Raw genomic sequence first — 57,671 nt, 5'->3', positions numbered from 1 at the left:
CTTCATCAACCAGATCCGCATGAAGATCGGCGTCATGTTCGGCAACCCGGAAACCACGACCGGCGGCAACGCTCTCAAATTCTACGCTTCGGTCCGCCTCGACATCCGCCGTATCGGCGCCATCAAGGACAAGGAAACCGTGGTCGGCAACCAGACCAAGGTGAAGGTGGTCAAGAACAAGCTGGCCCCGCCCTTCCGGGTCGTCGAATTCGACATCATGTATGGCGAAGGCATCTCCAAGATGGGCGAACTCATCGATCTGGGGGTCGCAGCCGGCGTGGTCGAGAAATCCGGCGCCTGGTTCTCCTACAGCACCCAGCGCATCGGCCAGGGGCGCGAGAACGCGAAGAGCTTCCTGCGCGACAATCCGGCCATGGCGAAGGAGATCGAACAGAAGATCCGCGCCAATGCCGGTCTCGTCGCTGGGGCGATGATGGATTCGAGCGGCGGCGACAAGGTCGACGAGGACGCATAACTGAGATCGCCGCCGCGCCACGCTGATGGTGCGGCGGCCCGCTTCTCTCTCCGGCAAGCGCGCCGGTCCCGGGTTACACCCTGGGCCGGCGCGCTTCGTCGTTTTGAAGGCCAGATCGGCGGGATGTAGCCGGGTCGATGTGCCGATTGCTATGTGAACGAGTCTCGCATTCGGCCGATTGATGGCGGTGCGGACGCTGCCTAGGCTTCGGCGATCCAATGCCTGAGGGGATCGCCATGCTGGTCGCCATCTTCGCGGTTTTCGCCGCCTGTTTTGTCCTGGAGCGGGTCTTTGCCGGCTGGGCTCTGCCACGGGTGCGCGGCTGGCCGCAGCGGGTCGTTGCACTCAATCTCGTGCAACTCGGCGTCGTCCTGCTGGCGGGGTGGAGCTGGGAGAGCTGGTTTGCACGCTGGTCGCTCATCGACCTCGACCGGGAAATCGGTACCGTGGCCGGCGGGCTTCTCGCCTATGTCATCGCCACTTTCATCTTCTACTGGTGGCATCGCTGGCGCCATGAATCCTGGCTGCTGTGGCGGCTGTTCCACCAGATCCATCACAGTCCGCAGCGGATCGAGGTCATCACCTCGTTCTACAAGCACCCAATCGAGATGATCGTCAATTCACTGATCGGCAGCTGCCTGGTCTATGCGGTGCTGGGCCTGTCGCCGGAGGCTGGCGCCATCTATACGCTGTGCACGGCGCTGGGAGAGTTTTTCTACCACACCAGCATCCGGACGCCGCGCTGGGTCGGGTTCTTCTTCCAGCGGCCGGAGATGCACCGCATCCATCACCAGCATCGCCGCCACCGGAACAATTACGGCGACATCACCTGGTGGGACATGCTGTTTGGGACTTATGAGAATCCGGCGAGTTTTGAGCGGAGCTGCGGTTTCGAGGATGGACAGGAGCAGCGATTGCTTGCTATGATGCTGTTCCAGGACGTCCTCAAGCGCCCCCAAGCAGACCCATGCAAGAGACCCGCGCCGCGGAGCCAACTCCCCTGAAACCCGCCATCCCCGCCATCCTGCTGGCGGGCGGGAAATCGTCGCGCATGGGGGGCGGCGACAAATGCCTGCGGAGCCTTGCCGGCCGGCCGATCCTCGATCATGTCATCGAACGTATCCGGCCGCAGGTGACGGGGCTGGTGATCAATGCCAACGGCCACGCCGCGCGTTTCGACAGCTACCGATTGCCGGTGGTGCCCGACGACATCGCCGGCCAGCCGGGACCGCTCGCGGGCATCCTCGCCGGCCTCGACTGGGCGGCGCTGCAGGCGCGCCCGGCACACGGGTTCGAGACGGGTGGGCGGCAAATCGACTATGTGCTCACGGTCTCGACCGATTGTCCGTTCCTGCCGCTGGACCTGGTTTCGCGCCTGCTACCCACGATGGCGGAGGGCGCCGAGATCGCGATCGCGGAAAGCAATGGGCGCCGGCACCCGGTTATCGGCCTGTGGCGGGTGAGTCTCCGGATGGATCTCCGCAAGGCGCTGGCGCTCGAGCATCTGCGCAAGGTCGAGGCCTTCTGTGACCGCCATCGCACTGTCGCGGTAAATTTTGAAGGTGCCGTGAACTTTCCGGGCGGCGCCGTCGACCCATTCTTCAACGCCAACACGCCGGAGGATCTGGCCGTGGCCGAGCGCCTGTGGGCGCAGCCGCGCCGCCAGCAGATCTGAACGGCCCTTTCCGCAGGATTCATCTTGACCAACCGTCACATCAACCCACAGCGCCGCCCGCTTCTTGAGCGCCTCCCCCTTGCCGCTCTCCTTGCCATCATCCTGCTGCTGGGTGCCATCGGCTCGGCCCTGGCCGCTGATCTCACCCCGGATGAAAAAAAGATCCTGTGCCAGGACCGCCCGACCTGCGCTGTGGTCGCGGTAAGCGATGCCGGGACGGGTGCGAAGGGCGAGCGGCTGCGCATCGCCGATCTGGTATTCGGCCTCGCCGACATTCCCAATTATTTCCCGGAGGAAGGCTGCCGCTCGACCGATGCGGCGCTGGAAGCCATGGACCAGATGGATGGCGGGCGCGAGATCTGGCTGCTGGCGGAGGGTGACCAACCCGTGAAGCTGCTGCCGCTGTGCAATGACGGTTACGGCTCGGCGATGATGGGCTTTGACGACATCACCATTGCCGACAACCGGCTGACCCATACGCAAGGCGGTGGGTCCGCCTGGCGCTGGACCGAGAACAAGACGTTCCAGCTCTCGCCGCTGGCACTGATCGCCGAGGATAGTTGCTCCTATCACAATGCCGCCCCGAATACCGGCGCGTTCATGGCGGTCGACCGCCGCACGCTGGAGGCCCGCGCCTATGCGCCGGCGCCGCGCGACGATTGGAGCGACGCGGAGATCGGCTGCCCGATGCCGGCGGTCGATTTCCAGAAACCACTTGAGCCGCAGCCTTCCTCCGACACGGTCGCTGCCTATGCCGTGCCGGTGCCCTTCGATCTCGGGGCCAGCGCCTTGCCCGAAGGCACGACCTTGGGCACCTGCGGCCTCAGCCTCAGGAGCGACGGCAGCCAGGGCTTCCTCATCCACGGCAAGCCGGCGACAGGGGAGGACGCCGCGGAACTGCGCGTCATCGGCGAGAGCACGCGGTCGCTCCTCATCCAGATCCGCGATCCGCTGGCGGCGACGGCTGCCAAGGCTGCCGCCGGCAAATCCTGGATCAAGGCGCCCCATGTCGAGATCTGGACCGCGGCCGAGGGCGAGCTGTTCGACGGCGATGCGTCGGCGGGTCCGGAACGTTCGTATTTCCAGATCGGCATCACGCTCGACGGCAAGGTCGAAACCGGCATGGGCAAGATGCCGTCGCTGCCCAGTGTCTCCACTTGGCCGGGCAAGGACGAATTGGGGCACGATGTAACCGTGCTCCGGCTCGCCTGGGAGGATGAGGCGGCCCTCGTCTATGGCGTGGGCGTCGTCTATTCGCAAGCCAAGGACGGCAAGCAGCAGCGCCTCGTCTCCAACGCGCCCATCCAGAAGAACAAGCCGCTGTTCCTGCCCGGCATGTGGCACAATTCAGCGGATGAATCCGGCGTCCCGGGCGGCGTGTGCGAATTCTCCGGCGAGAGCCACCAGCTCGATCTCTAAGCCGCTGAATGTGAAATTTCGGCGGCTGCCCTGGCGACATTCCTCATATTAATCGACAGTTAAGTATCTTGTCCCAACATATCCCCAGGATTGTATTGGGGGAGAGATCATGTCTGCTGGGTCAAAATCGGGCCGTATCGGCCTGCGCGCGCGCGTCATGCTGTCGGGAATTGCGGTGCTGCTGGTCGGCATCGTGGGGGCTGGCGGCGTTGCCGGCTATATGGCCTATGATCAGGCCAAAAAAGATGCGGCTGCCAATCTCAGCGCCATCGCCATCGGTACGGGCCGCGAGGTAACGGGCTTTATTCAATCGGCCATCGACGTTGCCGAAACAGTGGGCCGCACCATTGAAGGCGCCAAGGTCGGCAAGCTGCCGCGCACCTACATCAAGGACCTCGCTGTCCCCATCATCAGAGCGCATCCGGAATTCGTCGGCACGACGGTAGCATTCGAGCCGAACGGCTATGACGATGACGCCGCCTTCGCCGGCAAAGTGCCGGCAAAAGACGAAACAGGTGCCTATGTCCCCTTCTTCGTCGATTCTGAAACAGGTGCTGCACCGGAGCAGAATGAGACCGGGCGGTTCGTACCCTATTACTACAACAATGCTGAAAAGGGTGTGGCGATCGTTCCGCTGGTCATGACCATCGAGGCCGGCATTAAAAGCTGGTACCTCGATCCGCTCCAGGCCGGCCACACGATGCTGACGGCGCCCTATATATATCCCGTCGATGGCGTCGACGTGCTGATGTCGACCATCAGCGTGCCCATGATGAGCGACGGCAAGGGCTTCGGCATCGCCACCATCGATCTGCCGCTGACCAAGGTCGCCGAGACTCTCAACGCCATCAAGCCGATGGGCGACGGTCGCGTCATGCTGCTCAGCCATGACCGCCAGTGGGCCGCCAATCCCGATGCCAAGCGCATCGGCCAGATGATTGCCATGGAGAAGGATGCGGCGTTTGAGCCTGAAGCCGATCTCAAGCCGATGTATGACGCATTCCTCGCCAGCAAATCGACCGAGCCGGTAATGCAGATCGATGCCAGCGGCGAGCATTTCGTCGTGTTCGCGCCGATCACCTTCCGGGGTCCCGGCGAAGTGTGGACCCTGATGATCGAGGTGCCGGTCGCGACCGTGCTCAAGGGTGCCAATGAACTCATCTACACGATCATCGCCATCGTCGGCGTGGCGCTGCTCCTTGGCGCCATCATGTTCGCCTGGGTCGGCAGCCGCATCGCCAAGCCGATCGTGGCCCTGGCCCATGTCACCAGCGAGGTGGCGGAGGGCAATTTCAGCGCCGATGTGAAGGGTGTCGAACGCGGCGACGAGATCGGCGAACTCGCCCGCGCGGTCGAGGTGCTGAAGCATGGCCAGCAGGACAAACTGCGCCTGGAAGCCGAGCAGCAGAAGGCCGCCGAACGCGCCGAGGTGGAAAAGCGCGAAGCCATGCAGCAACTCGCCAACGGCTTCGAACGGTCGGTGAAGACCGTGGTCGACAGCGTCACCAAATCAGCCCAGCAATTGCAGACTCACGCGAAGTCCATGTCGGACGTGGCGGAAGGGGCGACACAGAAGATCGGCGAAGCATCGGGGGCGACCGACAATGCGTCCGGCAGCGTCGACGCGGTGGCGGCGGCGGCCGAACAGCTCTCCGCCTCGATCAGCGAGATCAGCCGCCAGGTCGCCAGTTCCTCCGACGTCGCCCGCACCGCGGTGGGCGAGATCGGCAAAGCCAATGACACGATGAAGAATCTTGTCGTGGTCTCGGAACGCATCGGCGAAGTGGTGAAGCTCATCACTGCCATCGCCGAACAGACCAATCTGCTGGCGCTCAACGCCACCATCGAGGCGGCGCGCGCCGGGGAAGCCGGCAAGGGCTTTGCCGTCGTCGCCAATGAGGTGAAGGCGCTGGCCAGCCAGACAACCAAGGCCACCGAAGGCATCTCGGTCGAAATCCAGGCGATCCAAAGCTCGACCGATGGTGTTGCGAAGGCGATGGCCACCGTCACCAGCACGATCGAACGGATCGACGAGATCTCGAGCTCGATCGCGGCAGCGGTCGAGGAGCAATCGGCGGCGACGCGCGAGATTTCCAGCAACGCCCAGGCCGCCTCCGGCGGCACGCAATCGGTGCGGCAGAACATCAACGGCGTCGAAACCGCCGTGCTGTCCGCCCGCGACACGGCAGCCGGCGTGCTGAGCGCTGCCGAAATGATGGCGGAGCAGGCGAAGTCCCTCAACCGCGAGGTCGAGAGCTTCATCGCGGAAGTGCGCGCTTCTTAAGATTTCCCTCGACCAGGATGCGTCATCCATCCTAGCCTCCAGCCCTGAATTTACCGGGCTGGAGGTTGGGGATGGGCGCGGAGAAGATTGCCGTCATCGGCAACGGGATCATCGGGCATGGCGTGGCGCAGGTGTTTGCCAGCGCCGGGCACAAAGTGACGCTGATCGGGCGCAATCGCGCCAGCCTCGATGCCGCCATCGGAAAAATGCAGGAGAGCCTCGCCGAGTTCGTGCGCCATGGTTTGCTCACGGCCGAGGAAGCCAAGGCCGTTCCCGGCCGCATCACCCTCAGCACAGAGCTCACGGATGCCAAGGGCGCCGATCTGGTGATCGAGGCGGTGACCGAAGATCTGCCGCTGAAGCTCCAGATCTTCGGCGAGCTGGATGCGATGTGTCCGCCAACGACCATTCTCGCCTCGTCGAGCGGCCAGCCGGCGAGTGCCTTGGTCGCCAACGTCAAGCACCGCAACCGCGTGATCGCCACCCATTTCTGGTATCCGCCGCAGCTCATCCCCCTGGTCGAGGTGTGCGGCGGGCCGTTCTGTTCGCCCGACGTGCTGGCACGTACCGTGGCGCTCATCCGCGGCACGGGCAAGGAACCGGTGGTGATCGAGAAGGAAGTCAAAGGCTTCATCGGCAACCGGCTGCAATTTGCGCTGCTGCGCGAGGCCTGGGCGCTCTGGGCGGAGGGTATCGCTTCGGCGGAGGCCATCGATGCGGTCGTGCGCGCCTCGTTCGGGCGGCGCATCGGCATCACCGGGCCGATTGAATCGGCTGATATCGGCGGGCTTGCCACCATGGTGAATTTCGGCAACTCGCTCATCCCGGATCTCTCGACCGCACCGCAGGCACCCGACAAGGTCGCTGCCCTGATGACACAGAGCGGCATGCCGGGCATCTATGACTGGTCGAAGCGCGATGTGGGCGCCTTGCGCGCGCGGCGCATGGACGAACTCTTCCGCTGGCTGAAGGCCGATCGCGACAGCAAGAAATGATCATGATGAAGACCGATCCCTATTGGTGGGAGGCGGCCCCCCGCCCCGAGATCATGCCCGGCGATGTGCCGCAGAAGATCGATGTCGCCATTGTCGGCTCCGGCTATACCGGCCTCATCGCCGCCTTGAAGCTCAGCGCCGCCGGACGGTCGGTCGCGGTGTTCGACAGTGGGGCGATCGGCTCGGGCGCCTCCAGCCGCAATTCGGGCTTTGTCGGCCGCACGCTCAAATATTCCTTCGGCGATCTGGTGAAGGCCAAGGGCCTCGCCCATGCCATCGCGACCTATCAGGAAATGCAGATGGCGTTCCGCGCGGTCGCCGACACGGTCGCCGACTATGCGATCGACTGCGATTTCCGCGTCCATGGGCGATTGGTGGTGGCCGAGACGGCGCCACAATTCGAGGATCTGAAGCGCGAATATGACCTCCGGCAGAAGCATCTGGGCTCGCCCTTCGAGGTGCTGGACAAGGCGGCCTTGCCGCGCGAGATCGGCAGTCCGCGCTATCTCGGCGGCGTGGTGCTGCCGGATCTGGCCTCGATCCATCCCGGCCTCTATCACCAGGGGCTGGTGCGGGCGGCCTTGGCGGCGGGTGTTGCGCTTTATCCTTTCACACGTGTGAGCAGGTTTGTGCGCGATGGTTCGGGCTTCAAGGTCGAGACGGCGCGCGGCGGCGTTGCGGCGCGCGACGTCATCATGGCGACCAATGGCTATACCGATGGGTTGCTGCCCTGGCTGCAGCGGCGATTGATCCCCTTCGATGCCTGGCAGATGGCGACGGAGGAGCTGCCGGCGGGGCTCATCGACCAATTGCTGCCCAGGGACCGCACCTATATCGATTGCTTCATGAACATCGATGCGATCCGGCGCTCACCCGACGGGACGCGCATCCTCTATTGCGGCAAGACCGGCGAACGCAGCGACCAGGTGACGATGGGCAGGCGACTCTCCGCCGAGCTTCGCGCGGTGTTTTCGGACCTGAAGGATGTCGGCGTCTCGCATAGTTGGACCGGGCGCTGTGCCGCGACCTTCGACCTGCTGCCGCATCTCGGTACCCATGAGGGCATTCACTATGCGGTCGGCTATTGCTTTGCCGGCCTGCCGATGGGCTCGCATTTCGGGCGGCTGCTCGCACAACGCATCCTGGCGCCGGGATCGGTGAAATCGGTCTTCGCCGATCAGCCGTTCAAGACGGTGCCGTTCTACCAGGGCAATAACTGGTTCGTGCCCTGGATGATGCGCTATTACGATCTCAAGGAAGGCAAGCGCCAGGTTGCCTAGGCGATGATGCCCGTGCTGCCGGGGCGGGACGCCGGATCGCCCAGCCATTCCGTGCGCTGGCGCAAATGCCGGCTGAGTTCGTGAGGATCGCGCATGGGTTCGACCGCGCCATAGGGAATGACCTCGCCGATCGAGACCTTGAATTGGGTCCCGATCTTGTTGGCGACCTCATGGAGCAGCAAGGCAAGCCTCGCCGTCATGCTGATATGGCTGGCGATCTGGAAGAGGCGGCTGTTCTGGCCGTGGAAATACATCGGCACCACATCGGCGCGCGCGGCATGGATGAGGCGCGCGGTGAAGGGCTTCCAGTCGAGATCGACGGCTTGTTTGGCAAAAGGTGTCGGCGTGGTGGCGACACCGCCTGCTGGAAAGACGATGAGGCAGCCGCCCTCGGCAAGATGCCGGCGGGCGATGGCGCGGGTCTTCAGCGTCGTGGCCTGTGCCTCGGGGCCGGGATCAAAATCGATCGGCAGGATGTAGCGCTGGATGGCGGCATCGGGCGGATAGAGCCTGGCATTGGTCAGCACCTTGAAATCATCGCGCACCCGGTTGGCGAGGTGGCCGATCAACAGGCCGTCGACCAGGCCGAAGGGATGATTGGCGATGATCACCAGGGGACCCGTGGCCGGCAGGCGCGCCAGTTTCGCGGCGTCGTAATCGATCTGCAATTGGAGGAGGCGCAAGGCCGCGTCCCAGAACTCGGCCTGGCCTGTCATCTCCGCCTGGTAGATATCGTAGAGGCGTTTGAGGCGCAGCTGGCCGCTGAGGATTTCGATGGCCCGGATCGACAGGCGCGCGAGCGGCGTGTCGTAGGCGCTGGCATAGGTCAAGGAGAGGCTGCTCATCCAGCCCAGATAGCGCAAAGGCGTTGCGGTCACGTCGCAAACCCATGAACTTATGATGACGTCGTTTCGGGCGGGTCAGGGTTGGCGCGCGGTCGCCAGCTTGTCGAAGGGGGTGAGGGCACCTCGTACGCCGATGGCGATCGCCGCCACACGGTGGGCGAGCAGGGTGGCGGCGCGTGGTTCCTGGTCCTGCAGGCGGGCGCTGAGATAGGCGCCGTTGAAGGCGTCGCCGGCGCCGGACGTGTCGACCAGTTGCGCGGCCGTCGCCGCGGGAATTTCCTCGATGCCGGTGGCGGTGCCGAGCAAGGCCGGCTTGCCGCCATCCTTCACCACGAATTCCGGGACGCCGAGGCCACGCAGCCGCCGCACGGTGGCGTCGGGGTCGGCATCACCGAACAACTGCTTCTCGTCGTCATGGGTGGGGAGGGCGATGTCGGCAAGCTGCAGCGCCGCGGTGATGGCGGCGCGCGCCTCGGTCAATTTGGGCCAGAGGCGGGCGCGGTAATTTGGGTCGAAGGCAAGTCTGCTGCCGGCGGCGCGGGCCTCGGCCAGGGCCTGCATCAAATTGGCCCGCGCGGGTGTTGCCAGGATGGCCAGCGTGATGCCCGAGAAATAGATGAGGTCGCGCTTGCCAAGGCTTGTGCGCAGCAGCGCCGGATCATCGGCGAGGTGGCGCGCCACGGCATCGCTGCGCCAATAGGTGAAGCTGCGCTCATGGCCGTCGAGTGTGATGGCGTAGAGGCCGGGGCGGCCGCCCTTCAGGCAGGGGCTCTCGGCGGTGCCGATGCCATGTTCGGCAAAGAAGGCCAGTTGCCGACGCGAAAAATCATCATCGCCGAAGGCCGAGACATAGTCGGTCCGAATTGTCGCCGGCAGCAGGCCGCGCAGGGTCCACAGCGTGTTGAAGGTGTCGCCGGCAAAGCCCATGCGCCAGGCGCCGCCGCCATCGGGGGCGAACTCGACCATGCATTCGCCGATGGACGCTATGCTCTTCAAGGGATTCCTCGTCATGGGGATCGGCCGGGTGCGGCAGCCTTACCATAGCTTCACCGGGTGGCAAAGTTTGCGAGGACCGGCAACCGCTCCTGCCTGCGCCGTCACGCTGGGGCGACATAAGCTGAGAATTATGATAAAAACAGTAGTGCGTATTACGTTTAATGCACTATTTACGAAATCGTGCACAGTCGAACGCAGGCGGAACCTATCGGGACCGCAACCACGGAACCGTCTTGTGGATCGGAATCTGCGTCAATACAATCACTTGATGGCACACACTTCAGAGATTAGTGTCGTTCCCGGCTTGTGCTGGTTTGTACCGGTTCCGAGTCGCATCCGAGTCGCGCTTTGATGTAGCTTGCATTTTTGCCCTTGCGGGCCAGGGTTTCGAGAATGAATCAGGATCGCGTCGAGTCGCTTGCCCAGTTCCACCCCTTCACCCGGCTCAACAAGCTGCTGGAAACCGTGCAACCGGGCGGCGGCAATACGCCTTTGCTGTTATCGCTGGGCGAGCCGCAGTTTCAGCCGCCGGCCTTCGCCACGGACGCGATCGCTAACGCAAAAGAGAGCTGGAGCAAGTATCCGCCGACCGCGGGCAATCCGGAATTCCGCGCCGCGGCCAAGGGCTGGCTCATGCGGCGCTATGGGGTGGAGAGTGCCTTCATCGATGCCGACAGGATGATCGTGCCGGTCTCCGGCACACGCGAGGGGCTGTTCCACATCGCCCTTTCCGCCGTCGCCATGGGAGCACCCAAGGGCAAGGGGAAGGTCCTGATGGCCAATCCCTTCTATCACACCTATGCCGGCGCGGCGGTGGTGGCTGGCGGCGAGCCGGCCTTTCTGCCGGCGGGACCGGAGACGGGTTTCCTGCCCGATCCAGATGCCGTGCCGGTGGACCTGCTGAAGCAGGCCGCGATGGTCTATCTCTGCTCGCCCGCCAATCCACAAGGCTCGGTGGGGTCACCGGATTTCTGGCGGCGCTGGCTGGTGCTGGCACGCCAACATGATTTCCTGATCGCGGCCGATGAATGTTATGCCGAGATCTACAGCGATGCACCACCGCCCGGCGCCATCGAAGCGGCGCAGGCCTCGGGGTCGTGCGACAATCTCTTGGCGTTTCATTCGCTCTCCAAGCGCTCAAGTGCGCCCGGCATGCGTTCCGGCTTCGTCGCGGGCGATGCGCGATATATTTCGCGCCAGGTGCAACTGATCAATTACGGCGGTGTTGCGGTCCCGCTGCCGGTGCTGGCGGCGTCGACCTTGCTGTGGTCGGACGAGGCCCATGTCGCGGAGAATCGCGCGCGCTACCAGGCGAGCTTCGATCTTGCGCAACAGGCGTTGGGGCCGATCTTCGGCCAAGTGAAGCCGGCCGGTGGCTTCTTCCTGTGGCTCGATGTCGGCGATGGGGAGAAGGCAGCGGTGGAGTTGTGGCGACAGGCGGCGATCAAGGTGCTGCCGGGCGGCTACATGGCGCGGGTCGATGCCAAGGGGCACAATCCGGGTGCCGCCTTCATCCGCGTGGCGCTGGTCTATGAACCGTCGCAACTGGCGGGCGCCCTGGGGCGGATGGCGTCGGTGCTGGGATCGTTGGAAGGTGCCGGCGCAATGTCTGGAATTTCACGCAGAGGTCGATGAGCATGGCTGGCAACGGGGCACGAGGCGGCGGCATGGCACTGCAATCGGGATTTGGGTTCGGTGGGCCGGGTGGATTCTCCTCCTTCGTGCTGCGGCGATTGCTGGAAGGCGTTGGCATCGTGCTGGTGCTGGCGGGGCTTGCCTATCTCCTGGCGCTACTGACGGCCAATGGCGCCGATCCAAGTTTCAACCGCGCCGCCGACCAGCCCGTCGCCAATGTGATGGGCGCACCCGGCGCGGTCTTTGCCGATTTCCTGCTGCAGGGCCTGGGCCTTGCCGCCCTGGTGCCGCCGGCGGCCTTGCTGGCCTGGGGTGTTGCGCTGCTGCGCGATCACGGGATCCACCGCATGTGGCTGAAACTCATCCTGCTGCCGGTCACCAGCCTGCTCATCGCCGCGGCCTTCGCAGCGCTGCCTGGCACCGGCACCTGGCCGTGGATCGCGGGCCTCGGCGGTCTCGCTGGTCACATGATCCTGGTGGGTTCCGATGGCGCCGGCGGGATCACCGGGCTGGTGGCGCCCTTCGTGGGCGGCATGGAGATCAGTCTCCTCAGCCGGCTGCTCGCCCTGGGGTTCCTGGCGCTGGGCCTGTGGTCGCTCTATCACAGCCTTGGCATCGGCCTTGGCGGCTATGTGCGCTTCGGGCGCGGTGTCGCGCGCATGGGGCGCAACATGGGTGAGGTGATCGATCGCGGCCGCGCCGGCATGGGTGGCTCCGGCTTCAAGCTGCGCCTGCCGCGCTTTAGCCGCAGTGACGATGCGCGCGAGGCGATGCGGCGTGAACCGCGCCTTGCCGGCGAGACGAGCGAGCGTAGCCGCGTCGCCATCGAGATCCCCAGCCGCATCGCCGAAAGCGATGGCTATGAGCGCGTGCGCGGCGACAAGGCGGAGCGCCTGGTTGCGGCTCCCCCGGCCAAGAGCAAGGACAAGGCGAAACCCGCGAAGAAGGACTCACGCCAGGCCAAGCTGGTGCTGGAAGAGAGCGCTTTCGAATTGCCGCCGATCGATATCCTCGCCATGCCGACCGCCAATCTCGCCGTGCAGCGCATCAATGAAGAGAGCCTGGAGAAGAATGCGCGGCTGCTCGAAACCGTACTCGACGATTTCGGCGTCAAGGGCGAGATCGTCAAGGTGCGCCCCGGCCCGGTGGTGACACTCTATGAACTCGAACCGGCCCCCGGCACAAAGACCAGCCGCGTCGTGGGCCTCGCCGACGACGTCGCGCGCTCGATGAGTGCTGTTTCCGTGCGCATCGCCGTTGTGCCGGGCCGAAGTGTCATCGGCATCGAGCTCCCCAACCGCGAGCGAGAGACGGTGGCGTTCCGCGAACTCATCGAAGACGACAGCTATCAGAATTCGCAGAGCCGCCTCGCCCTCGTGCTGGGCAAGGATATCGGTGGTGCGCCGATCGTGGTTGATCTCGCGCGCATGCCGCATCTCCTCATCGCCGGTACCACGGGCTCCGGCAAGTCGGTCGCCATCAACACCATGATCCTGTCGCTGCTCTATCGCCATTCTCCGGCGAATTGCCGATTCATCATGGTCGATCCCAAGATGATCGAGCTTTCGGTCTATGACGGGATCCCGCATCTCCTGTCGCCGGTCGTGACCGAACCCAAGAAGGCGGTCGTGGCGCTCAAATGGACCGTGCGCGAGATGGAGAACCGCTACCGCGCCATGTCGAAGCTCGGCGTGCGCAACATCGACGGCTTTAACCAGCGCCTGGAACAGGCACGGGTGGCCGGCGAAACGCTGACGCGCCGCGTGCAGACCGGCTTCGATCTCGAAAGCGGTCAGCCGGTCTATGAGGAAGAGCCGTTTGACCTCACCGCTTTGCCGTTCATCGTCGTTGTGGTCGACGAGATGGCCGATCTCATGCTGGTGGCGGGCAAGGAGATCGAGGCGGCGATCCAGCGCCTGGCACAGATGGCACGCGCCGCCGGCATTCACATCATCATGGCAACACAAAGGCCGTCGGTCGATGTGATCACCGGCACGATCAAGGCCAATTTCCCGACCCGGATCAGCTTCCACGTCACCACCAAGATCGACAGCCGAACAATTCTTGGTGAGATGGGCGCCGAGCAGCTGTTGGGACAGGGCGACATGCTCTATATGGCCAATGGCGGTCGCATCACCCGCGTTCACGGCCCGTTCGTTTCGGACCGAGAGGTGGAATCGATCGTGCGCTTCCTGAAGGAACAGGGCGAGCCGGCTTACATTGAGGAAGTGACGCAGGACGATGAAGAGGCCGGCGGGCTTGAGAGCTTTGACGGTGAACCGGGCGGTGGCTCGGGCGACGAACTCTATGACAAGGCGGTCGCCATCATCACGCGCGAGAAGAAGGCATCGGTCAGCTTTGTGCAGCGGCATCTCCAGATCGGTTACAACCGGGCCGCGCGCATCATCGAGCGCATGGAAAAGGAAGGCGTCGTCAGCACCGCCAACCATGTCGGCAAGCGCGAAGTGCTTGCCCGTGGGCTGGATGACTAAGGCTGCTAAGATTAATCGAAAGGTCTGCCAATCGTGAATGAATACACTGTTTCCCGCCGCCATCTCATGACCATGGCCGGCAGCCTTGCCTTGCTGACCGCCTTGGGACCGCTGGCGCGACCGGCATTTGCGCGCGCCGTTCCCGCCAACCTCACGCCGGAGGATGAGACGGATCTCAAGCGGATCCAGGATTACCTCAACGGCATCACGACGATGAAGGCGAAGTTCCAGCAATATTCCGAGAAGGGTGGCATCGCCTTCGGCACCATCTATCTGAAGCGGCCGGGCTTCATCCGCATCGAATACGAACCGCCCTCACCGATGTTGATCGTCTCGGACAGCGTGTCGCTGCATTATTACGATCCCGAACTTGACCAGATCAACCGCGTGCCGGTCTCGGCCTCACCGCTCTGGTTCCTGCTGAAGGACGATATTGAACTGGGCGGCGACGTCACCGTGACGGCGTTCCAGCGGTCGCCGGCCGCGTTCGAAATCAGCATCCGCCAGACAGACGATGCGGATGAAGGCAAGGTGATTCTGGAACTGGGCGACCGGCCGCTGGAACTGCGGCAGTGGATCGTGGTCGATCAGAAGAGCGAGGAAGTGCGCGTCGGCCTGTTCGAGGCACAGTTCGGTGTCGAGCTGGACCAGGACCTGTTCAAGGTCCCGAAGAAGCAGAACTGATCCTTAATCCGAACGACGGTAATCGCAAAAGGCCATCAGCTTGTTGACGATCCGCCCGTCGCTGGAGAGCGGCATGACGACGGAGCCGACCTCGGCCAATCTGGGATTGGGGGCGGCCCAGGGTTCCTGGTCGTAAACCACGACACCGCGCTCAGCGGCGAGGACGTAGGTCTCCATGCCGAAATCCGGCGTCACGGCAAAGACATGCTCTTTGACGTCCTTGCCGGTCGGATCGTAGCCGCGCGCTTCGACCTCATCCGTTCCCACCAGGCGATAGGTGAGGCGCAGCGGATCGTGGGCGACATCGATCAGGATGATCCCGGGCAGCAGGTCGCGGATCTCGTTGGGGTCGATGTCGGCGCGTGACGGCATCGGCCGGCCGCGGCGCTTGCTGTCCCAATATTCGTAAGCCCGTTTTATCCGCGGCGAGCAGATCTCCAGGAAACCAGCCCCGATGATGCGCTGATACTGGCCGCGTTCTCCCAAGTTTCCCTCATCTGCCAAAAACCACAAAAAAGTAGCGGGTATGCTAGGCGATCCTCAGATATGTGTCGATGCCACAAACTGGTGGCTGAGGGCCTTGATCTCGTCCCATTTCCTTTCCTGGACCATCTTCCGGGGCGCCGGCATCGACGATCCGACAGCAGCGACATGCGCCAGGGCCAGATAGTCGGCCGCGTTGTCGGAGGAGACACCGCCGGTCGGGCAGAAATGGTTGTCCGGGAACACATCGCCCCAGGCCTTCAACGTGGCCGGGCCTCCCAGGGTCGAGGCAGGGAAGAACTTAAACGCATCGAGGCCGAGTGCTCGGCCGCGCATCACCTCGCCCGGTGTCGCAGCACCCGGCAGATAGGGCAGGCCAAGATCGAGGGCGCGCTTCACGATATCTTCCGAGAAGCCCGGGCTGACCGCGAAGTCAGCGCCGGCTTCATGGGCGCGCTTCAGATCATCCGATGACAAAACGGTGCCGACACCGACCGAGAGACCCTCTACGGCGCCTTTCAGGCGCTTGACCGCTTCAAGTCCGGCAGCGGTGCGCAGGGTGATCTCCATGCTGCTGAGGCCGCCGGCGCGGAGCGCCTGGGCCAAGGGGAGCGCATCCTCGATCGCATCGATCACGATGACGGGAATGGCGCGTGTCTGACGGATGAGCGCGGCGATGGGAGTCATTGGTCACCTTGTGTGTTGAGCGTGGCGGCGGCACCGAGCAGCGCCAGGGTGTTGTCGAGAATGACGAAGATCGGCATCGCCGCCAAGAGCGAGGACAGACGGCCCTTATTGGCAAAGCGTTCCTCGAACTTGCTGTCGAGCAGGATGGGAAGGAGGCGCGGGACGATGCCGCCGCCGATATAGACGCCGCCGGTCGACCCGAGGATGAGCGCCAGATCGCCGGCGGCCGACCCTAAGATGGCACAGAAGCGGCGCAGCGCATCGCGAGCGATGCGCTCGCCCTGTTCCAGGCCGCGCGCGGTGATCTCGGCGGGTGTCGGTCGCTCGGCGGGCTTGCCGGCTTGCACGCAGAGGAACTCGTAGATGTTGACGAGGCCGTCGCCGGAGAGCAGCCGCTCGCAGGAAACACGGCCGAAGCGCGCCTGCAGATAGCGCAGCAGCTCGACCTCCAGCTCGTCCTGCGGCGCGAAGCCGACATGGCCACCTTCGCCGGCCAGGGCCACCCAGCCGCCATGGCGGTCGCAGATGAGGCCGGAGACGCCAAAGCCGGTGCCGGGACCGAGCACGGCGCAGGCGCCCTTGGTTTCGATGGTGCCGCGGCGCACGGCATGGAGGCCTTCCGGCTTCACATGGGGAACACCCAAGGCGAGGGCCTCGAAATCGTTGACCGTCTCGAATCGCTGCCAGCCGAAAAGGGCTGCGGTCTCGGCGCGCGAGAAATGCCAGGTCGAATTGGTGAACTCAATCTGGTCTTCGCGCGCGGGACAGGCCACGGCAAAGCAGGCTTCGGTCGGTGTGGCTTCCGCCCAGTCGAGATAGGTGGTGATGGCATTGTCGATGTTAGGGTAATCGGCGGCCGACAGCGTCTTCATTTTCTCCAGGCCGTCGACGCCGGGACGACGCAAGGCAAAGCGCGCATTGGTGCCGCCTATATCGGCGACGAGGGCGAGGCTGCGTGCACTCATACGATGCCTTCCCATCCGAAGCTCGCCGCCCCCAGATGCGCCCCGCTAGCCTGGGCGCGGAATGCCGCGAAGAGTTCGCGCCCGCAACCGCTCGCATTGCCGCTGATATCGGGCAGCGCGACGTCACGCGCCGCCAGAGCAGCCGCGTCGACCTTCAAGGTGAGCTGATCGGTTTCGGTGTCGAGGCGGATGATGTCGCCATCCTGGATGCGGGCGATGGGGCCACCGGCCACGGCCTCGGGCGAGAGATGAATGGCGGCCGGCACCTTGCCCGACGCCCCCGACATGCGGCCGTCGGTCACCAGCGCCACCTTGTAGCCGAGGTCGAGCAGTACGCCCAGGGCCGGCGTCAATTGATGCAGTTCCGGCATGCCGTTGGCCCGGGGGCCCTGGCCCTTCACCACGACGATGACGTCACGGTGGAGCTTGCCGTCCTTGAACGCCTTCTGGACCGCCTGCTGGCTGGTGAAGACCATTGCGGGCGCCTCGATCACCCGGTGGGCGGTCTTCACGGCCGAAACCTTGATCACTGATTGGCCGAGATTGCCGCCCAGTACATGGATGCCGCCTTCGGGTGCGAAGGGATCGCTCACCGGGCGCAGCACATCGCGGTCGAGGGATTGTGGCGGCGCATCGCGCCATTTCAGATGGTCGCCTTCGAGATAAGGCTCCTGCGCATAGGTGCCGAGATCATCACCGACCAGGGTCTTTACATCGCGGTGGAGGAGCCCCGCATCCAGCAACTCGCGCACCAGGAAGCCGAAGCCACCTGCGGCCTGGAAGTAGTTCACATCGGCCTGGCCGTTGGGATAGATGCGGCAGAGCAGAGGTGTGACGCCGGAGATCTCGGCGAAGTCGGCCCAGTCGATCTTGACGCCGGCGGCCGCCGCCACGGCAATGAGATGGATCGTGTGGTTGGTCGAGCCGCCGGTTGCCACCAACCCGACGATGGCGTTGACGATGGCCTTCTCGTCGACGATCTCGCCGATCGGGCGATAGTCATTGCCAAGGGCGGTCGCACCCGCGACGCGCTTCGCCGCAGCGGCGGTGAGGGCCGCGCGCAAGGGTGTCCCTGGATTGACGAAGGCGGCACCCGGCATGTGCAGACCCATCACTTCCATCAGCATCTGGTTGCTGTTGGCGGTCCCGTAGAAGGTGCAGGTGCCGGCAGCGTGGTAGGACGCGGCCTCGGCTTCCAGCAACTCCTTGCGGCCGACTTTGCCTTCGGCATAGAGCTGGCGGATGCGGGATTTCTCGGCATTGGGGAGGCCCGAGGGCATCGGCCCCGCCGGCACGAAGACGGTCGGCAGATGACCGAAGCTCAAGGCACCGATGAGGAGACCCGGCACGATCTTGTCGCAGACACCCAGCATCAAGGCGGCGTCGAACATGTCGTGGGAGAGCGAGACGGCAGTCGCCATGGCGATGACGTCGCGGCTGAACAGTGACAATTCCATGCCGGTCTGGCCTTGGGTGACGCCATCGCACATGGCGGGCACACCGCCGGCAAATTGTGCCGTCGCATGACCGGCCACCGCGTCGCGGATCGTTTCCGGATAATCCTTGAACGGCTGGTGGGCCGAGAGCATGTCGTTATAGGCAGAGACGATGCCGAGATTGGGCACCGCGGTGCCGGCGAGTGCCGCTTTCTCGTCCGCTGAACAGGCGGCAAAGCCATGGGCGAGGTTGCCGCAGGAGAGATGCCCGCGCTTGACACCTTTGCCCTTGGTGTCGCCGATGCGGGCAAGATATCTCGCCCGGCTATCCTGGCTGCGGGCGCGGATGCGCTCGGTAACGGCTTGGATGGTGGGGTGCATGATGGTCCTCATTCGCTCAGGAGGATGTCGACCGGGGTCCGTGTCTGCCGGAGCAGGGCCGCGATCGGCAGGCTGTCGTCATTGATATTGGCGATGGCGCGCTGGAGCACAATCCGTTTTTCCGCACCCGTTACCGCCAGCAGAATGCGCGGCGTGTCGAGCAATGTGGCCAGGGTGAGGCCGATGCGGGGATGGCCCTTGGCGGGCTCCGCCAAGACCATGACGGCAGCATCGGTATTGAGATCGAGGGCCGGCGCGGTTTCGGCGTGGCCGGGAAAGAGCGAGGCAAAATGCCCGTCTTCGCCCATGCCGAGAAAGACGCTGGCGAAGGGCCGCGGGATTGTCCGGAGCGACGCGGCGATTTCCGCAATAGCATCGCCAGGTGTCGGCAGGGGGCGATAGAGGCCCAGCAGATTGACTGCCTTGGCTTCGCCCTGCTGCAGATGGTGGTGGATGAGCCCTTCATTGCTGTCGGCGTGAAAGCGCGGGACCCAGCGTTCGTCGCAGGGCAGGACCGTGACCTTGTCCCAGGCAAGGGGCATCCGGGCCAGGGCATCAAACACGGCGACCGGTGTCGTGCCGCCGGGGACGATCAGGCCGGCAGCACCATTCTTCTCAATCGCTGCGGCGAGATCGTCGGCGATACGCGCAGCCACCGCCGCAGCGAGCGCTGCGCGGCTGTCATATCGGGTCTCCGTGAAGGACACTAAATGTCGTCCTCATGCCAGGTGCGGCCGTCGCGCTCGATGAGCGAGATCGCCGCCGTGGGTCCCCAGGAGCCGGCCGCATAGGGCTTTGCCGCGAGCGCGGTATCGGCCCAGCCCTGCAGGATGCCGTCGGTCCAGCGCCAGGCTGCTTCCAGTTCATCGAGGCGCATGAAGAGGGCCGGGCGGCCGCGGATGACATCGAGCAACAGGCGCTCATAGGCGTCGGGCGAACGGCCGCCGAAGGTCTCGGCGAAAGAGAGGTCGAGGGCGGTCTGGTGCAGCTTCAACTCGCCGGGTCCCCTGCCCTTGTTGAGCATGACGAGGCGGATGCCCTCGTCGGGCTGCAGGCGCATCACCAGCTTGTTGGGATGGATCGTGCCGGCGGAAGCGGGATAGGGCGAGTGCGGCGGCGTTTTGAACTGAACGACGATTTCCGAAGAACGCGCCGGCAGGCGCTTGCCGGTGCGGACATAAAACGGTACGCCGGCCCAGCGCCAATTGTCGATGCCGATCTTGATGGCGACGAAGGTTTCGGTGTTGCTGACGGGATCGGCGTCTGATTCCTCAAGATAGCCGGGCACCGTCTTGCCGTCGATCGACCCGGCGCGATACTGGCCGCGCACGGTCGCCATGGCCACGTCGGCGGCATGGATCGGCTGCAGGGCACGCAGCACTTTCAGCTTTTCGTCGCGGATCATGTCGGCATCAAGGGTGCTGGGCGGTTCCATGGCCGTGAGGCAGACCAGCTGCAGCAGATGGTTCTGGATCATGTCGCGCAGCGCGCCGGATTCATTGTAGTACTTCCAGCGCCCGCCGACACCGACCGTCTCGGCCACCGAGATCTGCACCTGTTCGATATGGGTGCGGTTCCACAGCGGCTCGAACAGCGCATTGGCGAAGCGCAGCACCATCAGGTTCTGCACCGTCTCCTTACCGAGATAATGATCGATCCGGTAGGTCTGCGGCTCGGCAAAGGCCCTGGCGACGGCGGCGTTGATTTCATGGGCCGAGGCGAGATCGTGGCCGAGCGGCTTTTCCAGCACCAGGCGGGATTCCCGGGTCACCAGGTTAAGGGCCTTCAGATTGGCGGCGATGGGGCCGAAGATGTCGGGCGCCGTCGCCAGGTAAAAGGCGCGGATGACCTCCTCGCGGCCCTTCAGCAGCAGTGCCAGGCTGTCATAGCTCTTCGCGTCCGTGGCATCGAGGCCGAGATAGGTGAGGCGCTGGGCGAAGCGGGCCCACGAGATTTCGTCGAATTGCACGTCGCTGCCATTGGTCGAATAGGTCTGGCAATCGTCATGCATCATCTGGACGAACGCGTCGTTTGCCATGGCGCCGCGGGAGACGGCGATGATGCGGCCGTCATCGGGCAGCCGCCGCTCGCGGTCGAGATGGTAGAGCGCCGGAATGAGCTTGCGGCGGGCGAGGTCGCCGCGGCCGCCGAAAACGATCATGTCGAATGGCTGCGAAATCAGGGTGTTACGCTGCATGTCAGGTCCCTAGGGGAGTGGGTCGACGCGTGGCGCGCCGGGTGGGTCATCCAGGAGGCGCCAGTTTGCCCGGTCGCGCCGCAAGGTGCCAGCCTTCAAACGCACCGCAGGCGTCATTTCTTGAGGTGACCGCCTCCGAATTATTTCAGGAGGGTCCCGAATCTCGAATCAATTAGGGCGATGCCCGCGCGGCGCGGGGCATTCCACGCGAAAAACGAGGGGAAATTCGTCGACCGGATCGAGGGCTGTAACATCGATCAAACATCGGGAACCGGCGGCAACTTTTGGCGCCGCTCCCGGTTCATTCCCGACAAGAGGACGACCGCCGGACGTCCGGTGCCCCAGAACAAAAGCCAGAGCATAGATGGAGTGAGACATGAGCAACTATACCGCCGCCCGCCCGACCCTCGAAGAAGCCGGCGAAGCCGCCAAGACGGCCGCCAACACCATGCGCGACAAATTTGCCCAGGCCAATGACGCGGTCAAGGAAGGTGCCGAACGTGTGCAGGCGGAAGCCGGCGCCGCGGTGAAGAATGTGAGTGCGCGCGTATCGGAACGCCCGCTCGCGGCGCTGGGCGTGACCCTCGCAATTGGAGCGCTCGCGGGCTATCTGCTCGGTCGCCGCTAAAGGCGCGTGAATTCGACGCAGGACCAGACGGGAACCATCTCCGCCTGGTCCTGTTCCTATTTGCAGATTGCAATCGCCGCAGCGGCGCATGGCGCGCGACGAATGTCCAAAATCCACAAGGAGCCAGAACATGAGCGCAGAAGTCCTGCAGGCCAAGACACATATCGAAAACGTCAAGACCGGTATCCAGAACAGCGATCGCAAGGCGGTGGCCGAAGGCGTCGCCAAGGCGCTCGCCGATACTTACGCCCTTTATATCAAGACGCAGGGCTTTCATTGGAATGTGGTCGGGCCGCTCTTCTATGGCCTGCACAAACTGACCCAGGCGCAATATGAAGAGTTGGCGGCCGCCATCGACGTCATTGCCGAGCGCATTCGAGCGCTGGGCCATCCGGCGCCGGCAGGTTTCGGGCAGTTCGCCAAGCTGACACAGATCCAGGATGCCGACGGCACGCAGTCCGGCGAAGTCATGATCAACGCGCTCATTGCCGATCATGAAACCTTGTCGCGGTCATTCCGCGCGGTGATTGAAATGGCGGACGGGGTCGGTGACATGGCAACGGCCGATCTCCTGACCAGCCGATTGCACATCCATGAAAAGGCCGTGTGGATGCTGCGCGCCCTGATGAGTTGAACGGAACCAAATTGCGGAGAGAACGTTCATCCAGAGTGTAAACAATCGAGAAGGAGAGAAACATGAATCAGGATCAGATCGCCGGCAACTGGAAGCAGCTCAAGGGCAAGGTGAAGGAACAGTGGGGCAAGCTCACTGACGACGATATCACCCAGCTCGAAGGCCACCAGGATCAGCTCGTCGGCAAAATCCAGGAGCGCTATGGCGTTGCCAAGGAAGATGCCGAGAAGCAGATCGAGAGCTTCCGTACCGCCAACAAGGACCTGTGGTCGAACTAATCGATCAGCCACCGGTCGGACAACGACATGGCTCGCGGGAAACCGCGGGCCGTGTTTGTTTGGGCCGACCTGACGGCGACCGAGGCGCATGGCGAGGTCTCCGCGCCGTCAGTGTTGATGCCCTGACGAAGATTTTCATCCATACCGGATCCAGATGACCGGAACGTCGCCCAGGTCTTGCTATCGCCACTTGATGAATGTCATGCGGTCGCATGAGGTGAATCATGCCTGGTTATGATGAATGACGATTGAAGAAAGAAAGTCGGCAGACATCAAGGATCGGTTGATCTGCGTCAAGACCTGAGGGCGCCCGGCTGCTGACAATCGATCCTGGCCAGATGATGCAGTGGCCATCGACAAGAAGAGGCACAAAGATGCGCGCGTTCGGAATTATCGGCAATTGCCGGGGCAAGAACAGGCTGGTTCCGCAATTGGTCGAAGCGCTCAGGGCACGGGGTGTCGGCGTCTCTACCTTGAAGCGGGTGGGCGATGAGATTGATCTGGATCGGCCCGGCAAGGAAAGCTACGCCCATCGGCAGGCCGGCGCGGGCGAGGTCATGATCGCGAATGCCTTTCGCTATGCCATCATGTCCGAATACGACCAGCCGACGGAGCCTGATATCGATGCGCTGCTGGCACGGCTGTCGCCGACCGATCTGGTGTTGATCGAAGGATTTCACCTCGCCCCATACCCCAAATGTGAGATCGTGCTGGCGGGTCAGGATCGGCGCCCGAGCTATCCGGACGATCCCTCAATCCTCGCTCTTGTCACCAACGAGCCAGTGGTTTCGCTTTTGCCGTGCTTCGCGCCGGACGCGGTCGACCGGATCGTGACGTTCATCCTGGCCAATGCCTGCGCAACCAGGACCGGCGATCGGGTCGTCTCCGCTTCGAATAGCAAGGTTCCCATGCATGCTGGACGACGTGGAAACTGACCGGTCGTTCGACCGAGGAGGGACAGTCATGGCCCCCCGCGCGCCTCATGATGTCCCCTGGTCGACAATCTTCGAGACGGGTAATGCCGAGCTCGATGCCCAGCATATTCGCCTGCTCGCGGAGAGCAACCGGGTGAAGAAACTGGTCGAAGAGGGTGGTTCATGGGATCAGGTGCGGGCAGGCATTGACGACTTCGTCAAGGATTGCACCGAGCACTTTCACTGCGAAGAACGGGTCCTCCGGCAGGCCGGATTCCCTCGCTGCGACGAACATGTGGCGCAACATCAAAGGATCATTGCCAAGCTGCAGGAACTATCCGCGACCGTGGCAGCGGTCGATGGCAGCGACCCGCAGCACAGGAGGATGATCGGCTCACTCGAGCTGACTTTGGTCGACATCATTGTGCGCCATGATCTCGACTACAAATCCCACTTGCTGAACGAAGCTGGACTATGACGCAACAAGTCCCGTGGCATCGCGCGGGACAACGTAGGGCGTCTATCTGAGATCATCCTCGAGGCAGAAGGCGCGGATACGGGCGATGTCGTCGATCACCGCGCGGCGCCCGCTGACGCGGATGCCAACCGACTTCAGTTGCGCCAGCGCGCGCGACAGATTTTCGGCCGACATGCCGAGCCAGCTTGCCAGGGTGCGGCGATCCATCGGCATCTCGATCTCGGCCCTGCCGCTGGTGCGTCCGTCGGACAGGGTAAGGAGATAGGCCCCGAGGCGCTGCGTGCCCGAGCGCAATTTCTGATCCTTGAGCTGGCGCGACAGCAGGCGCCAGTGCCGGGCCAGCATCAGCGCCACTTCCCTGGCGAAGCCGGCGTCGTGATCCAGGCAGTGACGAATGAGTGACGCCGGGATATAGGCAATGCGGCTGGGCGCGATGACGCGCGCCGACATCATATAGGGCAGGTTGAGCAGCACCGCGGCGATCGTCACCACGTCACCCGCACCGAAAATTTCGATGATCGCTTCCCGGTCGATGGCTGGCGATTGATCGGTTGCTTCCAGCTCCGCCGCATGATCCGGATCGCTGTGCGCCGTCGACGATCCCACCAGAGCCACGCGTCCGGTCAAGATGACGTGCAGGAACTGTGCGGTCTGGCCCTGCTCGAACAGGATCGCCTCCGCCGGCTGCGACTGAATGAAACTCTGTCCCTTCACCTCCGCAAGTGCCGTTGCCGACAGCGCCGCGAACCAGGGCATTTCGGTCAGCGAATCCAGATTGGAAAGGTCCATGGCCCCCGAGTCTTTCAACTTGTCTGCTCTTGTCGGTAGCACCGCCAAGCACACAGCGACAATGCGGTTCAATATAGGCAGCGAATGCCTGGCGTTTCATTGACATTTATCAAGCGGTGGCTTGATGGTGGTCAAGCTATTGAACTAGCTAATGAAAATTGCGTTCCGGCGACCGCTTGATTGATTCATATCAAAGGATGGGCGAGCGCAAAGCCCAATCGTAGCGCCAGACATTCGAGGGAGCGCGCGGTGGCCAACCATACAATCCAGGATCAGGTGCAGAGCCGGGAACTCACGCGGGCTGTGGGCCTCAGTACTTTCAGCTTCACCATCTGTTTTGCTGTCTGGACGATCTTTTCGATCATCGGTGTGCAGATCAAGCAGGACCTCTCGCTTAACGATACCGAATTCGGTTTCCTGGTCGGCCTGCCGATCCTGGTCGGCTCGCTCATTCGCTTGGTGCTGGGCATCTGGACGGAACAGTTCGGCGGGCGGCGCGTGCTGCTGCTGGTGATGGTAGCGGCGGCGGCGGCTACCTGGATGCTGTCCTATGCGACGACCTATGCGGGCTTCCTGGTGGCGGCCCTTGGCGTGGGGATCGCCGGTGGCTCCTTCGCCGTGGGTGTGGCCTATGTCGCCGATTTTGCGCCGGCCAAGCGCAAGGGCACCGTGCTCGGCTTCTTCGGCATGGGCAATGTCGGTTCGGCCGTGACCAAATTCATCGCCCCCTTCGTCATGGTGGCCTTTGGCTGGATGGTCGTGGCGCAGATCTGGGCCAGCGTCCTCCTGGTGACCGCGGTGCTGTTCTATTTTCTCTCGGAAGATGAGCCGAGCCTCCGCGCACGCCGCCAGAGCGGTGCCAAGGGGCAGAGCTTCATGGAGCAGTTGCAGCCGCTCATGTCGCTCCAGGTCTGGCGCTTCTCGCTCTATTACTTCTTCGTGTTCGGCGCCTTCGTGGCGCTGGCCCTGTGGCTGCCGCATTACTACGTCGGCGCCTATGGCCTCGATATCCGCACGGCCGGCATGTTGGGCGCTGCCTATTCCATCCCAGGATCGCTGTTCCGGGTGGTGGGCGGCGTGTTGTCCGACAAGGTCGGTGCACGTCGCGTGATGTACTGGACCTTCATCGTCAGCGTCATCTGCACCTTCATCCTCAGCTATCCGGCGACCGACTATGTCGTGCATGGCATCGAAGGTGACATCAGCTTCAGCCTGGTGATCGACATCGTGCCCTTCACCATCCTGACCTTTGTGCTCGGCTTCTTCATGGCGATCGGAAAGGCCGCCGTCTACAAGCACATCCCGGTCTATTACCCGAACCATGTCGGCTCGGTCGGCACATTAATCGATATCGATGGAGTGAATGATGCCAGCCGACGCTAGCGAAACGAAATCTGCCCTCGACAGCCGCACCTGGCTCTCGCGCTGGATGCCGGAGGATGCCGGTTTCTGGGAAAACGAGGGCAAGCGTCGCGCCTGGCTCTCGCTCTGGGTGACGACCGCCAACCTCATCATGGCCTTCGCCATCTGGTTCCTGGTGAGTGCGCTTGTCGTGCGGCTGCCAGGCATCGGCTTTCAACTGACCACCGATGAACTGTTCTGGCTGACGGCGATGCCGGGTCTCGCCGGCGGCTCGTTCCGCCTCATCCACAACCTGCTGACGCCGCTTTACGGCACGCGCCATGTCGTGACGATTTCCAGCCTGACATTGCTGCTGCCGGCGATCGGCTGGGTGATCATCATCCAGGACCCGACCACGCCCTACTGGGTGCTGATGACCTTTGCGTTCCTCGCGGGGTTGGGCGGCGGCAATTTCTCCAGCTTCATGCCCTCGACCAGCCTGTTCTTCCCGAAGCGCCTGCAGGGGACGGCCCTGGCCATCCAGGCCGGCATCGGCAATCTCGGCGTCAGCGTCGTGCAATTCGTGACGCCGTGGATCATCGGTCTTGCCTTCTTCGGCACGTTGGCCGGCGACCCGCAGCTCTTTACCAAGGGCGAGGCCACCAAGGATGTGTGGCTGCAGAACGCCGCGCTCATCTACGTGCCCTTCATCTTCGTCTTTGCCGTCATTGCCTGGTTCACCCTGCGCTCGGTGCCGGTGCGGGCGAGCTTCAAGGAACAGTTCGACATCAACAAGAACAAGCATACCTGGTTGATGACGAGCCTCTATCTGATGACCTTCGGCTCTTTTGCCGGCTTCTCGGCCACCTTCCCGCTGCTCATCAAGCAGCTCTATGGCGGCTTCGAGGGCGCACCCGATCCGCTCACCTATGCTTTCTATGGCCCGCTGGTGGGGTCGATCATGCGGACAGTCGCTGGACCGCTCGCCGACAAATATGGCGGCGCGCGGGTCACCAGCGTCTCGGCCATCGGTCTCATCGCCAGCACGATCGCGGTGACCTTCTTCGTGACCCCGGAGAGCCTCGCGGAATTCCCCTATTTCGTCGGCTTCATGCTCGCGATCTTCTTCTTCGCCGGCATCGGCAACGCGTCGACCTTCAAGCAGATGCCGATGATCTTCCCGCCGCGCCAGGCGGGCGGCGTCATCGGCTTCACCGGTGCCATCGCTGCCTATGGACCCTTCGCGGTCAGCATCATGATCGGGCAGTCGATTTCCTGGACCGGCGGCGTCACGGCCTTCTTCGTGACGGCGGCCGTGTTCTACCTCGTCAATTTCGGCATCAACTGGTGGTACTACGCGCGGCCCAATGCCGAAGCGAAGTGCTGACTAAAGCGGAGAAACAGCCATGAGCCATTTTCTGGACCGACTGATGTATTTCAAGCAGCGGCAGGAGAATTTCTCCGACGGCCACGGTCTGGTCACGACCGAGGATCGCCAGTGGGAAGATGCCTATCGCCAGCGCTGGGCCCATGACCGCATCGTGCGCTCGACCCACGGTGTCAACTGCACCGGGTCGTGCAGCTGGAAGGTCTACGTCAAGGGCGGTATCGTCACCTGGGAGACGCAGCAGACCGACTATCCGCGCACGCGCCCGGACCTGCCCAACCACGAACCGCGCGGCTGCTCGCGCGGCGCCAGCTATTCCTGGTATCTCTACAGCGCCAACCGCCTGAAATATCCGATGGTGCGCGGTCGCCTCGTTCGCCTGTGGCGCGCGGCCAAGGAAACGCACAAGGACCCGGTGGCGGCCTGGGCCTCGATCGTCAACGATCCGGTGGCCTCGAAATCCTATAAGGAGATCCGCGGTCGCGGCGGCTTCGTCCGCGTCACCTGGGAGGAAGCCAACGAGATCATCGCGGCTGCCAACGTCCACACGGCCAAGGTCTGGGGTCCGGACCGCGTCGTCGGCTTCTCGCCGATCCCGGCCATGTCGATGGTGTCCTATGCCGCCGGCACGCGCTACTTAAGCCTCATCGGCGGCGTGGCCTTGAGCTTCTACGATTGGTATTGCGATCTGCCGCCCTCCAGCCCGCAGACCTGGGGCGAGCAGACCGACGTGCCGGAATCGGCGGATTGGTACAATTCCGGCTTCATCATGTTGTGGGGCTCCAACGTGCCGCAGACGCGGACACCGGACGCCCATTTCTTCACCGAGGTGCGCTACAAGGGCACCAAGGCCGTCGTCGTCTCGCCCGATTTCAGCGAAGCGTCTAAATTCGCCGATCTGTGGCTGCACCCAAAGCAGGGCACCGACGCGGCCCTCGCCATGGCCATGGGCCATGTCATCCTCAAGGAATGGCATGTGCCGGGCAAGAGCGACTATTTCGACAATTACTGCCGCAAGTACAGCGACATGCCGATGCTGGTGCGCCTGGTGTCGCGCGATGGCCGCCTGGTGCCGGACCGTTTCCTGCGCGCCTCGGACTTTGCCGACAAGCTGGGCGAGGCTAACAACCCGGAATGGAAGACGCTGCTCATCGACGAGAAGAGCGGCCGCATCGTGGCGCCCAATGGCTCGATCGGCTTCCGCTGGGGCCAGCAGGGAAAATGGAATCTCGAGGAGAAGGACGGGTTGAACGGCGCCGAGATCCATCCGCGCCTCAGCCTCATCGAGGAGCGCGATGCGGTGGCGTCGGTCGCCTTCCCCTATTTCGGCGGGGCGCGTCACGAGCATTTTCAGCATACCGAGCATGACGACATCCTGATGCGCCATGTGCCGGTCCGGAAGATCCAGACCGCGGAGGGCGAGGTGACGGTCGCCACCGTTTACGACCTGCTGCTCGCCAATTACGGCATCGATCGGGGCCTTGGCGGCGGCAATGTCGCCACCAGCTTCGATGACGACCAGCCCTACAGCCCGGCCTGGCAGGAAAGGATCACCGGGGTGCCGCGTGCCCATGTCATCGTGACGGCACGCGAATTCGCCGAGAACGCCCACAAGACCAAGGGCCGTTCGATGGTGATTCTGGGGGCGGGTGTCAACCACTGGTACCATTGCGACATGATCTATCGGGGGATCATCAATCTTCTGGTGATGTGCGGTTGCGTGGGTCAGCCGGGTGGCGGCTGGTCGCATTATGTCGGCCAGGAGAAACTGCGCCCGCAGACCGGCTGGACGCCGCTCGCCTTCGCCCTCGACTGGCATCGCCCGTCGCGGCAGATGAACTCGACCTCGTTCTTCTATGCCCATACCGATCAATGGCGCTACGAGAAGCTGAAGGTCGAGACCATCCTCTCGCCGCTGGCGGATCCGGACATGGCCAAGAGCGCCCTGGCCGGCAGCCTCATCGATTACAACGTCCGTGCCGAACGCATGGGCTGGTTGCCCTCGGCACCGCAGCTGATGAGCAATCCGTTGCAGGTGACCCGCGATGCGGCCGCCGCCGGCAAGGAGCCGATCCCCTACACGGTCGAGCAGTTGAAGGCCGGCAAGGTGGAACTCGCCTGCACCAACCCGGACGATCCGCGCGCCTATCCGCGCAACATGTTCGTCTGGCGCTCGAACCTGCTCGGGTCCAGCGGCAAGGGGCATGAATACTTCCTCAAGCACCTGCTCGGCGCCAGCCATGGCGTGCAGGGCAAGGATCTGGGGCAGATGGGCGAGCAGAAGCCGGTCGAGGTTCCCTGGCAGGACAAGGCGCCGGAAGGCAAGCTCGATCTCCTGGTGACGATCGATTTCCGCATGTCGACCACGGCTGTCTATTCCGACATCGTGTTGCCGACCGCTACTTGGTACGAAAAGAACGATCTCAACACCTCCGACATGCATCCCTTCATCCACCCGCTCTCGGCGGCGGTCGATCCCGCCTGGCAGTCGCGCACCGACTGGCACATCTTCAAGGGGATCGCGGCAAAGTTCTCGGAGCTGGTGGTGGGGCATCTCGGCGTCGAGAAGGACCTGGTGACGACGCCCATCATGCATGACACGCCGGGCGAACTAGCCCAGCCCTTCACACCGAAGGATTGGACCAAGGGCGAATGCGATCCGGTCCCGGGCAAGACCATGCCGGGGATGACCGTGGTCGAACGCGACTATCCCAACACCTACCGCAAGTTCACGGCGATCGGCCCGCTGCTGACCAAGATCGGCAATGGCGGCAAGGGCATCGCCTGGAACACCAGCCACGAGGTCGAGTTCCTGAAACAGCTCAACGGCGCGGTGCTGGAGGAGGGGATCACCAAGGGGATGCCGCGGCTCAGCAGCGACATCGATGCCACCGAGATGATCCTGACGCTCGCCCCGGAAACCAATGGCGAGGTCTCGGTCAAGGCCTGGGCGGCCTTGAGCAAGATCACTGGGCTCGATCACACCCATCTCGCCTTGCCGCGCCAGGATGACAAGCTGCGTTTCCGCGACCTGCAGGCGCAGCCCCGGAAGATCATCTCGTCGCCGACCTGGAGCGGCATCGAATCCGAGCATGTCACCTACAATGCCGGCTACACCAACGTGCATGAGCTCATTCCCTGGCGCACGCTGACCGGTCGCCAGCAGCTCTACCAGGATCATGCCTGGATGCTGGCTTTCGGCGAGGGCTTCGCGCTCTACAAGCCGCCGGTGGATACCAAGACTATTCACCCGATGCTGGGCAAGCACTCCAACGGCAACAAGGAGATCGCCCTCAACTTCATCACACCGCACCAGAAATGGGGCATCCATTCGACCTATACCGACAATCTCATCATGCTGACCTTGTCGCGCGGTGGACCGATCGTGTGGTTGAGCGAGATCGACGCCGCCAAGGTCGGCATCGAGGACAATGACTGGATCGAGGCGTTCAACGTCAACGGCGCCCTGGTCGCCCGCGCCGTGGTCAGCCAGCGCGTGCCGGAAGGCATGGTGCTGATGTACCACGCCCAGGAAAAGATCGTGAATGTACCGGGCTCCGAGATCACCGGTGCCCGCGGCGGCATCCATAATTCCGTCACCCGCACCTGTCCGAAGCCCACGCATATGATCGGCGGCTACGCCCAGCAGAGCTGGGGCTTCAACTACTACGGCACCATCGGCACGAACCGGGACGAGTTCGTCATTGTCCGCAAGATGGACAAGGTCGACTGGCTGGATCAACCGGCGGATCCCGCCAAGGCCGCGGAATAGGAAGGGCGAAAGTCATGAAAATACGTGCTCAGATCGCCATGGTGCTGAACCTCGACAAGTGCATCGGTTGCCATACCTGCTCGGTGACCTGCAAGAACGTCTGGACCAGCCGCGAAGGCGTCGAATATGCCTGGTTCAACAATGTCGAGACCAAGCCCGGCATCGGCTATCCCAAGCAATGGGAGAACCAGGACAAGTGGCAGGGCGGCTGGCGCCGCAAGGCCAATGGCCGCATCGAGCCGCGCATCGGCGGCAAGTGGCGGCTGCTGGCGCAGATCTTCGCCAACCCCAACCTGCCGCAGATCGACGATTACTACGAACCCTTCACCTTCGACTACGAGCATCTCCACAACGCACCCGAGATGCAGGCAGCGCCCACCGCGCGGCCGCGCTCGCTCATCACCGGCGAGCGCATGGAGAAGATCGAATGGGGTCCCAATTGGGAGGAGATCCTCGGCACCGAGTTCCGCAAGCGCAGCCTCGACAAGAATTTCGACAATGTGCAGAAGGAAATCTACGGCCAGTTCGAGAACACCTTCATGTTCTATCTGCCGCGCCTTTGTGAACATTGCCTCAACCCGGCCTGCGTCGCCGCCTGTCCCTCAGGCTCGATCTACAAGCGCGAGGAGGACGGTATCGTCCTGGTCGACCAGGACAAGTGCCGCGGCTGGCGCATGTGCGTCTCCGCTTGTCCCTACAAGAAGATTTACTACAACTGGCAGAGCGGCAAGGCCGAGAAATGCACCTTCTGCTATCCGCGCATCGAGGTCGGTGAGCCGACCGTGTGTTCAGAAACCTGCGTCGGCCGCATCCGCTATCTGGGCGTCCTCCTCTATGATGCCGACCGCATCGAGGAAGCGGCCAGTGTTGCGCTGGAGACGGACCTCTATCAGGCCCAGCTCGACATCTTCCTCAACCCCAACGACCCGGCGGTGCTGGAACAGGCGCGCAAGGACGGCATCCCCGAGGCCTGGCTTGAGGCCGCGCAGAAATCGCCGACCTCAAGATGGCGATCGAGTGGAAGATCGCCTTCCCGCTGCACCCCGAATACCGCACCCTGCCGATGGTCTGGTACGTGCCGCCCTTGTCGCCGATCCAGGGTGCCGCCGAAAGCGGCAAGATCGGCTGGGACGGCGATCTCCCGGACCTCTCCAAGCTGCGCATCCCGATGAAGTATCTCGCCAACTTGCTTACCGCCGGCGATGAGCAGCCGGTCGAGCAGGCGCTGCAGCGGATGATGGCGATGCGCGCCTTCATGCGCGGCCGCCATGTCGACGGCGTCGAGAACACGGCGCTGCTCAGCCGTGTCGGCCTCACCCAGGCCGAGGTCGATGACATGTACCGCTATCTCGCCATCGCCAACTATGAGGATCGCTTCGTGATCCCCAGCACGCACCGCGAGTATGCCGAGAACACCTTCGATATGAAAGGCGGCTGCGGTTTCACCTTCGGCAATGGCTGTTCCGATGGCGCCTCGACCGCCAGCCTGTTCGGCCAGAAGCCGAAGTCAAAAAGCGCAAAGGAGGCCGTGTGATGGCACAGCAACAGACACTGACCTTCAAGGCCCTGGGCTGGCTGCTGACCTATCCGGATGCGGCCGTGGTCGGGGCTGTGCCGGACATTCTGGCCGCCATGCGGCAGGAAGCCTTGTTGCCACGTGCCCAGCTTGATGAGCTGGCGCGCTTTGCCGGCACGCTGGCGGCGCGCGACCTTATCGAGGCGCAGGAGAGCTATGTCGGTGTGTTCGACAAGTCGCGCCAGGTCTCGCTCCATCTCTTCGAGCATGTCCATGGCGAATCCCGCGACCGCGGCATGGCCATGGTCAATCTGCGTGAGGTCTATGGCGCCGCCGGCCTGTTCGCCGACGAAACCGAGCTGCCCGATTTCCTCCCCATGTATCTCGAATATCTGGCCCTGCTGCCGCTTGCGGAAGCAAAGGCCGGGTTGAAGGATGTGGCGCCGATCCTGCAAGGTATCCACAAGGGCCTGCTGACGCGGGAAAGCCCCTATGCGATCCCGCTCGGCAATCTCCTCCATCTCGCCGGGGTGAAGCCATTGCTTGACGTGGCGGAGGTCGAGCGCGACGACACGCCGGAAGCGATCGACCGCGCCTGGGAAGAACAGGCCGTGGCGTTCGGTCCGGACAACGACCCGCAGAAGAGCAGCGATTGCGGCCGTGCGAGCGCGATGCTGGCCCGCATGAATGCGCAAGGCGCGCAATCCCCCATGACGGAGGCGCAGAAATGAACGAGTTCTTCACTCCAGCTTGCCTTCGGCATCTATCCATATGTTGCCGTCAGCGTCTTCCTGGTCGGCAGCCTCATCCGCTTCGACCGCGAGCAATATTCCTGGCGCTCTGGCCCAGCCAGATGCTGCGCACGAAGCAATTGCGTTGGGGATCCAATCTGTTCCATGTCGACATCCTGCTGTTGATGATGGGCCATGTGGTGGGGCTGCTGACGCCGCACCAATTCTATACCCTGTTCGTCACCGTCGAGCAGAAGCAGCTCCTCGCCATGATCGCCGGCGGCGTGTTCGGCACGGTCTGCTTCATCGGCCTCACATTGCTCATCCATCGCCGGCTGACCGATCCGCGCATCCGCGCCACCAGTTCGCATATGGACATCTGCATCGTGCTGCTGCTCTGGGCGCAACTCGTGCTGGGGCTGATCTCGATCTATTCGTCGAGCCATCATCTCGACGGCAGCGTCATGGTCGTGCTGGCGGAATATTGCCAGCATCTGGTGACCCTGCGCGGGATCGATGCGGCGGCGATCGGCCAATTGTCCTGGGTCTACCAGGCCCACCTCATCCTCGGTTTCACCCTGTTCCTGGTGTTCCCGTTCAGCCGCCTGGTCCATATCTGGAGCGCGCCGGTCTTTTATGTGCTGCGGCCCTATCAGGTCGTGCGCCGCCGCGCCGGAAAGAGGGTGTCGTGATGAGCTGCGCCAGTCATAGCAACAAGAAAGCCGAGCCGGTCCTGGAGATCGTGCCCGTCCGCGTGGACGGGGTCGAGATCACGGAATTCGACATCGCGCGCGAGATGCAGCATCACCCGGCTGGCTCCCTCGCCGACGCGCGCGAAGCGGCGACACGTGCGCTCGTCGTGCGGGAACTCCTGCTGCAGGAGGCGAACCGCCAGGGCCTGGCCGAAGAAGCATCAGCCGATGACGATCTCGGTGACGATCCACGGATCGCTGCCCTGATCGAGCGGGAAATCCGCTGTCCCGAGCCAGATGACGAAAGTTGCCGCCGCTACTTCGACAACAACCGCGCCCAGTTCGGCTCGCCTGCCCTGTTCGAAGCGCGGCATATCCTGCTGGCATCGCCCCGGACGAGGCCGAGGAACGGACGGCCGGCAAGGCGCTCGCGGCCGAGATCATCGCCAGCTTACAGGCCGATCCGGACAGATTTGCCGAACTGGCGGCCCGCCACTCCGCCTGTCCGTCCGGCAAACAGGATGGCCGTCTCGGGCTGCTCGCGCGCGGTGACACCGTGCCGGAATTCGAGACCTACCTCTTCAGCCTCAATGCCGGCGAACTCTGTCCGCTGTCGGTCGAGACTCGCTACGGCGTCCATGTGATCCAGTTGGACCGGAAAGTGGATGCAGTGCCGGCCGAGTTCGAGGTCAGCCGCGACACCATCGCCCGCTACCTGCGCACCCAATCGCTCCACACCGCGACGCGGCAATACATCATGCTGCTGGCGGGGCAGGCGAGGATCGAGGGGATCGAGATCGAGGCGGCCCATTCACCCCTGGTGCAATGACGTGAACCCGGTGGCGGCGTGGGCCGAGGCGAATCCATAAAAGCATTCTATTTCAGATGCTTGAATGGTGGGTGCGACAGGGATTGAACCTGTGACCCCTACCGTGTGAAGGTAGTGCTCTCCCGCTGAGCTACGCACCCGCCCTGAAGATGCGGCCGAACGAGAAAAGGCGGCCGCTGGCGTCAAGGGGCGTTGTTTAGCCTCAGCCCCCCGACCTGTCAATTGGATCGTGCCGGGTGGACCTTGGCCCCATGGATCGTATCGGCGTCGCAAGGGTTACAGTCACTCTGCCGTGATCCGGCCAAGGCGGCCTTGACAGGTGGCCGCCAGGAGCCGAGTTCATAAGTCCTGCTCCCCTGAATCGTCGAGGCCAATCAATGCGTTATTTTTCGAGATCGCCGGCGCCCAAAACGCTGCTGCTGGCGGCGACGGTTTTCGCTGTCGCCCTGCTTGGCGTGGGTGAGCGCGCGTTCCGCGTTCCCGCCGCCCAGGCGTCGCGGCCAGTGACCCTGACCTATGCCGGCTACATGGCGGGCCTGCCAGTCTTCTCGCTCACCACCACTGTCACCCTTCCCGCCGGCACCGTGCCTGGAAAACGGCGGTTAGGATTATCCGGCCGACGGGCAGACCGCCGGCACTTTGCGCATGTTTCATCCTTATGCCGCCAGCATCAATGCCAAGGGCGCCCTCAAGAATCAGGCGGCGGCACCCAAGCAGTTCAGCTCGGTCTCCCAGATCATGGGCAAGCAGGAAGCGGTCACCCTCACCTATGGCGCCGGCGGCAAGGTCGGCATCGACGCGCAGCCGCTGACCCGCCAGGCGCAGGAAGCAACCGCCCAAGGCTTTGCCAATGGCACGATGGATCCGGCCAGTGCCGTGGTGGCGCTGGTCGCGAAGTTCGCCAGCACGCATCAATGCCAGGGGACCTTCAAGCTGTTCGATGGCGTGCGCCGCTATGATCTGAAGCTCAGCCAGGCAGGCTTCGTCGACCTCAACCCGTTGCAGCAATCCTATTACGACGGATCGGCCACCGAATGCGTGGCGCAGCCGCAATTGCTGCAGGGCTTTTCGCAGGCCGCGGCGCAGTCGCAATTCTATCCGCAATCGGCGCGGCTGTGGCTGGCGCCGGCCGTGCCGCAATTGCCGGCCATCCCGGTGCGCATCGAGGCGCAGAACGCGCTGGGCCTGATGACCCTCGATTTGGTCGACGTTCAGTTCTGATCGAGCTTTGCCAAGAGTGCCGGGAGATCGGCAAAGCGGGCCAGCTCATGATAGTCGCCCTGCGTCGCGCGGTCGGCCGGTTGGCCATAGCCTGAGGGGATGATGACGGCCGGCACGCCACCGGCCTTGGCGGTGGCGAGGTCGGTATGGCTGTCGCCGATCATGATCGCTTCCGTCGCCGCCCGCAGCGCATCGCCACCCGCCTGGGTGATGGCGGCAGGGGTTCGCGGGCGGGCTTCCGCTCCTTCAGGGAATCGCCGCCGATGATCGACTGGAACAGGGCCGAAAGACCAAAATGATCGAGCACGACCCGGGTCGTGGCGCTGGGCTTGTTGGTGCAGAGCGCCAGATGGCGGCCCTCGCGGCGGAACTCTTCCAGGATCTCGCGTACCTTGGGATAAAGGGCGGTGCGGTTGGTTGACGCAGCCTCGTAGTGGATCTTGAAGCGGGGCATCAGCTGGCCGGCGGTCTGAGGACTGCCGGCGGCCTTGAGGGCCCGGGCGAGCAGGACCGGCGCACCGTCGCCGATCATCGATTTCACGGCCTCAAGCGCCAGGGGCGCCTTGCCCAATTCCTGCAGCAGCGTGTTGACCGCATCGGCGATATCGGGTGCCGAATCGATCAGTGTGCCGTCGAGATCGAATACCAGATACCGCCGCCACGCCATAATTCCGCCCTTTTGCCCTGTATCCTGAGCCCAAGTTGCGAGCGGCATCTTGGGATTGGATTGCCGGCGGTGGATATGGCATTTTCCCCCCAATCGCAAGCCAGGGCGCCGTTGGGGGCATTTCCGCGGCGCTTTATAGATTTCAGGATCGGTCCATTCCATGTCTCGCACCGACGCTCGCACCGAAAATCGCACTGGCGCCATCATCCTTGCCGCCGGCAAGGGCACGCGCATGAAATCGGCCTTGCCCAAGGTGATGCATCGCATCGCCGGGCGAACCATGATCGGCCATGTGCTGGCCAATCTGAAACCTTTGGGCAGCCAGCCCAATGTCGTTGTCGTGGCACCGGGCATGGACCAGGTGGCTGCGGAGGTGGCGCCCTTGCCGGTGGCGATCCAGGCCGACCAGCTGGGGACCGGCCATGCGGTCGGTTGCGCACGGCAGGCGTTGGGCACATTCACCGGCACGGTGCTGGTGCTCTATGGCGACAGCCCGTTCATCTCGACCGCGACCTTGGCCAGCCTGGTGGCGCGCCGGCAGGGTGCCGACAACCCGGCCGTGGTGGTGCTGGGGATGCGGCCGGCGGATCCCGCGAAATACGGCCGGCTCATCCTCGACCAAAATGGCGCCCTCGACCGCATCGTCGAATGGAAGGAAGCGAGCGAGGCGGAACGTGCCGTGACCCTGTGCAATTCCGGTGTCATGGCAATTGACGGCAAGGTGCTGTGGTCGCTCATCGACCGCGTCGACAACAAGAATGCCAATGGCGAGTATTACCTCACCGATATCGTCGAACTGGCGCGCCGCGATGGCCGGGCCTGTGCCGTGGTCGAGGCGCCGGAAGCGGAACTGATGGGCGTCAACAGCCGCGCCGAACTCGCCATTGCCGAAAGCCTGTTCCAGGATCAGCGCCGCGCGCTGGCGATGGACGAAGGTGCGACGTTGACCGATCCTAAATCCGTGTTCTTCGCGGCGGATACAAAAATGGGCCGCGACGTGGTGATCGGCCCCCATGTCTTCTTCGGCCCCGGCGTCAGCGTCGCCGATGATGTCGAGATCCGCGCCTTCTGCCATATTGAAGGGGCGCGGATCGAGAGCGGTGCGGTGATCGGTCCCTTTGCACGGTTGCGGCCAGGCAGCGAGATCGGGACGGATGCGCATGTCGGCAATTTCGTCGAGGTGAAGAATTCTGTGCTGGGGAAAGGCGCCAAGGCCAATCACCTCAGCTATCTCGGCGATGCCGATATCGGCGCCAAAAGCAATATCGGCGCCGGCACCATCACCTGCAATTACGACGGCTATATGAAGGCGCGCACCGTGATCGGCGAAGGCGCCTTCATCGGCTCAAACTCGGCGCTGGTGGCGCCGGTTAAAGTGGGCGATGGCGCCATCATCGGCGCCGGCAGCGTCATCACGCGGGACGTCGAGGCGGATGCCATCGCCGTGGCGCGCGGCGAGCAGGTCTCGCGTGCCGGTCGGGCGCGCGATTTCCGCGCCCAGCGCCAGAAGCTGAAACAGGACAAGACCCGCCAATAAGCGGGATCGTCGGAACGAGCGGGAGCCAGAACTTATGTGCGGTATCGTCGGTATCATCGGCAAGGCGCAAGTCACACCCTTGCTGTTCGATGGCCTGAAGCGGCTCGAATATCGCGGCTATGATTCTGCCGGCATCGCGACGCTGGTCGATGGCCGCATCGAGCGCCGCCGTGCCGAAGGCAAGCTCGGCAATCTTGGCGCCGTCCTCGAGAAGCAGCCGCTACCCGGCACCATCGGCATCGGCCACACGCGCTGGGCGACCCATGGCCGCCCCTCCGAGAACAACGCGCATCCGCATGCGACCGACAAGGTCGCCATCGTGCATAACGGCATCATCGAGAATTTCCAGGAACTGCGCGAGGAGCTCGGCCAGCTCGGCAAGAAATTCACCACCGATACCGACACCGAAGTGGTGGCGCATCTGCTGACCCACTATCTCGAACATGGCCACAGCCCGGAACAGGCGATGGAACGCGCCATGGGCAAGCTGCACGGTGCCTTCTCTTTGGCCATCCTGTTCGCCGACCGGCCCGATATCATCGTCGGGGCGCGGCGCGGATCGCCGCTCGCGGTCGGTTATGGCGATGGCGAGATGTTCCTGGGCTCGGATGCGATGGCGCTCGCTCCCTTCACCAACCGCATCTGCTATCTCGAGGAAGATGATTGGGCGGTTCTCTCGATGGACGGCGCCGTCATCTACAATGACGGTCGCCGGGTCAATCGCGACGTGACGCAGACGGCGCTCTCCGGCGCCCTCATCGGCAAGGGCAATTACCGCCATTTCATGATGAAGGAGATCGCCGAGCAACCGACCGTCATCGGCGACACGTTGCAGGCCTTCATGAACCCGCTGGAGCGGCGCATTGAATTGCCGCCGCTGCCCATTGATCTTGCCACGGTCACGCGTCTCACCATCGTTGCCTGCGGGACGGCGCATCTTGCCGGATTCGTCGCCAAATATTGGCTGGAGAGCCTGGCGCGGCTGCCGGTCGAACTCGATGTCGCCTCGGAATTCCGCTATCGGCAGGCGCCGATGGACCCGAACGGTGCCATGCTGGTGATCTCTCAGTCCGGCGAGACGGCGGACACGCTGGCAGCACTCCGCTATGCGAAGTCGCTCGGCCAGAAGGTAATCTCGGTCCTCAACGTGCCGGAAAGCACCATCGGCCGCGAAAGCGATCTCGTGCTTCATACCCTGGCCGGGCCGGAGATCGGCGTTGCTTCGACCAAGGCCTTCTCGACGCAGCTGGTGGTGCTGGCCTGTTTTGCGCTGGCCGCGGCACGGGCACGCGGCGCCATCGATGCGGCGCGCGAGGCGGAACTGTCGACCGCGTTGACCGAGGTACCGGCACGCGTCGCCGAGATCCTCAACCACGATGCGCATCTTCATGAAATCGCCCTCAAGGTGGCGGAAGCGCGGGATGTGCTTTTCCTGGGTCGCGGCACCTCCTATCCGATTGCCCTGGAAGGCGCGCTCAAGCTCAAGGAAATTTCCTACATCCATGCCGAAGGCTATGCCGCCGGCGAGATGAAGCACGGGCCGATCGCGCTGATCGATGAAAATGTCCCGGTCATCGTCGTGGCGCCAACCGACGAGCTGTTCGATAAGACCTTCTCGAACCTGCAGGAAGTCATGGCTCGCGGCGGTCGCGTGGTGTTCCTGTCCGATGCCGATGGTGTCAAGAAGCTGGGAGGCCAGGCGATGGCGGTGGTGGAACTGCCGAAGGTCGATCCCTTCGTTTCGCCGATCCTCTACACCATCCCGGTGCAGCTTCTCGCCTATCACGCGGCTGTGGCCAAGGGGACAGATGTCGACCAGCCGCGCAATTTGGCAAAGAGCGTCACCGTCGAATAGTGCCTTTGCACCATGTGACACGGTGGTGTGCTCGCCTTGACCCGGTGAGCCTAAGCGCGCAGCATGCGGGCGCACAGGGATCATTCGCGGGGCGCGTGGCGGCATGGACAAGAAGGCACAGTTCCATACTTGGTATTTAGTCGTTGCCGTCCTTGGCGTTTTCGCTGCCCAGTACTTCCTGGCGCAGTTTCTGGCCGTCGAAGTCCTGCCCTATAGCGAGTTCCAGAAGCTGTTGCAGGATGGCAAGATCGCCGAAGTCACCGTCAGCCAGAACTACATACAAGGCACGTTGCGCGAGACCCCCGAGGCGCGGGCGCAGCAATTCGTGACGACGCGGGTCGACCCGCAGATCGCCGCGGAACTGGCCGATCATGGCGTGGTCGTCACGGGGGCCAGCGAAGATTCTCTGTTGCGCAACATCCTTTCATGGGTGGCACCGGCCCTCATCTTTTTCGGCATCTGGGCGCTGGTGTTCCGCAAATTCGCGGACAAGGCAGGGTTTGGCGGCGGGTTCATGACCATCGGCAAGAGCCGCGCCAAGATCTTCGTCGAGACCGACACCAAGGTCACCTTTGCCGATGTGGCCGGCGTCGACGAAGCCAAGGCCGAGTTGGAAGAGATCGTCAACTTCCTGAAGAACCCGGACAAGTATGGCCGGCTGGGCGGGCGCATGCCGAAGGGCATCCTGCTGGTGGGGCCACCGGGGACCGGCAAGACATTGCTGGCGCGCGCCGTCGCGGGCGAAGCCGGCGTGCCGTTCTTTTCGATCAGCGGGTCGGAATTCGTCGAGATGTTCGTCGGCGTTGGTGCGGCCCGGGTGCGGGATCTGTTCGAGCAGGCGCGCGCCAATGCGCCGGCGATCATCTTCATCGACGAACTGGACGCACTGGGGCGGGCGCGGGGTGCGTTTCCCTTCGGTGGCGGGCATGACGAGAAGGAACAGACGCTCAATCAATTGCTCGCTGAACTCGATGGATTCGACCCCAGTCGCGGGCTGGTGCTGTTGGGCGCCACCAACCGACCGGAGATTCTGGATCCGGCTTTGCTGCGCGCCGGTCGTTTCGACCGGCAGGTGCTGGTCGACAAGCCGGACCGGGTCGGTCGCGTGCAGATTCTCAATGTCCATCTCAAGAAGGCGAAGCTCGGTCCCGATGTGAAGCCCGAGGACATTGCCGGGCTTACGCCTGGATTCACCGGGGCGGATCTTGCGAACCTGGTCAACGAGGCGACGCTGCTCGCCACCCGCCGTGGCGGCGAGAATGTCACCGCGGCGGATTTCACTGCGGCGATCGAACGCATCGTGGCCGGGCTCGAAAAGCGTAACCGGCTGCTCAACCTGCAGGAACGCAGGATCGTCGCCCATCACGAGATTGGCCACGCCCTGCTGGCACTCTCCATTCCCGGCAACGAGACCGTGCATAAGGTTTCGATCATCCCGCGCGGCATCGGTTCGCTCGGCTACACCATCCAGCGGCCGACCGAGGACCGCTATCTGATGACGCGCGCCGAGCTGGAGAACAGGATGATCGTGCTGCTGGGTGGCCGCGCCGCCGAGAAGCTGATCTTCGACGAACTGTCGACCGGCGCGTCGGATGATCTGGTCAAGGTGACGGATATCGCACGCAGCATGGTGATGCGCTTCGGCATGAACGCGGCGCTCGGCCAGGTAGCGCTCGAGGACGCGCCGCAGACCTATCTGGGCGTGCCGCAGACGCCGTTCGGTGCGCCCCGGCAGTTCAGCGAGCAGACGGCCCGGGAGATCGATCTTGCCGTGCGCGACCTGATCGAGCAGGCCTTCCAGAAGGCGCTGCAGATGCTGACGGCAAAACGTCCGCTGCTTGAGCGGATGGCGCAGTCGCTGCTGGAGAAGGAAACGCTGAGCGGCGACGAGTTGCGTGCGCTGCTCGCTGCCTAGCGGGTGTTTTCAGAGAGCAGGCGTTCCGGCGGGAAGATCATGATGACACGCGTGCCGGCTCCCGGTGCGCTGGTGATCTCAAGGCGCCCATTGTGCAAATTCATCAGGCGTCGGCTGATGGCAAGACCAAGGCCGACCCCGCCATAGCGACGCGACAGGCTGTTTTCCCCTTGCGCGAACGGCTTGCCCAATTGCGGCAGCAACAGGGGATCTATCCCCTTGCCGGTGTCGGACACGGCGATCAGCAGCCCGGCATCGGTGTCGTTGGTGGCGGTGATGGTCACCTGACCATGTCGCGGCGTGAACTTCAGGGCATTCGACAACAGGTTGCCGAGGATCTGCTTGAAGGCACGTTCCTCTCCCAGCAGGACAGGCAGCTTTCCCGTTTGGTCGATCGAAAGCGCGATACCGTCGCGCTTTGCCTGGTTGCTGAAATGCTGGCTGCAGGCCTGGATCGCCGCGCGTACGTCGAAGGGTGCTTCCTGCAAATAGCGTTCGCCGCTTTCGATGCGCGACATTTCCAGGAGATCGCTGATGATCTCGAGAAGGTGCTTGCCGCTGCTGCGGATCGCTTCGATGCTTTCATTATAGCTGTCGGGAACCGGCCCCAGCAATTGCTGCGCCAGCACATCGGAAAAGCCGATAACGGCGTTGAGCGGTGTACGCAGTTCGTGGCTCATATTGGCCAGGAACTCGGTCTTGGCGCGGTCCGCCGTCTCGGCGCGGATGCGCGCCTGGTTGAGCGCCTTTTCGCGTGCCTTGATGTCGGTTATGTCCAGGACGATGCCTTCAAGGCGGACCAGCTTCGCATCGCTGTCCAGCATCGGCTCGCCCTGCTGCCGCACGAACCTGACCTCATTGCCGGGCAGGATGATGCGGTGCTCGATCTGAAACGGTGCGGGCTTTTCCGTCGTTTCCTGGATATGCCGGGCGAGGCGCGCTCGGTCCTCGGGATGCGCGATGTCCAGCATCCGTTCGAATGTCAGGGCAACGCTGCCGGGTTCGAGGCCGAAAATGCGATAGACTTCATCCGAGCAGGTAACCTCGCCGGTAGCCATGACGCGCGACCAATTGCCGACATGGGCGATGCGCTGCGCATTGGCAAGGCTTTGATGGGCGCGACGCAGATCGGCTTCGGCGTTCTTGCGCTCGCTGATATCCTGGATAATCCCAAATGCGCCGATGATCCGACCCTCGGCATCGACCATCTGCTGGGCGAGGGACCGGAGCCAGATTTCCCGCCCATCCGAGCCGCGCAGGCGATAGTCAAGGTCATAGCCGGTGCGCCGGCCATCGCGCAGTTCCTCGATCGCCCGCATCAGGCGCAGTCGGTCGTCGGGATGCGGGAAGCGCTGCTCGAAGGTGAAGTCGAGCATCGCCGCCTCGGCCGTCGCGACGTCGATACCGGTGATGGCGGCAGCTTCCTTCGACCAGACGGCCGACTTGATGCCGCCTTTTTGGGCATTGTCGTCTTTCAACCAGGACCAATAACCGAGGCGCGCCAGATGGTGCGCAGTCTCCAGCTGATGCTCCTTGTCGCGCAGTGCGTGTTCGCCGCGGCGCATGTCTGAGATGTCATGGATCATGCCCGTTGCGTGGAGCGCCGCGCCCGCACCATCGCGTTCGCGCAATGCCACGGATCGCAAGGTCCGCTCGCCCAGCTGCGGGTGCAGATAGACGTATTCAACCGTGTATTGATCCGTCTCGCCGCGGCGGAAGCGCAGCAGGGCTTCCGTCACCCGGGCGCGGTCGGCGCTGTGGACATAGCGCTGGCAGAACTCCTCGGTCGAGAGCGACTGCATCTGCTCTTCGGTGATACCGCTTACGGCCTGGGCTTCGGCCGAATAGTGGAAATTGGTCGTCGGCGCCTTCGATTCATCGTTTTGATGACCGGCTTCTTCCCAGAACCAATAGCCGACACCGGCGAGCTTGTGGGCGGCGGTCAGGATCAGCTGCACCTGCTGAATTGCCAGTTCGGCGCGCCTGATTTCGGTGAGATCCTGGACGATGCCGGTCATCTCGATGATATGACCGTGTTCGTTGCGCAGCTTTTCGGAGATGACGCGGATGTGGCGATGGTTCCCATTTGCGCGGCAGATGCGATAATCCTGGGTCAGATGGTCTTCATCCGACCTGATGAACGCATGATAGCGTTCCATGGCCGTCGCGCGATCCTCAGGATGAATGAGTGCCGCATAGGCCGGGTCATCGCCCTGATTGAGCTCGATCAGCGGAATTTCAAAGATCTCGGCCGCCTCAGCGGCGTAATTGTACTGGCCCTCGCTATCGTCGCGGATGCGGGGGCCGACAGCCGATGTCGGTATCCAATTCCAGTAGGCGAGCTTGGCAATGCGGTGAGCACGGCGGAGCGCTTTTTCCGACCGCTGCGCCAGTGTCTCGGAGCGGCGCAGGTCGGTGATATCAATGCCGGCGGCGACGATTGCCGCCAGATGGCCGGATGCGTCCCGGATGTCCGAGCAGGTCCAGCGCAGCAAGCGCTTCTCTCCGGATTTGGTCAGCCAATGGTTCTCGTTGATGCGCGGAAAGGGTTTTCCCGTCGTGCCGTCGACGGCTGCCAGCACGGCATCCCATTCGTCTGGTGGCACAAGGAGCCGCCACTGCCGCGGATCCGCCAGTTCGACCATGGAATAGCCGGAAAACTCGGCACAGGCCTGATTGTAGCTCAGCATCTGGCCCTTGCCGTCAGTCACGACAATGAGGGCCTGCGCCCGGTCGATCACCTGGTCGGGTTGGACGTGGCGCGTGGGCGCTGCGGCCTGGACCGCGTCCGTGCGCCTGGCAAACAGCAGGGACAAGGCGCCGGCGGCCGCAGTCGCGCCTATGGCGAGCGACGCGCTGTTGGAGAGCTGATCGGTGGCAGCGAGCAGGGCGAGGCTGGCAAGGGCTGTCGTCGACAGAAGGATGAGGCCGGCGGACAGCACGCGTCGTGATCCGGTAGGTGCGGCGATCATGTCTCGGAACGAGCCGGCCTCGCCGAGGCTGGGTTCTGTCAAATCATCCTCCGTGGCACGGCCACGCCCCCTAAAAGACATCCGCCCGGACCCTGGCGCGGGTCGGCAGCCCCCGACCCGCGCCCCCGACAAAATCGGCGCCAACAGGTCGACGCCGATCCAGACGACACCAAGGCCCTAAGCTCTTACCTACGAATCAAGACCTAATCCCTAATGTCAAAAGTATCATGTTAACGTTCTGTTAACCAACACAAACATACAATAACGACACACTATTTGTGAAGAAGCCGTGGATCTGGTGGAAATTGGCGCGCTTCGCCACACTCCGGAAGGTGATTCCGGGCTAAACGTTGGCAAATTCGGTCATCTGTGAGGGACGGCCAGAAAGGTCGCTACACGCTCAGGCAGGGGCTGACCCCATTAAGGGGCAAATGGGCATCATTGCCCGGCGCCGTCTTCAGCGAGGAAGAGGCGATGTAGGGGGCACCATCGGCCCCGAAGGCGACAAACTGGATTCCGCCGTTCGGGCGGACGAACATCACAAAGCAATTCGGCTCGCCATTGCGATAGGTCGGATAGGCGTAGCAGACCTCGCCGTTCTCCAGCCACCATTTGCCAGGATAAGTGCAGCCTTTCTCGAAATAGGCCGTGCGGCCATCGGCCAGATGATACTCGATCCAATCCTCGCCATCATAATAGCGGCCATAGATCGTGAGCTCGTTCAGCTTCTTTCTGATCTCGGCGGGGTCCGTGACCGGGACGGCGTCGGGGGCAAGGTCCGTCAGGGCCTCCGGTTCCAGTTTCGGAAGATCGGTCGGCGTTTCAGCGCGCGCGGGAACGGTCGCGAGCGGCATGACCAGCCCGGCCAACAGCATCTGTGAAAGGACCGCCAGCCGCGCCAACTGGCCGACCCATTGCGCGCGCGTTCGTGTCACGTTTTCCAGCTCCGCCGGTTTCCGCATTCTTGAACGATCATCTTGGCATAACAAAGGCGGGGTGGAAAAAAGAAGGTGAAAGCCGCATGAAATATGTTGAAAATAGGAAAATATCGAACTACATACGGAAAAGATCATTTACTTCCGGCTGAAGATACATGCTTGACCCAATCGACCGCGCCATTGTCGGCCTGATGCAACTGGACGCCACCTCTGCCTACGCTGATTTGGGCGAACGGGTGGGCTTGTCCGCCTCGACCATCAACGACCGGCTGAAGCGGCTGCGGGCGAAAGGCGTCATTCGGCGCATCAGTGCCGAGATCGATCCCGCCGCGCTGGACCTCAGTCTGATGGTCTTCGTCCTGGTCGAAGTGGGCGGCGTGGAGGCGGAGCGCGCTTTTCTTGAAGCCATGCTGGCCGTGCCCGCCGTGATGGAGTGTCACCATATTGCCGGCGATTTTTCCTATCTTCTCAAGGTGCGTGTCGCGTCGACCGGTGCCTATGAGGATTTTCTGAACAATCATATCAAGACTCTGGCAGGGATCCGGCGCACACAGAGCCTCATCGCGCTTTCCAGCCCGAAAGACAGCCGCGTGCTGCCGACCGCCACCGGCAGAGAGAGCCGTTGATGATGGACCTGTTGCTGCGCGAAATCCTGTTGCTGGCGAAGGGCATTGCCATTGGCTTTGCCGTGGCGGCGCCGGTTGGGCCGATCGGCATGCTGTGCATTCGCCTGACGCTCGAAAAGGGCCGCATGGCGGGCTTTTGCGGTGGTCTGGGCGCTGCCGTCGCTGATACGATCTTCGCGGCGATCGGCGCTTTTGCGATCATCGGTGCCTTTGGTTTTTCCGGCGATGGCGGCAGTTCGATCGAGGCCTATCGCACCTGGTTCGAACTGGGTGGTGGGCTGTTCCTCATCGCCTTCGGGGTGCATCTCGGCCTCAAGCGGCCGGTCATCGCCACCGACGATCAGGAAGTGCCGCAGACCCTGCTCGCTGATTTCGCCAAGACCCTGGTGCTGACCTTGGCCAATCCGGTGACGATCCTGTCCTTCATCGCCATTTTTGCCGGTGTTCCCGGCATGGCCCGGATCGACCTTCCCATGGTGCCGGTCCTCACGCTGGGCGTATTCGTGGGGTCGGCCGGCTGGTGGCTCACTTTGGCAATCGGCGTGGGGCTCATCCGCCACATGATTTCCGAGACAGTCTTCATCTGGCTCAACCGGATCGCCGGCGGGCTGCTGGTGGCGTTCGGCTTCTATACCCTGATGCATCTGGCCGGCACCTATTTCGGGGGTGCTTGAGCGGTTGCCCCGATACTGCCCCGGGTGCTAGTTTCCGGCCCGATTTCGTCGTTTTTCGCAAAGATTGGACTGATCCCACGCCATGTCACTGGACAGCAAGACCGTCGCCAACATCGCCACTTTGGCCCGCATCCGGGTGCCCGAAGCCGATCTTCCGGGCCTCGCCCAGGAACTTAACGGCATCATGACCTGGATCGAGCAACTGAACGAAGTGGACACCAAGGGCGTCCAGCCGATGTCCGGGGTGCTGGCGCGCGACATGCCGCGCCGGCCGGGTGTAGTCAATGACGGCGGCGATCCCAATAGGGTGCTGGCCAACGCGCCGGAGCCGGCCCATGGCTTCTTTACCGTCCCCAAAGTGGTCGAGTGAGGGGCGCATCATGAGCGATTTGACACATCTCACCATTGCCGGTGCCCTCGACGGGCTGGCGGCCAAGAAATTCTCGGCGCGCGAGCTCACCGATGCCCATATCACCAAAATGGCTGCGGCCAAGGGGCTGAACGCCTATATCACCGAGACGCCGGACCTTGCCCGCGCGAAGGCCGATGCGTCCGACAAGCGCCGCGCATCCGGTGGCAAGGTGGGCGCCCTCGACGGCATCCCGCTCGGCATCAAGGACCTGTTCTGCACCGAAGGCGTCCTGACCACGGCGGGTTCGCATATCCTCGATGGATTCAAGCCGACCTATGAATCGACGGTGACCAGCAAGCTGTTCGATGCCGGTGCGGTCATGCTGGGCAAGCTCAATCTCGATGAATTCGCGATGGGCTCCAGCAACAAGACGTCCTATTACGGCAACGTCATCAATCCGTGGAAACGGCGGGGCGACAACACCGATCTGGTGCCGGGCGGTTCTTCCGGCGGGTCGTCGGCGGCCGTTGCCGCGCGCATCGCCATGGCCGCCACCGGAACGGACACCGGTGGTTCGATCAGGCAGCCGGCGGCGTTGACCGGCACTGTCGGCATCAAGCCGACCTATGGCCGCTGCTCGCGCTGGGGCATCGTCGCATTCGCCTCCTCGCTCGACCAGGCAGGTCCCATCGCGCGCTCGGTCGAAGACTGCGCCATCATGCTGAGCGTCATGGCGGGGCATGACCCGAAGGATTCGACCTCGGTTGAAATGGCCGTGCCGGATTTCCGCAAGGGCCTCACCGGCGATATCCGGGGCCTGCGCGTCGGCATCCCGAAGGAATACCGCGTCGACGGCATGTCGCAGGAGATCAGCGATCTCTGGGCCAAGGGCGCCGAGTGGCTGAAGGCGCAGGGTGCCGAGATCAAGGAGATCTCGCTGCCGCATACCAAATATGCGCTGCCGACCTATTACATCATCGCCCCTGCGGAAGCGTCCTCCAACCTCGCGCGCTATGACGGCGTGCGCTTCGGGTTGCGCGTGCCGGGTAACTCGCTGGATGAGATGTATGAGCTGACCCGTGCCGCGGGTTTCGGCAAGGAAGTGAAGCGCCGCATCCTCATCGGCACCTATGTCCTGTCGGCCGGCTATTACGATGCCTATTACCTGCAGGCGCAGAAGATTCGCGCCCTCATCCTCAAGGATTTCACCGACGCCTTCAAAGATGTCGATGTGATCCTCACGCCCTCGACACCGTCAGCGGCCTTCGGCTTCCATGACAATGAAGATCCGGTCCAGATGTACCTCCAGGATGTCTTTACCGTGACTGTGAACCTCGCCGGCCTGCCGGGTATTTCGGTGCCGGCGGGCTTGGACAGCAAAAGCCTGCCCCTGGGGCTGCAGATGATCGGCCGCGCCTTCGACGAGGAGACACTGCTGCGTTCTGCCCAGGCCCTGGAAAAGGCCGCCAATTTCACCGCCCTGCCGGCGGGAGTGTGATGCATATGACTGACACCTTGATCAACGACAAGAACCTGATCGATGGCCGCACCGGGAAATGGGAGGTCGTGCTCGGCCTCGAAGTCCATGCGCAGGTGACCTCGAAATCCAAGCTCTTCTCAGGGGCCGCCACCGAATTTGGCGCCGAGCCCAATACGCAGGTGAGCCTGGTCGATGCCGGATTCCCGGGCATGCTGCCAGTCATCAACGAAGTCTGCGTCGAGCAGGCGGTGAAAACGGGTCTGGGCCTCAAGGCGCAGATCAACCTCGTCTCCGTCTTCGACCGGAAGAACTACTTCTACGCCGATCTGCCGAACGGTTATCAGATTAGCCAGTTCCTGCAGCCGATCGTGGGCAAGGGCACCATCGTACTGGATCTGGCGGAAGGCGAACATCGCGAGGTCGGAATCACGCGGCTGCATCTCGAACAGGATGCCGGCAAGAGCCTCCATGACCAGCATCCCTCCAAGACCTATGTCGATCTCAACCGGGCCGGTGTTGCCTTGATGGAGATCGTTTCAGAACCCGACATGCGCTCGTCGGAGGAGGCCGCTGCTTATTTGAAAAAGCTGCGCTCAATCCTGCGTTACTTGGGTACCTGCGACGGCAATATGGACGAAGGCTCAATGCGCTGCGACGTCAACGTCTCGGTGCGCAAGGTCGGCGATCCCTTGGGCACGCGCTGCGAGATCAAGAACGTGAACTCGATCCGCTATGTGGCGGCCGCTATCGAGCACGAAGCACGCCGCCAGATCGAGGTAATCGAGGAAGGCGGCAGCATCCGCCAGGAAACCCGCTTGTGGGATCCGGGCAAGGGCATGACCCGCGCGATGCGCTCCAAGGAGCAAGCACATGACTATCGCTATTTCCCGGATCCCGACTTGCTGCCGTTGAAGCTCGATGCCGCCTGGGTGGAAAGCCTGAAAGCCGGTTTGCCGGAATTGCCGGACGCCAAGCGCGCGCGCTTTGTGAAGGATCTGGGCCTCTCCGATTACGATGCCGGCGTGCTGGTCTCGGAAAAGGAATCGGCTGACTTTTACGAGCTCGCAGCCAAGGGGCATGATCCGAAGCTCACGGCCAACTGGCTTACCTCGGAATTGTTCGGCCGGTTGAACGCGGTCGGGAAGTCGATCACGGAAAGCCCGGTCTCGGCTGCTGCGCTGGGTGAGCTCGTGGGCCTCATCGAGGACAACACGATCTCCGGCCGCATCGCCAAGGATGTCTTTACCGAAATGTTCGAAACGGGCAAATCGGCGGCGTCCATCGTCGACGAAAAAGGCCTCCGCCAGGTGCTCGATACGGGCGCCATCGATGTAGAGATCGACAAGATCATGGCGGCCAATGCCGACAAGGTCGCGGAATACCGGGGCGGCAAGGACAAGCTGTTCGGCTTCTTTGTGGGCCAGGTCATGCGCGCCATGGGCGGCAAGGCCAACCCGGCCATGCTGAACGACCGGCTGAAGGCGAAACTGGCGGGATAACCCGCCGGTTTACGCCGGCCCGTCGTTTGTGCGATACTATTTGGCTACGAGAACGCGTTTGGCGGGTGATCTCGATGGGCGTTGCCGGCGGCATCTTCAACATCATCCAGCGTGGGCAGTTCAGTGCTGCCGCCACGGCCAGCCAGCACAACCTGCAGCCAACCTCAAAATCCAAGACCGGGACCAGCACCGATCCGTTGACCTGGTCCCTCAAGCGCAATGAGAGCGCGGTCGCCAGCTATTGGCGGCTGGCGCCTGAATCGGCTGCCAGGAATGCGCCCAGGCTCGACATCGTCAAGCGCCTGGAAAAGATGGCGGATGGGAACAACAGCGACATCTCGGCCGAGAAGCTGCGCCAGGCCAAGATGAAATTGGAGGGCTTGCGCCGCCAGTTGCAGATGCTGGCGGCGAGCGGCGATGTCCGTCAATTGCGGCGCATTGGAGCCGAGGCGGCGAGCCTCGCGCGCGAGATCGGCAGTGCTGCGCGCAATCTGGCACAAGGCATCGGCGCCAGCGGCGTATCGAACGAGGCCAGCGGCGCACAGGCGACGGCGAGTGCCGCCACCGCTGCGGCGCAGACTTCTCCAGCAAGTGCAGGATCAGCGGCGGCGGAGATTGCCCCGCGCGTCGATACAGACAGGGAGGCGCTGGAGCAATCCTACCGCGCGCTACATGACCTTGGCAGCGATGCGCGGAATGCCGTTGTCCAAGCCAAGGGAATCATCGCGCTGGCGGCGCAGATCGCCAAGGCCAAGCGACGGGGCGATGAAGATGACGATGATCGCTTCTTCCGCCGCATGCAGGAAATGGCCGATGCGGCGCTGGGCGATATCGATGCCGGCCAACGCGAAGCGCTCGGGCAATTGATCATGCCGCCGGGTGACGGCTTGGACGGCGGCATGCTGACCGACACATCGCTGGAAATCACCATCGAGACGGTCACCATCACGGAGACGCGGGTCGAGATTTACGCCTGATTTCCGGAGCCAACCTGGTCGGAATCGCTCCACCAGCCATCCAATCGCTTCAATTTGACGCTTTTTGGCGCGAAAAAGGCGTTTGCACTTTCTTCACCCTGGCGGCCTAATCTCGCTTTCATGGACTATTGGCAAAATCTCTGGCAGCAACTGCGTGTCTCGGCGCTGGAGCCGATCCGGCATTTTATCGATCCGGAGGAGCGCGTTTTCGTGCTCTATCTGGTGTCGGGCCTGGTGTGTGCCGTCATCGTTCACGCGATCGCCCGACGGCGGAATCCAGCCGGCACGCCGCGTCGCCTGTTGGCCTATCTCTTTCCAAGGCAGATCTATCTGCATCCCTCGGCGGTGGCTGATTACAAGTTTTTCCTGATCGACCGCATCCTGTCATTCCTGGCGGTGCCGTTCTTCGTCATCGTCCCGGTATTCGTCGCCAATCCGCTGTTCCATCTGCTGGTGGCGACGTTCGGTCCGGTCGAGACGCCGATCCTCTCCCCCGGTTTTTCGACGACGCTGATCATCACGCTCGTCACGGTGCTGGCCATCGATCTTGCGCTGTGGTGGATCCACTATCTTCATCACCGCATCCCCGTGCTGTGGGAATTTCACAAGGTGCACCATTCGGCTGAGGTGATGACGCCCATTACGGCCTATCGCATGCATCCGGTCGAGATCATCCTCAATTTCAATCTCACCAACATCGTCACCGCCATCACCCTGGCCGTGTTCGGCTACCTCACCGGGGATGCCATCGCGAGCTATCAGGTGGTGGGCATCAATGTCGTGATGTTCCTGTTATATGTCGCCGGATTCAACCTCCGGCACTCGCATGTGCCGATGGCCTATCCGCGCCTCGTCAGCTTTCTCTTGGTCAGTCCCTGGATGCACCAGGTGCATCACAGCATGGAGAAGCGCCATCTCGACAAGAACATGGGTTTCATCTTTTCGATATGGGACTGGATGTTCGGCACGCTCTATATCCCGGCGCGGGGCGAGACCTTCGCCATCGGCCTCGATTCCGGCGAGGCGCCGCAGTTCCATCAGGTGGGCGCACTCTATCTGCTGCCGTTCCGCAACATCATCGCGCGTTTCGGTGCGCAGGCCGATGCGAAATCGACGCACAAGCCGTCATGAAAGCGGGGCGCCGAGCCGTACTGGTGGGTATAGCCCTGATGCTTGTCGCGGCCTTGCCGGCCGATGCGGACATGGCGGCCGAGGTTGAGCTTGAGCACCTGACCAGTGCCGAGGTCGCGGCTCGTCTTGCGCAAGGCTGGACCACCGTCATCATCCCCACCGGCGGGACGGAGCAGAATGGGGCGCACCTCGTCTTGGGCAAGCACAATGTCGTGGTTGGCCATACCGCCAAGGCGATTGCCCGCGGTCTCGGCAAGACATTGGTGGCGCCGGTCATGGCCTATGTGCCGGAGGGAAGCATCGATCCGCCGGAAGGTCATATGCTGTCCCCCGGCACGATCAGCCTGCCGGAACCCGTCTTTGCGCAGGTGCTGGAGGCGGCGGCGCGCAGCTTCATCGCCACCGGCTTCAAGACGGTCCTGTTCATCGGCGATTCCGGCGGCAATCAGGCGGCGCAAGGCGAGGTGGCCGCGCGCTTGACCGATGCGTTCGCCGGTACAGGCGCGCGGGTCTTTGCCATCGATGACTATTATGCCGCCAACGGCCAAGTCCCTTGGCTGACCAGCGAGGGGAAGACGCGGCGTCAATCGGATCCCATGCCGGGATTCGGGAGACCTCCGAATTGCTGGCGATCGATCCCCGCGCAGTGCGTGAGGATCTGCTAGCGGCTGGTGCGGATGGTGTCCATGGACAACCCCAACGTGCCAGTGCCGCGCGTGGGCAGAAGCTGCTGGCGCTGAAAATCGACGCGGCCTTGCGCCAGATTCGGCTACTGCTGGGCCCATAACCGTGTGAGCCTTTGTGGATAGTAAGGTTGTGTTAACTAATTTCTGGCGTAAAATAGGCAAGTTACGGATAGGGCCCCAGGCGGGATGCCAGGGCAGGGGATTGACCATGTCGAACAGGATGCTGCCGCGATACCTCGCCATTGTCGCTCTGGCCACGCTGGCCGTTGCCAGCGGTTGCGGCGGGCGCTCACCCACCCCGTCCCGCAAGTCTCCATTTATGACCGCTATATGAGTTGCGACGAGATCCGCCAGGAAGTGGCGGAGAATTACGCGGCGCAATCCGAGCTGGTGCGCGAGCAGGTCTGGGCCGAAGAGAAGAACGACATGATCATGGGGATTGCCCTGGCCTTTCCGCCGGCCTGGTTCGCGATCGACAAGACGGTCGAGGGCGACTATGGCCAGTCGCCCCAGCAAATCGAGGGCTCCGCTTTGGCGACGCGCGCGCGCTATCTGATCGATATTGCCCAGAAAGAGAATTGCTGGCCGGACCCTCAGGTGTGGAGCCCGCTATGATGCCGCGCATGCGTCCCATGACGCCGACCATTCTGTTAACGGCGCTTGTCGTCATGCTGAGCGCCTGCGGCGGCGAAGTGCCGAAATTGGCCCAAGTCATACGCCCGACCGATGCCGACATGAGTTGCATGGACCTGCTGCGCGAGACGGGCGCCAATGAGCTGGCGATCGCGCGTCTGGTCGAACGCGACGATCAGGTGCATCGGCGCAACGTCCACTTCACCGTGATCGACGGCGTGATGGTGCCGCCGGCCATGCTGACACTGGATTTGCGCGACCAGCCGAACAAGGAAATGAATGTTCTGCGCCAGCGCAACCAGCGCCTGATCGAACTGGCGGATATGAAGGGGTGCTGAGGCGTATCGCCCGGCAATCTCACGACAAAAGAAACTGCCGCAACTTGCCGACGATCTGATCGGGGATTTCCTCGGGGATGAAATGCCCGGATTGGACCCGCTCGACCGTCACTTTCTTGGCCCAGCGCTGCCATTGCTTGAGGGGATCGCGCTGGTCGTCGACAAAGGTCCCGGAATAGAGCGCCAGAGTCGGGCAATCGATCATGCGGCCTGCCTTAAGATCCGCAAGATCGTGGGAATCGTCGATGGTGGCGCCGGCCCGGTAATCGGCACAGGTGGCGGCGATGACTTCCGGCCGGCGGAAGCAGCGCTTGTATTCGGCCATGACGTCGTCGGGGAAGGCCGCCATGTCGAGCGCCCAATGGCGAATGATCCAGTCCAGCCAATAGTCGGGATCGGCGCCGATCATGCGCTCCGGCAGGTCGTTGGGCTGGGCGATGAACCCCCAATGGAAACTGCCGAGGGTGAATTTCTTGTCGGCCTGCTCCCAATAGGCGGCCGTGGGCACGATATCGAGCGGGACCAGCCGATGGACCCGGTCGGGATAGTCCAGGGCCAGGCGGTAGGCGACGCGGGCGCCGCGGTCATGGCCGACCACCGAGAACTTCTCGTAGCCCAGCATTTTCATGATTTCGACCACCTCGGCCGCCATCTGCCGCTTGGAGTAATTGGTCGAATCCGGCAAAGGCGCCGGGGCGGCGCTGTCGCCATAGCCCTTCAGGTCGAGGCAGACCACGGCCATGGAGCGGGCCAGGACCGGCGCCAGGTGCCGCCAGATGATGTGGGATTGCGGATAGCCATGCAGCAGCACGACCGGGCTGCCTTCGCCGCCCTTGATGACCTTGAAACTGAGGTCATTGAGCTGAACCTGCCAGCGGCTGAAGCCGTCGAACATGCTGCCACTCCTCGCTTTCTCTAGCCGCCCCGGGGGATCGGCGGGTCCAAAGCCGGCCCCGCCCACTTTCTTCTGCCGCGGAACGGATTAGACTGTGCGCCGCGATTCCCGGTCAACCCCTCCCAGGATTGATTTCCGCCGTCGAATCCCCTGGGTATTTCAAGGTTTCTCATTGCCATCATGTCGATGATCCTCGCTGCTCCAGCCACTGAACCGACGACCTTGCGCCAGCGCCTGCGGGCCCATTACCGGGCCGACGAGACCGGCATCGTCGAAATGCTCCTCGGCCAGGCGGAGCTGCCGGCCGAAACCCAGGACCGGATCGCGGCACGGGCACGTGCGCTCGTGGAAGAAGTGCGCCGCAACCGGGTGGGGCAGGGCGGCATCGATGCCTTCATGCATGCTTATGAGCTGTCATCCCGGGAAGGTGTCGTGCTGATGTGCCTTGCCGAGGCCTTGCTGCGCATCCCCGACAACGAGACCGCCAACCAGCTCATCCGTGACAAGTTGAAGGATGCCGATTTCGCGGCGCATCTGGGTGAATCGGATTCGATGTTCGTCAACGCCTCGACCTGGGCCTTGATGCTCACGGGCCGCATCATGCAACTCGACCAGACGAGCAGCGATCTCAGGGGTGTCTTGAAGCGGCTGGTGGCGCGCAGCGGCGAGCCAGTGATCCGCCAGGCGGTGACCCAGGCGATGAAGATCCTCGGCAAGCAATTCGTCATGGGGCGCGACATCGGCGAGGCAACCGACCGCGCCGAAGCCGCCGAAAAACGCGGTTATCGCTATTCCTACGACATGCTGGGCGAAGCCGCCCGCACCATGAAGGATGCGGAGCGCTATTTCACGTCCTACGTCAATGCCATTGCGGCCATCGGCAAGGCGTCGAAAGGCAAAGGCATCATCGCCGGCCCCGGCATCTCGATCAAGCTCTCGGCCATCCATCCGCGTTATGAATTCGCGCAAGAAGACCGCGTCATGAACGAACTGGTGCCGCGGGTCGTGGCGCTGGCCCAGGCGGCCAAAAAGGCCGGCATCGGCTGCACCATCGACGCCGAGGAGGCCGACCGGCTCGACCTCTCGCTCGATATCATCGAAGCGGTGGCGGGCGATCCCTCCCTGAAGGATTGGGACGGTCTCGGCCTTGCCATCCAGGCCTATCAGAAACGCTGCCTGCCGCTCATCGACTGGCTGGCCGATTGCGCGCGCCGCAACCGGCGCCGGCTGATGGTGCGCTTGGTCAAGGGCGCCTATTGGGATAGCGAGGTGAAATGGAGCCAGGAGCGTGGCCTCCCAGATTACCCGGTCTTCACCCGCAAGGTCTCGACCGATGTCTCCTATCTTGCGTGTGCCAGGCGGCTGCTGTCGGACGGGCAGGCCTTCTATCCGATGTTCGCGACCCACAACGCACATACCCTGGCGGCCGTCATCGAGATGGCGGGCGGCGAGGCGGCGGCGCGGGAGAAGCTGGAGTTCCAGCGGCTGCATGGCATGGGCGAGCCGCTTTACGACCAGGTGACGCCGGCGGAGGCGATGGGCATTCCCTGCCGCGTCTATGCGCCGGTCGGCAGCCACGAAGACCTGCTGGCCTATCTGGTGCGCCGCCTGCTGGAGAACGGCGCCAACACGTCGTTCGTCAACCGCATCGTCGATGAGAAGGCGCCCCTGGACGCCATCGTCGCCGATCCGATCATGCAAGTACGCAAGCTGAAGACGAAGCCGCATCCGGGCATTCCGCAGCCGCGCAATATGTTTGGGGCCGAGCGTAAGAATTCGGCCGGAATCGATCTCACCGATCCGGAGGTGATGCAGGCTCTGGCAGCAGAAGTTACCAGGGCAGCCGCCAACCCAGTGACGTCCGGCCCGATCATCGGCGGTGCCGAGAAGACCGGCAAGGCCGAGAGCGTCGCCAACCCGGCGGACATTCATCAGGTCATCGGCAAGGTCGTCCAGGCAACCCAGGCCGATGTCGATGACGCCGTTGCGCGCGCGTCGCGCGCCTTTCCGGACTGGGCGGCCACACCCGCCCAGACGCGTGCCGCCTGCCTAGACCGAGCCGCGGACCTGATGGAAACACGTCGCGGCGAGATCATCGCGCTTTGTGCGTGTTTGCCTGCATCTCGCCCTGGAACTTCCCGCTGGCGATCTTCATGGGCCAAGTGAGTGCCGCCCTTGCCGCCGGCAACTGCGTCATCGCCAAGCCCGCCGAGCAGACGCCGCTGATCGCCGCCCTTGCGGTGAAGCTGCTGCATCTGGCCGGCATTCCGGGCGATGTCCTTCATCTGCTGCCGGGCGACGGCCCGAATGTGGGTGCGCCGCTGACGCGCGATCCGCGCATTGCCGGCGTCGCCTTC

General features: G+C 63.2%; 49 protein-coding genes, 1 tRNA gene and 3 pseudogenes (2 of these 53 cut by a window edge). 38 read left to right on the top strand and 15 right to left on the bottom strand.

Going from position 1 to position 57,671, the window contains the following annotated elements:
• The 7 genes from recA to IPK59_09045 form a co-directional block, all read left to right on the top strand.
• On the top strand, positions 1-475 hold the 3' end of the coding sequence (recA, locus tag IPK59_09075) for a recombinase RecA (protein MBK8158891.1). It extends 611 nt beyond the left edge of the window; 475 of the gene's 1,086 nt are visible here — the last part of the coding sequence; its start codon lies beyond the left edge, outside the window; its stop codon occupies positions 473-475.
• 236 nt (positions 476-711) lie between these two features.
• Positions 712-1,479 carry a sterol desaturase family protein gene (locus IPK59_09070; protein ID MBK8158890.1) on the top strand — a complete coding sequence of 256 codons (768 nt, stop codon included), beginning with the start codon at positions 712-714 and terminating at the stop codon, positions 1,477-1,479.
• Positions 1,443-2,150 carry a molybdenum cofactor guanylyltransferase MobA gene (gene mobA / locus IPK59_09065; GenBank protein ID MBK8158889.1) on the top strand — a complete coding sequence of 236 codons (708 nt, stop codon included), beginning with the start codon at positions 1,443-1,445 and terminating at the stop codon, positions 2,148-2,150. The genes IPK59_09070 and mobA overlap by 37 nt, the downstream gene beginning before the upstream one ends.
• Positions 2,151-2,174: 24 nt before the next feature.
• A complete protein-coding gene (locus tag IPK59_09060) occupies positions 2,175-3,569 on the top strand; it encodes a hypothetical protein (protein MBK8158888.1) in 1,395 nt (464 codons plus the stop codon).
• 109 nt (positions 3,570-3,678) lie between these two features.
• Positions 3,679-5,853, top strand: a complete 2,175-nt coding sequence (locus IPK59_09055) for a methyl-accepting chemotaxis protein (protein MBK8158887.1) — start codon at positions 3,679-3,681, stop codon at positions 5,851-5,853.
• 71 nt (positions 5,854-5,924) lie between these two features.
• A complete protein-coding gene (locus IPK59_09050; protein ID MBK8158886.1) occupies positions 5,925-6,848 on the top strand; it encodes a 3-hydroxyacyl-CoA dehydrogenase family protein in 924 nt (307 codons plus the stop codon).
• Between the two features lie 2 nt (positions 6,849-6,850).
• Entirely contained in the window at positions 6,851-8,128 is a 1,278-nt protein-coding gene (locus IPK59_09045) for an FAD-dependent oxidoreductase (protein MBK8158885.1), read from the top strand.
• Here the strand turns inward: IPK59_09045 and IPK59_09040 are convergent.
• Together IPK59_09040 and IPK59_09035 are read right to left on the bottom strand one after the other, a co-directional pair.
• Complete coding sequence (locus IPK59_09040) at positions 8,125-9,006, bottom strand: lysophospholipid acyltransferase family protein (protein MBK8158884.1); 882 nt, start codon at positions 9,004-9,006, stop codon at positions 8,125-8,127. The genes IPK59_09045 and IPK59_09040 overlap by 4 nt on opposite strands.
• A 42-nt stretch (positions 9,007-9,048) precedes the next feature.
• Entirely contained in the window at positions 9,049-9,984 is a 936-nt protein-coding gene (locus tag IPK59_09035) for a sugar kinase (protein MBK8158883.1), read from the bottom strand.
• A 378-nt stretch (positions 9,985-10,362) separates the two neighbouring features.
• Here IPK59_09035 and IPK59_09030 point away from each other — a divergent pair, with 378 nt between their 5' ends.
• Genes IPK59_09030 through IPK59_09020 form a run of 3 tightly spaced genes read left to right on the top strand, consistent with a single transcriptional unit; the run spans position 10,363 to position 14,780 of the window.
• On the top strand, positions 10,363-11,604 hold the full coding sequence (locus tag IPK59_09030) for an aminotransferase class I/II-fold pyridoxal phosphate-dependent enzyme (protein ID MBK8158882.1): 1,242 nt from the start codon (positions 10,363-10,365) through the stop codon (positions 11,602-11,604).
• 32 nt (positions 11,605-11,636) lie between these two features.
• Complete coding sequence (locus IPK59_09025) at positions 11,637-14,096, top strand: DNA translocase FtsK 4TM domain-containing protein (GenBank protein MBK8158881.1); 2,460 nt, start codon at positions 11,637-11,639, stop codon at positions 14,094-14,096.
• Between the two features lie 33 nt (positions 14,097-14,129).
• A complete protein-coding gene (locus tag IPK59_09020; GenBank protein ID MBK8158880.1) occupies positions 14,130-14,780 on the top strand; it encodes an outer membrane lipoprotein carrier protein LolA in 651 nt (216 codons plus the stop codon).
• Positions 14,781-14,783: 3 nt separating this feature from the next.
• On the opposite strand, the gene IPK59_09015 is transcribed toward IPK59_09020, so the two are convergent.
• From IPK59_09015 to zwf, 6 genes are read right to left on the bottom strand one after another with little or no spacing between them, the layout of a single operon-like run.
• Positions 14,784-15,266 carry a PAS domain-containing protein gene (locus tag IPK59_09015; protein MBK8158879.1) on the bottom strand — a complete coding sequence of 161 codons (483 nt, stop codon included), beginning with the start codon at positions 15,264-15,266 and terminating at the stop codon, positions 14,784-14,786.
• Between the two features lie 54 nt (positions 15,267-15,320).
• Positions 15,321-15,950: a bifunctional 4-hydroxy-2-oxoglutarate aldolase/2-dehydro-3-deoxy-phosphogluconate aldolase gene (gene eda, locus IPK59_09010; protein ID MBK8158878.1), complete on the bottom strand. Its 630-nt coding sequence runs from the start codon at positions 15,948-15,950 to the stop codon at positions 15,321-15,323.
• Entirely contained in the window at positions 15,947-16,915 is a 969-nt protein-coding gene (glk, locus tag IPK59_09005; protein MBK8158877.1) for a glucokinase, read from the bottom strand. Before glk ends, eda begins: the two co-directional genes overlap by 4 nt.
• Positions 16,912-18,732, bottom strand: a complete 1,821-nt coding sequence (locus tag IPK59_09000; protein ID MBK8158876.1) for a phosphogluconate dehydratase — start codon at positions 18,730-18,732, stop codon at positions 16,912-16,914. The genes glk and IPK59_09000 overlap by 4 nt, the downstream gene beginning before the upstream one ends.
• A gap of 8 nt (positions 18,733-18,740) precedes the next feature.
• Complete coding sequence (gene pgl / locus IPK59_08995) at positions 18,741-19,439, bottom strand: 6-phosphogluconolactonase (GenBank protein MBK8158875.1); 699 nt, start codon at positions 19,437-19,439, stop codon at positions 18,741-18,743.
• Positions 19,439-20,929: a glucose-6-phosphate dehydrogenase gene (gene zwf / locus IPK59_08990; GenBank protein MBK8158874.1), complete on the bottom strand. Its 1,491-nt coding sequence runs from the start codon at positions 20,927-20,929 to the stop codon at positions 19,439-19,441. Before zwf ends, pgl begins: the two co-directional genes overlap by 1 nt.
• Positions 20,930-21,305: 376 nt before the next feature.
• Between zwf and IPK59_08985 the strand changes: the two genes are divergently transcribed.
• From IPK59_08985 to IPK59_08965, 5 genes are all read left to right on the top strand, one after another.
• On the top strand, positions 21,306-21,557 hold the full coding sequence (locus tag IPK59_08985; GenBank protein MBK8158873.1) for a DUF883 family protein: 252 nt from the start codon (positions 21,306-21,308) through the stop codon (positions 21,555-21,557).
• Between the two features lie 130 nt (positions 21,558-21,687).
• On the top strand, positions 21,688-22,191 hold the full coding sequence (locus IPK59_08980) for a DNA starvation/stationary phase protection protein (GenBank protein MBK8158872.1): 504 nt from the start codon (positions 21,688-21,690) through the stop codon (positions 22,189-22,191).
• Between the two features lie 62 nt (positions 22,192-22,253).
• On the top strand, positions 22,254-22,469 hold the full coding sequence (locus IPK59_08975) for a CsbD family protein (GenBank protein ID MBK8158871.1): 216 nt from the start codon (positions 22,254-22,256) through the stop codon (positions 22,467-22,469).
• A 374-nt stretch (positions 22,470-22,843) separates the two neighbouring features.
• On the top strand, positions 22,844-23,404 hold the full coding sequence (mobB, locus tag IPK59_08970; GenBank protein MBK8158870.1) for a molybdopterin-guanine dinucleotide biosynthesis protein B: 561 nt from the start codon (positions 22,844-22,846) through the stop codon (positions 23,402-23,404).
• 28 nt (positions 23,405-23,432) lie between these two features.
• Positions 23,433-23,861 (top strand): hemerythrin family protein, encoded by a 429-nt coding sequence (locus tag IPK59_08965; protein ID MBK8158869.1) that lies wholly within the window; start codon positions 23,433-23,435, stop codon positions 23,859-23,861.
• Positions 23,862-23,903: 42 nt separating this feature from the next.
• On the opposite strand, the gene IPK59_08960 is transcribed toward IPK59_08965, so the two are convergent.
• Positions 23,904-24,650, bottom strand: a complete 747-nt coding sequence (locus IPK59_08960; GenBank protein ID MBK8158868.1) for a helix-turn-helix domain-containing protein — start codon at positions 24,648-24,650, stop codon at positions 23,904-23,906.
• 264 nt (positions 24,651-24,914) lie between these two features.
• Here IPK59_08960 and IPK59_08955 point away from each other — a divergent pair, with 264 nt between their 5' ends.
• From IPK59_08955 to IPK59_08925, 7 genes and pseudogenes are all read left to right on the top strand, one after another.
• Complete coding sequence (locus tag IPK59_08955; GenBank protein MBK8158867.1) at positions 24,915-26,033, top strand: NarK/NasA family nitrate transporter; 1,119 nt, start codon at positions 24,915-24,917, stop codon at positions 26,031-26,033.
• The gene (locus IPK59_08950) at positions 26,017-27,378 is read left to right on the top strand and encodes a NarK/NasA family nitrate transporter (protein ID MBK8158866.1); all 1,362 of its coding nucleotides are present in this window, start codon (positions 26,017-26,019) and stop codon (positions 27,376-27,378) included. Before IPK59_08955 ends, IPK59_08950 begins: the two co-directional genes overlap by 17 nt.
• A gap of 19 nt (positions 27,379-27,397) precedes the next feature.
• Positions 27,398-31,150: a nitrate reductase subunit alpha gene (locus IPK59_08945; protein ID MBK8158865.1), complete on the top strand. Its 3,753-nt coding sequence runs from the start codon at positions 27,398-27,400 to the stop codon at positions 31,148-31,150.
• Between the two features lie 14 nt (positions 31,151-31,164).
• Positions 31,165-32,684, top strand: a pseudogene (narH, locus tag IPK59_08940) (nitrate reductase subunit beta).
• A complete protein-coding gene (gene narJ / locus IPK59_08935; protein MBK8158864.1) occupies positions 32,684-33,397 on the top strand; it encodes a nitrate reductase molybdenum cofactor assembly chaperone in 714 nt (237 codons plus the stop codon). The pseudogene narH and the gene narJ overlap by 1 nt, the downstream one beginning before the upstream one ends.
• 30 nt (positions 33,398-33,427) lie before the next feature.
• A pseudogene (gene narI / locus IPK59_08930) lies at positions 33,428-34,089 on the top strand (respiratory nitrate reductase subunit gamma).
• 307 nt (positions 34,090-34,396) lie between these two features.
• On the top strand, positions 34,397-34,918 hold the full coding sequence (locus IPK59_08925) for a peptidyl-prolyl cis-trans isomerase (GenBank protein MBK8158863.1): 522 nt from the start codon (positions 34,397-34,399) through the stop codon (positions 34,916-34,918).
• Positions 34,919-34,983: 65 nt separating this feature from the next.
• Here the strand turns inward: IPK59_08925 and IPK59_08920 are convergent.
• A tRNA-Val gene (locus tag IPK59_08920) sits at positions 34,984-35,058 on the bottom strand.
• Positions 35,059-35,563: 505 nt separating this feature from the next.
• On the opposite strand from IPK59_08920, the gene IPK59_08915 reads away from it, so the two are divergent.
• Complete coding sequence (locus IPK59_08915) at positions 35,564-36,139, top strand: DUF3108 domain-containing protein (protein MBK8158862.1); 576 nt, start codon at positions 35,564-35,566, stop codon at positions 36,137-36,139.
• On the opposite strand, the gene IPK59_08910 is transcribed toward IPK59_08915, so the two are convergent.
• Both IPK59_08910 and IPK59_08905 read right to left on the bottom strand, forming a co-directional pair.
• Positions 36,130-36,303 (bottom strand): HAD hydrolase-like protein, encoded by a 174-nt coding sequence (locus tag IPK59_08910; GenBank protein MBK8158861.1) that lies wholly within the window; start codon positions 36,301-36,303, stop codon positions 36,130-36,132. The genes IPK59_08915 and IPK59_08910 overlap by 10 nt on opposite strands.
• The gene (locus IPK59_08905) at positions 36,300-36,806 is read right to left on the bottom strand and encodes an HAD hydrolase-like protein (protein ID MBK8158860.1); all 507 of its coding nucleotides are present in this window, start codon (positions 36,804-36,806) and stop codon (positions 36,300-36,302) included. The genes IPK59_08910 and IPK59_08905 overlap by 4 nt, the downstream gene beginning before the upstream one ends.
• 160 nt (positions 36,807-36,966) lie before the next feature.
• Here IPK59_08905 and glmU point away from each other — a divergent pair, with 160 nt between their 5' ends.
• The 3 genes from glmU (at position 36,967) to ftsH (ending at position 42,113) form a co-directional block, all read left to right on the top strand.
• The gene (glmU, locus tag IPK59_08900; GenBank protein ID MBK8158859.1) at positions 36,967-38,343 is read left to right on the top strand and encodes a bifunctional UDP-N-acetylglucosamine diphosphorylase/glucosamine-1-phosphate N-acetyltransferase GlmU; all 1,377 of its coding nucleotides are present in this window, start codon (positions 36,967-36,969) and stop codon (positions 38,341-38,343) included.
• A 34-nt stretch (positions 38,344-38,377) separates the two neighbouring features.
• Positions 38,378-40,198 (top strand): glutamine--fructose-6-phosphate transaminase (isomerizing), encoded by a 1,821-nt coding sequence (glmS, locus tag IPK59_08895; GenBank protein ID MBK8158858.1) that lies wholly within the window; start codon positions 38,378-38,380, stop codon positions 40,196-40,198.
• 103 nt (positions 40,199-40,301) lie between these two features.
• Positions 40,302-42,113, top strand: a complete 1,812-nt coding sequence (ftsH, locus tag IPK59_08890; protein ID MBK8158857.1) for an ATP-dependent zinc metalloprotease FtsH — start codon at positions 40,302-40,304, stop codon at positions 42,111-42,113.
• Here ftsH and IPK59_08885 read toward each other — a convergent pair.
• Both IPK59_08885 and IPK59_08880 read right to left on the bottom strand, forming a co-directional pair.
• Entirely contained in the window at positions 42,110-45,127 is a 3,018-nt protein-coding gene (locus tag IPK59_08885; GenBank protein MBK8158856.1) for a PAS domain-containing protein, read from the bottom strand. The two genes, ftsH and IPK59_08885, sit on opposite strands and share 4 nt — an antisense overlap.
• Positions 45,128-45,477: 350 nt before the next feature.
• Positions 45,478-46,047 carry a hypothetical protein gene (locus tag IPK59_08880; GenBank protein ID MBK8158855.1) on the bottom strand — a complete coding sequence of 190 codons (570 nt, stop codon included), beginning with the start codon at positions 46,045-46,047 and terminating at the stop codon, positions 45,478-45,480.
• Positions 46,048-46,214: 167 nt separating this feature from the next.
• On the opposite strand from IPK59_08880, the gene IPK59_08875 reads away from it, so the two are divergent.
• The 11 genes from IPK59_08875 (at position 46,215) to IPK59_08825 (ending at position 54,419) form a co-directional block, all read left to right on the top strand.
• Positions 46,215-46,649 carry an Lrp/AsnC family transcriptional regulator gene (locus IPK59_08875; protein ID MBK8158854.1) on the top strand — a complete coding sequence of 145 codons (435 nt, stop codon included), beginning with the start codon at positions 46,215-46,217 and terminating at the stop codon, positions 46,647-46,649.
• Positions 46,649-47,323 carry a LysE family transporter gene (locus tag IPK59_08870; protein MBK8158853.1) on the top strand — a complete coding sequence of 225 codons (675 nt, stop codon included), beginning with the start codon at positions 46,649-46,651 and terminating at the stop codon, positions 47,321-47,323. The genes IPK59_08875 and IPK59_08870 overlap by 1 nt, the downstream gene beginning before the upstream one ends.
• A gap of 82 nt (positions 47,324-47,405) precedes the next feature.
• Positions 47,406-47,693: an Asp-tRNA(Asn)/Glu-tRNA(Gln) amidotransferase subunit GatC gene (gene gatC / locus IPK59_08865; GenBank protein ID MBK8158852.1), complete on the top strand. Its 288-nt coding sequence runs from the start codon at positions 47,406-47,408 to the stop codon at positions 47,691-47,693.
• A 10-nt stretch (positions 47,694-47,703) separates the two neighbouring features.
• On the top strand, positions 47,704-49,173 hold the full coding sequence (gene gatA / locus IPK59_08860) for an Asp-tRNA(Asn)/Glu-tRNA(Gln) amidotransferase subunit GatA (protein MBK8158851.1): 1,470 nt from the start codon (positions 47,704-47,706) through the stop codon (positions 49,171-49,173).
• Positions 49,174-49,178: 5 nt separating this feature from the next.
• On the top strand, positions 49,179-50,654 hold the full coding sequence (gene gatB / locus IPK59_08855; protein MBK8158850.1) for an Asp-tRNA(Asn)/Glu-tRNA(Gln) amidotransferase subunit GatB: 1,476 nt from the start codon (positions 49,179-49,181) through the stop codon (positions 50,652-50,654).
• Between the two features lie 74 nt (positions 50,655-50,728).
• Complete coding sequence (locus IPK59_08850; protein ID MBK8158849.1) at positions 50,729-51,631, top strand: hypothetical protein; 903 nt, start codon at positions 50,729-50,731, stop codon at positions 51,629-51,631.
• Between the two features lie 120 nt (positions 51,632-51,751).
• Positions 51,752-52,762 (top strand): sterol desaturase family protein, encoded by a 1,011-nt coding sequence (locus tag IPK59_08845; protein MBK8158848.1) that lies wholly within the window; start codon positions 51,752-51,754, stop codon positions 52,760-52,762.
• A 38-nt stretch (positions 52,763-52,800) separates the two neighbouring features.
• A complete protein-coding gene (locus IPK59_08840; GenBank protein ID MBK8158847.1) occupies positions 52,801-53,427 on the top strand; it encodes a creatininase family protein in 627 nt (208 codons plus the stop codon).
• Positions 53,316-53,549, top strand: a complete 234-nt coding sequence (locus IPK59_08835) for a creatininase family protein (GenBank protein MBK8158846.1) — start codon at positions 53,316-53,318, stop codon at positions 53,547-53,549. Before IPK59_08840 ends, IPK59_08835 begins: the two co-directional genes overlap by 112 nt.
• Before the next feature lie 229 nt (positions 53,550-53,778).
• On the top strand, positions 53,779-54,063 hold the full coding sequence (locus tag IPK59_08830) for a hypothetical protein (GenBank protein MBK8158845.1): 285 nt from the start codon (positions 53,779-53,781) through the stop codon (positions 54,061-54,063).
• Between the two features lie 8 nt (positions 54,064-54,071).
• The gene (locus IPK59_08825) at positions 54,072-54,419 is read left to right on the top strand and encodes a hypothetical protein (GenBank protein MBK8158844.1); all 348 of its coding nucleotides are present in this window, start codon (positions 54,072-54,074) and stop codon (positions 54,417-54,419) included.
• A gap of 19 nt (positions 54,420-54,438) precedes the next feature.
• Here the strand turns inward: IPK59_08825 and IPK59_08820 are convergent, their stop codons facing one another.
• Positions 54,439-55,314, bottom strand: a complete 876-nt coding sequence (locus IPK59_08820) for an alpha/beta hydrolase (GenBank protein MBK8158843.1) — start codon at positions 55,312-55,314, stop codon at positions 54,439-54,441.
• A 186-nt stretch (positions 55,315-55,500) separates the two neighbouring features.
• Between IPK59_08820 and putA the strand changes: the two are divergent.
• Positions 55,501-57,671 (top strand): annotated as a pseudogene (putA, locus tag IPK59_08815) (bifunctional proline dehydrogenase/L-glutamate gamma-semialdehyde dehydrogenase PutA); it runs 846 nt beyond the window's last position.

It is taken from the genome of Rhodospirillaceae bacterium (assembly GCA_016712715.1).
Classification (GTDB): domain Bacteria; phylum Pseudomonadota; class Alphaproteobacteria; order Dongiales; family Dongiaceae; genus Dongia.
The sequence above is the reverse complement of the archived record's forward strand: the minus strand, read 5'-3'. Positions and strand labels throughout refer to the sequence as shown.

Excerpts from the sequence above, each read along its gene's own strand:
- IPK59_09000 (MBK8158876.1), bottom strand. The coding sequence starts at position 18,732 with ATGCACCCCACCATCCAAGCCGTTACCGAGCGCATCCGCGCCCGCAGC.
- IPK59_08880 (MBK8158855.1), bottom strand. The coding sequence starts at position 46,047 with ATGCGGAAACCGGCGGAGCTGGAAAACGTGACACGAACGCGCGCGCAA.
- IPK59_09050 (MBK8158886.1), top strand. The coding sequence starts at position 5,925 with ATGGGCGCGGAGAAGATTGCCGTCATCGGCAACGGGATCATCGGGCAT.
- gatB (MBK8158850.1), top strand. The coding sequence starts at position 49,179 with ATGACTGACACCTTGATCAACGACAAGAACCTGATCGATGGCCGCACC.
- zwf (MBK8158874.1), bottom strand. The coding sequence starts at position 20,929 with ATGCAGCGTAACACCCTGATTTCGCAGCCATTCGACATGATCGTTTTC.
- ftsH (MBK8158857.1), top strand. The coding sequence starts at position 40,302 with ATGGACAAGAAGGCACAGTTCCATACTTGGTATTTAGTCGTTGCCGTC.
- glmS (MBK8158858.1), top strand. The coding sequence starts at position 38,378 with ATGTGCGGTATCGTCGGTATCATCGGCAAGGCGCAAGTCACACCCTTG.
- gatC (MBK8158852.1), top strand. The coding sequence starts at position 47,406 with ATGTCACTGGACAGCAAGACCGTCGCCAACATCGCCACTTTGGCCCGC.
- IPK59_08980 (MBK8158872.1), top strand. The coding sequence starts at position 21,688 with ATGAGCGCAGAAGTCCTGCAGGCCAAGACACATATCGAAAACGTCAAG.
- glk (MBK8158877.1), bottom strand. The coding sequence starts at position 16,915 with ATGAGTGCACGCAGCCTCGCCCTCGTCGCCGATATAGGCGGCACCAAT.
- IPK59_09055 (MBK8158887.1), top strand. The coding sequence starts at position 3,679 with ATGTCTGCTGGGTCAAAATCGGGCCGTATCGGCCTGCGCGCGCGCGTC.
- IPK59_09030 (MBK8158882.1), top strand. The coding sequence starts at position 10,363 with ATGAATCAGGATCGCGTCGAGTCGCTTGCCCAGTTCCACCCCTTCACC.
- IPK59_08915 (MBK8158862.1), top strand. The coding sequence starts at position 35,564 with ATGTTTCATCCTTATGCCGCCAGCATCAATGCCAAGGGCGCCCTCAAG.
- IPK59_08965 (MBK8158869.1), top strand. The coding sequence starts at position 23,433 with ATGGCCCCCCGCGCGCCTCATGATGTCCCCTGGTCGACAATCTTCGAG.
- narJ (MBK8158864.1), top strand. The coding sequence starts at position 32,684 with ATGGCACAGCAACAGACACTGACCTTCAAGGCCCTGGGCTGGCTGCTG.
- IPK59_08985 (MBK8158873.1), top strand. The coding sequence starts at position 21,306 with ATGAGCAACTATACCGCCGCCCGCCCGACCCTCGAAGAAGCCGGCGAA.
- IPK59_08840 (MBK8158847.1), top strand. The coding sequence starts at position 52,801 with ATGCTTGTCGCGGCCTTGCCGGCCGATGCGGACATGGCGGCCGAGGTT.
- IPK59_08905 (MBK8158860.1), bottom strand. The coding sequence starts at position 36,806 with ATGGCGTGGCGGCGGTATCTGGTATTCGATCTCGACGGCACACTGATC.
- IPK59_08870 (MBK8158853.1), top strand. The coding sequence starts at position 46,649 with ATGATGGACCTGTTGCTGCGCGAAATCCTGTTGCTGGCGAAGGGCATT.
- IPK59_09035 (MBK8158883.1), bottom strand. The coding sequence starts at position 9,984 with ATGACGAGGAATCCCTTGAAGAGCATAGCGTCCATCGGCGAATGCATG.
- IPK59_08950 (MBK8158866.1), top strand. The coding sequence starts at position 26,017 with ATGCCAGCCGACGCTAGCGAAACGAAATCTGCCCTCGACAGCCGCACC.
- mobA (MBK8158889.1), top strand. The coding sequence starts at position 1,443 with ATGCAAGAGACCCGCGCCGCGGAGCCAACTCCCCTGAAACCCGCCATC.
- IPK59_08830 (MBK8158845.1), top strand. The coding sequence starts at position 53,779 with ATGAGTTGCGACGAGATCCGCCAGGAAGTGGCGGAGAATTACGCGGCG.
- IPK59_08975 (MBK8158871.1), top strand. The coding sequence starts at position 22,254 with ATGAATCAGGATCAGATCGCCGGCAACTGGAAGCAGCTCAAGGGCAAG.
- IPK59_09070 (MBK8158890.1), top strand. The coding sequence starts at position 712 with ATGCTGGTCGCCATCTTCGCGGTTTTCGCCGCCTGTTTTGTCCTGGAG.
- gatA (MBK8158851.1), top strand. The coding sequence starts at position 47,704 with ATGAGCGATTTGACACATCTCACCATTGCCGGTGCCCTCGACGGGCTG.
- IPK59_08850 (MBK8158849.1), top strand. The coding sequence starts at position 50,729 with ATGGGCGTTGCCGGCGGCATCTTCAACATCATCCAGCGTGGGCAGTTC.
- mobB (MBK8158870.1), top strand. The coding sequence starts at position 22,844 with ATGCGCGCGTTCGGAATTATCGGCAATTGCCGGGGCAAGAACAGGCTG.
- IPK59_09025 (MBK8158881.1), top strand. The coding sequence starts at position 11,637 with ATGGCACTGCAATCGGGATTTGGGTTCGGTGGGCCGGGTGGATTCTCC.
- IPK59_08825 (MBK8158844.1), top strand. The coding sequence starts at position 54,072 with ATGCGTCCCATGACGCCGACCATTCTGTTAACGGCGCTTGTCGTCATG.
- IPK59_09045 (MBK8158885.1), top strand. The coding sequence starts at position 6,851 with ATGATGAAGACCGATCCCTATTGGTGGGAGGCGGCCCCCCGCCCCGAG.
- IPK59_08875 (MBK8158854.1), top strand. The coding sequence starts at position 46,215 with ATGCAACTGGACGCCACCTCTGCCTACGCTGATTTGGGCGAACGGGTG.
- IPK59_08960 (MBK8158868.1), bottom strand. The coding sequence starts at position 24,650 with ATGGACCTTTCCAATCTGGATTCGCTGACCGAAATGCCCTGGTTCGCG.
- IPK59_08845 (MBK8158848.1), top strand. The coding sequence starts at position 51,752 with ATGGACTATTGGCAAAATCTCTGGCAGCAACTGCGTGTCTCGGCGCTG.
- glmU (MBK8158859.1), top strand. The coding sequence starts at position 36,967 with ATGTCTCGCACCGACGCTCGCACCGAAAATCGCACTGGCGCCATCATC.
- IPK59_08945 (MBK8158865.1), top strand. The coding sequence starts at position 27,398 with ATGAGCCATTTTCTGGACCGACTGATGTATTTCAAGCAGCGGCAGGAG.
- eda (MBK8158878.1), bottom strand. The coding sequence starts at position 15,950 with ATGACTCCCATCGCCGCGCTCATCCGTCAGACACGCGCCATTCCCGTC.
- IPK59_08820 (MBK8158843.1), bottom strand. The coding sequence starts at position 55,314 with ATGTTCGACGGCTTCAGCCGCTGGCAGGTTCAGCTCAATGACCTCAGT.
- IPK59_08910 (MBK8158861.1), bottom strand. The coding sequence starts at position 36,303 with ATGATCGGCGACAGCCATACCGACCTCGCCACCGCCAAGGCCGGTGGC.